49 protein-coding genes are annotated in these 55,555 nt (G+C 72.7%); 19 read left to right on the top strand and 30 right to left on the bottom strand.

The genetic code is table 11. The features are described from left to right. Nucleotides 1–76: 76 nt before the first annotated feature. The 13 genes from ABD747_RS16725 to mraZ all read right to left on the bottom strand — a co-directional run bounded on the left by ABD747_RS16725 (nucleotide 77) and on the right by mraZ (nucleotide 15,316). Nucleotides 77–841: a cell division protein FtsQ/DivIB gene (locus tag ABD747_RS16725; protein WP_344806574.1), complete on the bottom strand. Its 765-nt coding sequence runs from the start codon at nucleotides 839–841 to the stop codon at nucleotides 77–79. After that, nucleotides 838–2,340: a UDP-N-acetylmuramate--L-alanine ligase gene (murC, locus tag ABD747_RS16730; protein WP_344806576.1), complete on the bottom strand. Its 1,503-nt coding sequence runs from the start codon at nucleotides 2,338–2,340 to the stop codon at nucleotides 838–840. The genes ABD747_RS16725 and murC overlap by 4 nt, the downstream gene beginning before the upstream one ends. Next, nucleotides 2,340–3,455, bottom strand: coding sequence for an undecaprenyldiphospho-muramoylpentapeptide beta-N-acetylglucosaminyltransferase (gene murG / locus ABD747_RS16735; protein WP_344806578.1), 1,116 nt, complete (start codon nucleotides 3,453–3,455; stop codon nucleotides 2,340–2,342). Before murG ends, murC begins: the two co-directional genes overlap by 1 nt. Next, the gene (ftsW, locus tag ABD747_RS16740; RefSeq protein ID WP_344806580.1) at nucleotides 3,452–4,750 is read right to left on the bottom strand and encodes a putative lipid II flippase FtsW; all 1,299 of its coding nucleotides are present in this window, start codon (nucleotides 4,748–4,750) and stop codon (nucleotides 3,452–3,454) included. The genes murG and ftsW overlap by 4 nt, the downstream gene beginning before the upstream one ends. Nucleotides 4,751–4,795: 45 nt before the next feature. Continuing rightward, on the bottom strand, nucleotides 4,796–6,265 hold the full coding sequence (murD, locus tag ABD747_RS16745) for a UDP-N-acetylmuramoyl-L-alanine--D-glutamate ligase (protein WP_344806582.1): 1,470 nt from the start codon (nucleotides 6,263–6,265) through the stop codon (nucleotides 4,796–4,798). A gap of 111 nt (nucleotides 6,266–6,376) precedes the next feature. After that, nucleotides 6,377–7,468, bottom strand: coding sequence for a phospho-N-acetylmuramoyl-pentapeptide-transferase (gene mraY / locus ABD747_RS16750; protein ID WP_344806584.1), 1,092 nt, complete (start codon nucleotides 7,466–7,468; stop codon nucleotides 6,377–6,379). Then, entirely contained in the window at nucleotides 7,465–8,964 is a 1,500-nt protein-coding gene (locus tag ABD747_RS16755) for a UDP-N-acetylmuramoyl-tripeptide--D-alanyl-D-alanine ligase (RefSeq protein WP_344806714.1), read from the bottom strand. Before ABD747_RS16755 ends, mraY begins: the two co-directional genes overlap by 4 nt. A gap of 5 nt (nucleotides 8,965–8,969) precedes the next feature. Next, nucleotides 8,970–10,463, bottom strand: coding sequence for a UDP-N-acetylmuramoyl-L-alanyl-D-glutamate--2,6-diaminopimelate ligase (locus ABD747_RS16760; RefSeq protein WP_344806586.1), 1,494 nt, complete (start codon nucleotides 10,461–10,463; stop codon nucleotides 8,970–8,972). A gap of 223 nt (nucleotides 10,464–10,686) precedes the next feature. Then, nucleotides 10,687–12,462 carry a peptidoglycan D,D-transpeptidase FtsI family protein gene (locus ABD747_RS16765; protein ID WP_344806588.1) on the bottom strand — a complete coding sequence of 592 codons (1,776 nt, stop codon included), beginning with the start codon at nucleotides 12,460–12,462 and terminating at the stop codon, nucleotides 10,687–10,689. A 269-nt stretch (nucleotides 12,463–12,731) separates the two neighbouring features. Further along, nucleotides 12,732–13,394, bottom strand: a complete 663-nt coding sequence (locus ABD747_RS16770; protein ID WP_344806590.1) for a hypothetical protein — start codon at nucleotides 13,392–13,394, stop codon at nucleotides 12,732–12,734. Beyond that, nucleotides 13,391–14,512, bottom strand: a complete 1,122-nt coding sequence (rsmH, locus tag ABD747_RS16775) for a 16S rRNA (cytosine(1402)-N(4))-methyltransferase RsmH (protein WP_344806592.1) — start codon at nucleotides 14,510–14,512, stop codon at nucleotides 13,391–13,393. The genes ABD747_RS16770 and rsmH overlap by 4 nt, the downstream gene beginning before the upstream one ends. Then, entirely contained in the window at nucleotides 14,500–14,679 is a 180-nt protein-coding gene (locus tag ABD747_RS16780; protein ID WP_344806595.1) for a hypothetical protein, read from the bottom strand. The genes rsmH and ABD747_RS16780 overlap by 13 nt, the downstream gene beginning before the upstream one ends. Nucleotides 14,680–14,887: 208 nt before the next feature. Beyond that, nucleotides 14,888–15,316, bottom strand: a complete 429-nt coding sequence (gene mraZ / locus ABD747_RS16785) for a division/cell wall cluster transcriptional repressor MraZ (protein ID WP_344806597.1) — start codon at nucleotides 15,314–15,316, stop codon at nucleotides 14,888–14,890. Nucleotides 15,317–15,809: 493 nt separating this feature from the next. Here mraZ and ABD747_RS16790 point away from each other — a divergent pair, with 493 nt between their 5' ends. The 3 genes from ABD747_RS16790 (at nucleotide 15,810) to ABD747_RS16800 (ending at nucleotide 20,415) form a co-directional block, all read left to right on the top strand. Beyond that, on the top strand, nucleotides 15,810–16,730 hold the full coding sequence (locus tag ABD747_RS16790; RefSeq protein ID WP_344806716.1) for an AAA family ATPase: 921 nt from the start codon (nucleotides 15,810–15,812) through the stop codon (nucleotides 16,728–16,730). Nucleotides 16,731–16,882: 152 nt separating this feature from the next. Further along, complete coding sequence (locus tag ABD747_RS16795; RefSeq protein ID WP_344806599.1) at nucleotides 16,883–18,145, top strand: DUF58 domain-containing protein; 1,263 nt, start codon at nucleotides 16,883–16,885, stop codon at nucleotides 18,143–18,145. Further along, a complete protein-coding gene (locus ABD747_RS16800; protein WP_344806601.1) occupies nucleotides 18,142–20,415 on the top strand; it encodes a transglutaminase family protein in 2,274 nt (757 codons plus the stop codon). The genes ABD747_RS16795 and ABD747_RS16800 overlap by 4 nt, the downstream gene beginning before the upstream one ends. A 438-nt stretch (nucleotides 20,416–20,853) precedes the next feature. On the opposite strand, the gene ABD747_RS16805 is transcribed toward ABD747_RS16800, so the two are convergent. The 8 genes from ABD747_RS16805 to ABD747_RS16840 form a co-directional block, all read right to left on the bottom strand. Continuing rightward, on the bottom strand, nucleotides 20,854–21,255 hold the full coding sequence (locus ABD747_RS16805; RefSeq protein WP_344806604.1) for a DUF3040 domain-containing protein: 402 nt from the start codon (nucleotides 21,253–21,255) through the stop codon (nucleotides 20,854–20,856). Between the two features lie 367 nt (nucleotides 21,256–21,622). Then, a complete protein-coding gene (gene dinB, locus ABD747_RS16810) occupies nucleotides 21,623–22,780 on the bottom strand; it encodes a DNA polymerase IV (RefSeq protein ID WP_344806606.1) in 1,158 nt (385 codons plus the stop codon). Between the two features lie 157 nt (nucleotides 22,781–22,937). Continuing rightward, a complete protein-coding gene (locus ABD747_RS16815) occupies nucleotides 22,938–23,663 on the bottom strand; it encodes a methyltransferase domain-containing protein (RefSeq protein ID WP_344806609.1) in 726 nt (241 codons plus the stop codon). 51 nt (nucleotides 23,664–23,714) lie between these two features. Further along, the gene (locus tag ABD747_RS16820; protein ID WP_344806611.1) at nucleotides 23,715–24,134 is read right to left on the bottom strand and encodes a hypothetical protein; all 420 of its coding nucleotides are present in this window, start codon (nucleotides 24,132–24,134) and stop codon (nucleotides 23,715–23,717) included. Nucleotides 24,135–24,511: 377 nt separating this feature from the next. Then, entirely contained in the window at nucleotides 24,512–25,099 is a 588-nt protein-coding gene (locus ABD747_RS16825; RefSeq protein WP_344806613.1) for a dihydrofolate reductase family protein, read from the bottom strand. 72 nt (nucleotides 25,100–25,171) lie between these two features. Then, entirely contained in the window at nucleotides 25,172–26,089 is a 918-nt protein-coding gene (locus ABD747_RS16830; protein ID WP_344806615.1) for an RNA polymerase subunit sigma-70, read from the bottom strand. Nucleotides 26,090–26,147: 58 nt separating this feature from the next. After that, the gene (locus ABD747_RS16835) at nucleotides 26,148–27,191 is read right to left on the bottom strand and encodes an NAD-dependent epimerase/dehydratase family protein (protein WP_344806618.1); all 1,044 of its coding nucleotides are present in this window, start codon (nucleotides 27,189–27,191) and stop codon (nucleotides 26,148–26,150) included. A 35-nt stretch (nucleotides 27,192–27,226) separates the two neighbouring features. Continuing rightward, complete coding sequence (locus ABD747_RS16840; protein WP_344806620.1) at nucleotides 27,227–28,132, bottom strand: lysostaphin resistance A-like protein; 906 nt, start codon at nucleotides 28,130–28,132, stop codon at nucleotides 27,227–27,229. A gap of 133 nt (nucleotides 28,133–28,265) precedes the next feature. On the opposite strand from ABD747_RS16840, the gene ABD747_RS16845 reads away from it, so the two are divergent. Further along, nucleotides 28,266–29,516, top strand: a complete 1,251-nt coding sequence (locus tag ABD747_RS16845; protein ID WP_344806622.1) for a sensor histidine kinase — start codon at nucleotides 28,266–28,268, stop codon at nucleotides 29,514–29,516. Then, nucleotides 29,513–30,193, top strand: coding sequence for a response regulator transcription factor (locus ABD747_RS16850; RefSeq protein ID WP_344806624.1), 681 nt, complete (start codon nucleotides 29,513–29,515; stop codon nucleotides 30,191–30,193). Before ABD747_RS16845 ends, ABD747_RS16850 begins: the two co-directional genes overlap by 4 nt. Here the strand turns inward: ABD747_RS16850 and ABD747_RS16855 are convergent. From ABD747_RS16855 to ABD747_RS16865, 3 genes are read right to left on the bottom strand one after another with little or no spacing between them, the layout of a single operon-like run. Beyond that, the gene (locus ABD747_RS16855; RefSeq protein ID WP_344806718.1) at nucleotides 30,145–31,719 is read right to left on the bottom strand and encodes a carboxylesterase/lipase family protein; all 1,575 of its coding nucleotides are present in this window, start codon (nucleotides 31,717–31,719) and stop codon (nucleotides 30,145–30,147) included. The two genes, ABD747_RS16850 and ABD747_RS16855, sit on opposite strands and share 49 nt — an antisense overlap. 27 nt (nucleotides 31,720–31,746) lie before the next feature. Continuing rightward, the gene (locus ABD747_RS16860; protein WP_344806626.1) at nucleotides 31,747–32,358 is read right to left on the bottom strand and encodes a dihydrofolate reductase family protein; all 612 of its coding nucleotides are present in this window, start codon (nucleotides 32,356–32,358) and stop codon (nucleotides 31,747–31,749) included. Next, nucleotides 32,355–33,125: a DUF899 family protein gene (locus ABD747_RS16865; RefSeq protein ID WP_344806628.1), complete on the bottom strand. Its 771-nt coding sequence runs from the start codon at nucleotides 33,123–33,125 to the stop codon at nucleotides 32,355–32,357. Before ABD747_RS16865 ends, ABD747_RS16860 begins: the two co-directional genes overlap by 4 nt. A gap of 253 nt (nucleotides 33,126–33,378) precedes the next feature. Here ABD747_RS16865 and ABD747_RS16870 point away from each other — a divergent pair, with 253 nt between their 5' ends. The 6 genes from ABD747_RS16870 to ABD747_RS16895 all read left to right on the top strand — a co-directional run bounded on the left by ABD747_RS16870 (nucleotide 33,379) and on the right by ABD747_RS16895 (nucleotide 39,937). Continuing rightward, the gene (locus ABD747_RS16870) at nucleotides 33,379–34,167 is read left to right on the top strand and encodes a hypothetical protein (RefSeq protein WP_344806630.1); all 789 of its coding nucleotides are present in this window, start codon (nucleotides 33,379–33,381) and stop codon (nucleotides 34,165–34,167) included. Nucleotides 34,168–34,283: 116 nt separating this feature from the next. Beyond that, nucleotides 34,284–35,102, top strand: a complete 819-nt coding sequence (locus ABD747_RS16875; protein WP_344806632.1) for an MBL fold metallo-hydrolase — start codon at nucleotides 34,284–34,286, stop codon at nucleotides 35,100–35,102. A gap of 39 nt (nucleotides 35,103–35,141) precedes the next feature. Then, nucleotides 35,142–35,459, top strand: coding sequence for an Rdx family protein (locus tag ABD747_RS16880; RefSeq protein WP_344806634.1), 318 nt, complete (start codon nucleotides 35,142–35,144; stop codon nucleotides 35,457–35,459). Between the two features lie 66 nt (nucleotides 35,460–35,525). After that, nucleotides 35,526–36,299: a PIG-L deacetylase family protein gene (locus ABD747_RS16885; protein WP_344806636.1), complete on the top strand. Its 774-nt coding sequence runs from the start codon at nucleotides 35,526–35,528 to the stop codon at nucleotides 36,297–36,299. A 16-nt stretch (nucleotides 36,300–36,315) separates the two neighbouring features. Next, a complete protein-coding gene (locus ABD747_RS16890) occupies nucleotides 36,316–37,656 on the top strand; it encodes a phytoene desaturase family protein (RefSeq protein WP_344806638.1) in 1,341 nt (446 codons plus the stop codon). 91 nt (nucleotides 37,657–37,747) lie between these two features. Further along, nucleotides 37,748–39,937 (top strand): HelD family protein, encoded by a 2,190-nt coding sequence (locus tag ABD747_RS16895; protein WP_425562552.1) that lies wholly within the window; start codon nucleotides 37,748–37,750, stop codon nucleotides 39,935–39,937. Between the two features lie 188 nt (nucleotides 39,938–40,125). Here the strand turns inward: ABD747_RS16895 and metF are convergent, their stop codons facing one another. Next, nucleotides 40,126–41,070: a methylenetetrahydrofolate reductase [NAD(P)H] gene (metF, locus tag ABD747_RS16900; protein WP_344806643.1), complete on the bottom strand. Its 945-nt coding sequence runs from the start codon at nucleotides 41,068–41,070 to the stop codon at nucleotides 40,126–40,128. A 163-nt stretch (nucleotides 41,071–41,233) separates the two neighbouring features. On the opposite strand from metF, the gene ABD747_RS16905 reads away from it, so the two are divergent. Next, on the top strand, nucleotides 41,234–42,346 hold the full coding sequence (locus ABD747_RS16905) for a polyprenyl synthetase family protein (RefSeq protein ID WP_344806720.1): 1,113 nt from the start codon (nucleotides 41,234–41,236) through the stop codon (nucleotides 42,344–42,346). Between the two features lie 773 nt (nucleotides 42,347–43,119). Here the strand turns inward: ABD747_RS16905 and ABD747_RS16910 are convergent. The 4 genes from ABD747_RS16910 to ABD747_RS16925 are packed head-to-tail and all read right to left on the bottom strand — an operon-like array spanning nucleotide 43,120 to nucleotide 46,893. Next, nucleotides 43,120–43,770: a response regulator transcription factor gene (locus ABD747_RS16910; protein WP_344806646.1), complete on the bottom strand. Its 651-nt coding sequence runs from the start codon at nucleotides 43,768–43,770 to the stop codon at nucleotides 43,120–43,122. Then, complete coding sequence (locus ABD747_RS16915; protein ID WP_344806648.1) at nucleotides 43,767–44,963, bottom strand: sensor histidine kinase; 1,197 nt, start codon at nucleotides 44,961–44,963, stop codon at nucleotides 43,767–43,769. The genes ABD747_RS16910 and ABD747_RS16915 overlap by 4 nt, the downstream gene beginning before the upstream one ends. Before the next feature lie 41 nt (nucleotides 44,964–45,004). Further along, nucleotides 45,005–45,811 carry an ABC transporter permease gene (locus ABD747_RS16920; RefSeq protein ID WP_344806651.1) on the bottom strand — a complete coding sequence of 269 codons (807 nt, stop codon included), beginning with the start codon at nucleotides 45,809–45,811 and terminating at the stop codon, nucleotides 45,005–45,007. Next, nucleotides 45,808–46,893 (bottom strand): ABC transporter ATP-binding protein, encoded by a 1,086-nt coding sequence (locus tag ABD747_RS16925; protein WP_344806654.1) that lies wholly within the window; start codon nucleotides 46,891–46,893, stop codon nucleotides 45,808–45,810. The genes ABD747_RS16920 and ABD747_RS16925 overlap by 4 nt, the downstream gene beginning before the upstream one ends. Before the next feature lie 165 nt (nucleotides 46,894–47,058). Between ABD747_RS16925 and ABD747_RS16930 the strand changes: the two genes are divergently transcribed. Then, nucleotides 47,059–47,520, top strand: coding sequence for a nitroreductase/quinone reductase family protein (locus tag ABD747_RS16930; RefSeq protein WP_344806657.1), 462 nt, complete (start codon nucleotides 47,059–47,061; stop codon nucleotides 47,518–47,520). Between the two features lie 25 nt (nucleotides 47,521–47,545). Beyond that, complete coding sequence (locus ABD747_RS16935) at nucleotides 47,546–48,796, top strand: FAD-dependent oxidoreductase (RefSeq protein WP_344806659.1); 1,251 nt, start codon at nucleotides 47,546–47,548, stop codon at nucleotides 48,794–48,796. Between the two features lie 121 nt (nucleotides 48,797–48,917). Here the strand turns inward: ABD747_RS16935 and thiE are convergent, their stop codons facing one another. Then, nucleotides 48,918–49,637, bottom strand: coding sequence for a thiamine phosphate synthase (gene thiE / locus ABD747_RS16940; protein WP_344806661.1), 720 nt, complete (start codon nucleotides 49,635–49,637; stop codon nucleotides 48,918–48,920). A gap of 39 nt (nucleotides 49,638–49,676) precedes the next feature. On the opposite strand from thiE, the gene thiO reads away from it, so the two are divergent. The 5 genes from thiO to ABD747_RS16965 all read left to right on the top strand — a co-directional run bounded on the left by thiO (nucleotide 49,677) and on the right by ABD747_RS16965 (nucleotide 55,401). Beyond that, the gene (gene thiO / locus ABD747_RS16945) at nucleotides 49,677–50,921 is read left to right on the top strand and encodes a glycine oxidase ThiO (RefSeq protein WP_344806663.1); all 1,245 of its coding nucleotides are present in this window, start codon (nucleotides 49,677–49,679) and stop codon (nucleotides 50,919–50,921) included. Nucleotides 50,922–51,015: 94 nt separating this feature from the next. Next, nucleotides 51,016–51,219: a sulfur carrier protein ThiS gene (gene thiS / locus ABD747_RS16950; RefSeq protein WP_344806665.1), complete on the top strand. Its 204-nt coding sequence runs from the start codon at nucleotides 51,016–51,018 to the stop codon at nucleotides 51,217–51,219. A 4-nt stretch (nucleotides 51,220–51,223) separates the two neighbouring features. After that, nucleotides 51,224–52,093 (top strand): thiazole synthase, encoded by an 870-nt coding sequence (locus ABD747_RS16955; RefSeq protein WP_344806668.1) that lies wholly within the window; start codon nucleotides 51,224–51,226, stop codon nucleotides 52,091–52,093. 157 nt (nucleotides 52,094–52,250) lie between these two features. Beyond that, nucleotides 52,251–54,335, top strand: coding sequence for a Stk1 family PASTA domain-containing Ser/Thr kinase (pknB, locus tag ABD747_RS16960; RefSeq protein ID WP_344806670.1), 2,085 nt, complete (start codon nucleotides 52,251–52,253; stop codon nucleotides 54,333–54,335). A 154-nt stretch (nucleotides 54,336–54,489) separates the two neighbouring features. Continuing rightward, nucleotides 54,490–55,401, top strand: coding sequence for a DMT family transporter (locus tag ABD747_RS16965; protein WP_344806672.1), 912 nt, complete (start codon nucleotides 54,490–54,492; stop codon nucleotides 55,399–55,401). Nucleotides 55,402–55,555: the final 154 nt, after the last annotated feature.

Below are 55,555 nucleotides of genomic sequence, written 5' to 3' on the forward strand. Positions count from 1 at the left end.
GTCGCCTTCCGGGGTGCGGAGTCGGTGAGCCGACGATGGGCGGGGTGCGGAGTGGCACCCAAGGGGTCGGCGCGGGTTACTTGACTGCGGGGCTGTGCGGCGCGGAGACGTCGATCGCCTTCGGCTTCTTCTTCAGCAGCAGCAGGGTGACCTGGCCCTTCAGGGCGGACTGGTCGGCGCTGCCCCAGAAGACGGTCGGGCCCGAGTCCAGATGCACCTTGAACGAGTCGGTCGCGCCGCCCTCGATGGTGGAGATCTCGTCGCGCAACTCGGCGGGCACGGTGCTGGCGATGATGCCGGCCTCGGTCAGCAGCGCGGCGTCGGCCGGGTCGACACCGGCCTGCACCACGCCGGTCGGCAGCATCGGCACCGTCTCGAACGCGCGTCCGGTGTGATCCACCAGCAGATAGCCCGCGCCGGTCTTGACCGCCACCACCGGCTTGCGCTCGACGACCTTGATCTCGACCGTGTCCGGCCAGCGCCGATCCACCGAGACCGTGTCCACCGGTGCCAGGGTCGCCACCCGATCGGCGATCGCGGTGGTGTCCTGGCGGGCCAGCGGCAGCCCGATCGGCACGGCGGCGGTGGTCCGGACCCCGTCCACGGTCAGCAACTTGGTGCCGCTGACCGAGACCTTCTCGGTCGCCAGCACCGGCGAGAAGCCGACCAGCCAGCCGGCCGCGGCCAGCAGCGCGAGCACCAGCAGGGCGATCAGGGCGCGCTTGAGGCGCCGGATCCGCCGCTCCCGCCGGCGTCGCTGCTGGGCGATCGACGGCCCGCGCCCGGAGCCGCCGGTCGAGCGGCTCTCCGGCCGGCGGGTCGGCGTCGCGGTCGGGCTCATCGGGTCTCTCCTGTCGTGGCGGGTGCCTCGCGCCGGCGCAGCTCGTCGACGATCTTCGGTGCCACCTTCGTCACGTCGCCACAGCCCACGGTGATGACCAGGTCCCCCGGCCGGGCGATGCCGGCGACGACCGGGGCGGCCCGGTCCCACACCGGCTCGTAGGTCACGTGTGCCGTTCCGGGGGCGACCGCGTCGGCGACCAGCGCGCCGTCCACACCAGGGATGGGGTCCTCGCGATCCCCGCAGACGTCCATCACGATCGCCTCGTCCGCCAGCTCCATCGCCGATGCGAGCTCGCGCCAGAAGTCTCGGGTGCGGGTATAGAGGTGCGGCTGGAAGCAGACCACCACCCGGCCGTCGCCAACGCCCGTGCGGGCGGCCCGCAGGGTGTTCGCCACCTCGGTCGGGTGGTGGGCGTAGTCGTCGTACACCCGGATGCCGTCGACCGTGCCGACCAGCTCGAACCGCCGGTGCGTCCCGCCGTACGTCCGCAGCGCGTCCCTGATCCGGGCCTCGGGACGGTGGTCCGGCGCGCCCAGCCAGTTCACGACGGCGTACGTCGCCGCCGCGTTCCAGGCGTTGTATCGCCCCGGCACGGAGAGCTCGACCGGCCCGCCGACGCTCCCCGATGGCGTACGCCCGGTGAGAGTGAAGCGCGAACCGGTGCCGGCCAGCTCCAGGTCGGTGATCCGGACGTCCGCGTCCGCGGCCTCGCCGAATGTGACGATCTCCAGCCCGGCCGGGTCGAGCACCCGGACCGCCTCGGTCAGCGCGACCGCGCCCGGCTCGTCGGCGCTGACCACCAGCAGCCGGACGCCTTGTCGACGCGGAGCGTCGCTCCGCGACGGCATGTCCGCGGCGGCGAACCGGACGAAGCCGTCCGCGTAGTTCTGCGGGGTCCCCCAGTTCACCAGGTGGTCGGGATCGACGTTGGTGACCACCGCGATCTCGCGCGGATACTGCAGGAACGAGCCGTCGCTCTCGTCGGCCTCGACCACGAACTCCCGGCCGCCGCCGATGTGCCCGCCCGTCCGGGTGCCGGTCAGCGCGCCGCCGATGACGTAGGACGGATCGAACTCGCAGGCGGTCAGCACGTGCGCGATCATCGCCGTCGTGGTCGTCTTGCCATGGGTGCCGGCGACCGCGATGCCCCGCCGGCCGAGCATCAGCGAGCCGAGCGCGGCGCTGCGGTGCAGCACCGTCAGCCCGCGCTCGCGAGCCGCCGCCAGCTCGGGGTTGTCCTCCCGGATCGCCGAGGAAGCCACGACGGTGCGCGCGTCGCCGAGCTGCTCGGCCCGGTGCCCGATATAGGTCCGCGCGCCGGCGTCCTGCAGCCCTTGCAGATACTTCGAGTCCTGCCGGTCGCTGCCGCTGACCTCCAGCCCGAGCTGCAGCATCGCCGAGGCGATCCCGTTCATCCCGGACCCGCCGATCGCGATGAAGTGCACCGGCGACAGGGTCGCGGGATCGGGCAGCTCGATCGGCTGGACCAGCCCCATCAGCGCATCACCTCCAGAGTCCGCCGGGCGAGCGTACTCGCCGCGTCGCCCCTGGCAACGCCGCGGAGCGCGACGGACATTCCCGCCAGCCGTCCCGGCTGGTGCACCAGCTCCGGGACCCGCGCAGCCACCAGCTCCGGGGTGCAGTCGGCGTCGGTGACCAGCAGACCGCCGCCCGCGTCGACCACCAGCCGGGCGTTGCGGCGCTGCTCGCCGTTGCCGTGCGGATAGGGCACGAAGATCGCCGGGAGCCCGACCACCGCCGTCTCCAGCACGGTGCTGGCACCGCAGCGACCGAGCATCAGGTCGGCGGCCGCATAGGCCCGCTCCATCCGCTCGACGTACGCCAGCGGCCGGTAGACCGCGCCGTTCTCCGGATGGGTGTACGGCGTCTCCGCGCCCATGTTCCTCGGCCCGAGGACGTGCAGGATCTGGATGCCGGACGCGAGCAGGTCGTCCCGGGCCCCCTCGACGGCGGTGTTGATCCGGGCCGCGCCCTGCGAGCCGCCGCTGACCAGCAGCACCGGCAGGTCCGGCGCGAGCCCGAACTCGGCGCGCGCGCTCCCCCGCTCCGCGGCGCGGTCCAGCTCGGTGATCGCGCGTCGCATCGGCAGCCCGATCCAGGTCGCGTGCGGCAGCTCGGTCTCGGCGAAGGAGGTGTAGACGTGCTCGGTGAACCGCGCGGCCAGCTTGTTGGCCAGGCCCGGCAACACATTCTGCTCGTGCACCAGGATCGGCAGCCTGAGCCGGCGGGCAGCCAGGTAGGCGGGAGTGGAGACGTAGCCGCCGAAGCCGAGCACGGCGCCGGCGCCGGCCTCCCGCAGCACCCGCTCGGCGGCCTTGACCGAGGCCCGCAGCCGGCCCGGAACCCGGAACAACTCCGGCGTCGGCCGGCGCGGCATCGGCACGGGCGGAATCAGCTCCAGCGGCAGGCCGGCGGCCGGGACGACGGTGGTCTCCAGCCCGCGCTCGGTGCCGAGCGCGGTGATCCGGATGCCGGGTCGCTGCTCGGCCAGCTCGTGTGCGGTCGCGATCAGTGGCGAGGTGTGCCCGGCCGTGCCGCCGCCCGCCAGCACGACGCTCGGCGATCCGGTGCCGGGTGCCGGGGAGCTCAATCCGAGCCCCTCGAGGTGCGGGAGCCGACCACGGTGGTCATCCGCGGGGTCGGCGGTCGCCGTCGTCGCTCCAGCACGGCCCGGGCGGCGGGCTCGCGGCGGGCGCAGGCCAGCAGCAGGCCGATCCCGGCCAGGTTCGCCATCAGCGCCGAGCCGCCGTAGGACACCAGAGGCAGCGGCACGCCCGCGATCGGCAGCAGCCGCAGCACGCAACCGAGGTTGATCAGTGCCTGGACCATGAACCAGGCGGTGGTGCCGGCGGCGACGTAGCGATTGAAGTTGTCGTCGGAGCGCAGCGCGATCCGGATCCCGGCGTAGGCCAGCACCAAGAACATGCCGAGCACGACCAGGCTGCCGAACAGGCCGAGCTCCTCACCGATGACGGCGAAGATGAAGTCGGAGTGCGCTTCCGGCAACGAGCCCCACTTCTGCCGGCTGGCGCCCAGGCCGACGCCCCACCAGCCGCCGGACGCGATCGCGTACATCCCGACGGTCGACTGGTGGTTGATCCCGTCGACCGCGACGGTCGGGTTGAGGAAGGCCTCGAACCGGCTGATCCGGGTCGGGCTGCTGAGCACCAGCGCGGCCATCCCGACCACACCGGCGGCGGCCAGCGCGGCGAACAGCCGCAACGGAGCTCCGATCATCCACAGCACCGCGCCGACGATGCCGATCACCACGGCTGCGGTGCCGGCGTCGCCCTGGAAGACGATCAGCAGCACGATCAGCCCGGCCGCCGGCAGGTAGGGCACCAGCAGGTGCTTCGGCTGGTCGAGCAGCTTCTGCTTGCGGGCCAGCACGTCGGCCCCCCACACGATCAGCGCCAGCTTGGCAAACTCCGACGGCTGCAGCCGCATGAACGACGGTCCGAGCTGCAGCCAGTTGCGGTTGCCCTGGAACTCGATCCCGAGCGGGGTATAGGTCAGGATCAGCATCAGCGCCGAGGCGAACAGGCCGGCCCAACCGGCGATCTTCAGCCCGCGCGGCGGCAGTTTGACGATGACGACGATGCCGATCAGGCCGACGAACAGGAAGAACGCCTGCCGCTTGACGTAGTAGTAGGCGTCGTCATAGTTGACGTACGCCGAGACGCTGGAGGCCGAGAGGACCATCAGCATGCCGAGGGCCACCAGCAGGCCGGCGGCGGCGAGCACCAGGTGATAGCTGGTCAGCGGGCGGTCCAGCATGGTCCGGATCCAGGCCGACAGCCGGCGGCCGCCGCCCTTGGCCTGGTTCGCGCTCCACCGAGACTCGGCGGACGGTCCCCCGGGCGCCCTCGGGGTCAGTGTGGCCACGCCGTCTCGCTTCCTGCTCGCACTCCTCGTCGATCCCCGGAGGCGTCAGCCGGCGAGCTCGCGTACCGCCTCGGCGAACGCGTCCCCCCGGGCGGCGTAGCCGGAGAACATGTCCAAGCTGGCGCAGCCGGGAGCCAGGAGGACCGTGTCTCCGGGCCGAGCCAGTGAGACGGCCGCCTCGACGGCCTGCCTCATGGCCCTAGTCTCGCCGTCGGCGATGGCAATGACGGGCACCTCGGGCGCGTGTCGGGACAGTGCCTCGGCGATCAGTGACCGGTCGACCCCGATCAGCACGGCGCCGCGGAACCGTCCGCGGTGGCTGCGCACCAGGTCGTCGAAGGTGGTGCCCTTCGCCTGGCCACCGGCGATCCAGACGACCTTGTCGTCGGGGCCGTCGCCGGTCGTCCCGTACGCCCGCAGGGACGCGTCGGCCGCGTGCGGGTTGGTGGCCTTGGAGTCGTCGACGTACCGGATCCCACCGCGCTCGGCGACGAGCTCGATCTTGTGCGCACCCACCTGCACCGCGCGCAGGCCGTCGCGGACCGCGCTCGCCCCGACGCCGTACGACCGGGCCAGGGCTGCGGCCGCCAGCGCGTTCGCCACGTTGTGCGGGGCCGCCGGGTGGATGTCGTCGAGCTTGGCCAGCTCCAGGGCGGAGTCCTTGCGCTGCTCGATGAAGGCGCGGTCGACCAGCAGGTCGTCGACCACGCCGAGCATGGACGGGCCGGGGGTGCCGAGGGTGAACCCGATCGCGCGGGCCCCCTCGACCACGTCGGCCTCCTCCACCATCCGCTCGGTCTCAGCGTCGGCGACGTTGTAGACGCAGCTGAACTCGACGCCGGCATAGATCTTCGCCTTCGCGTCCCGGTAGCCCCGGGCGCCGCCGTGCCACTCGTAGTGGTCGGGCTGCAGGTTCAGCACCGCCGCCGAGTGCAGGGCCAACGAGTTCGACCAGTGCAGCTGGTGGCTGGACAGCTCGACCGCGAGGACGTCGTACGGCTCGGGGTCCAGCACGGTCTCCATGATCGGCCGGCCGATGTTGCCGACGGCCGCGGTCCGCAGCCCGGCCGCGGCGAGGATGGACTCCAGCATCTGGGTGGTGGTGGTCTTGCCGTTGGTGCCGGTGATGCCGAGCCAGGGCACGATCCGGTCGGGCCGGCTGAGCCGCCAGGCCAGCTCCACCTCGCTCCAGATCGGGATCTGCCGCCGGGCCGCCTGGACCAGCAGCGGGTGAGCGGGGCTGAAACCGGTGCTGATCACCAGATCGGCCGTGGCCGGCAGCTGCGCGGTCGACCCCGGTCCGAGCCGTACGTCCGCGCCGAGCGTCTCCAGCAACGTCGCCTTCTCGACGTTGGCGGCGGTGTCGGCGTCGTCCAGGACCACCACGTTCGCGCCGAACTCCAGCAACCCGTCGGCGGCGGCGAACCCGGAGACGCCGATCCCGGCGACCACCACGGTCGCCCGCGACCAGGGCGCGTTGCGATCGGCGACCCGCAGCCAGTCCAGCTCACTCACCGTCGTCCACCCCTCCCGCGAAACTGTGCAGCTGCTGCAGCCCCGCCCGGCGTGTCGCTGCGAGAGCCGCACAGTTTCCGGAGCGGGGGCCGGGTGCCGGGGTGTCCGCGCTCATGTGCCCGCGACCCACTCCGCGTAGAAGATGCCGAGCCCGGCGGCGACGCACAGCCCGGCGATGATCCAGAACCGCATCACGATGGTCACCTGGGCCCAGCCGAGCAGCTCGAAGTGGTGGTGGATCGGGGTCATCTTGAACAGCCGCTGTGGTGTCCCGGTTATTCGCCGGGTGAGCTTGAAGAAACCGGTCTGCAGGATGACCGACATCACCTCGATCACCAGCAGGCCACCGAGGATGATCAGCAGCAGCTCGGTCCGGGTGAAGATCGCGAGGCCGGCCAGACCGCCGCCGAGGGACAGCGAGCCGGTGTCGCCCATGAAGATCTTGGCCGGTTCGGCGTTCCACCACAAGAACCCGAAACAGGCTCCCGCCAGGGCGACCGCGACCACGGCGAGATCGTGCGGGTCGCGCACCTCGTAGCACTTGGCCGAAGCCGAGGAGGCGTACGCGCAGGACTGGTTGTACTGCCAGATGTTCATCAGCGTGTACGCACCGAAGATCATCACGCAGGACCCGGTGGCCAGCCCGTCCAGGCCGTCGGTGAGGTTCACGCCGTTGCTGGCCGCGGCGATCAGGAACAGGATCCAGATCAGCGCCAGCACCAACGGAAGCTCCGGGAGGGCCTGGATGTCGCGGAGGAACGAGATGGACTTGGAGGCCGGGTAGACGCTGCGCTCGTCGGGGAAGAACATCAGCGCGAGCACGCCGAAGATCACCGCCACGATGCACTGGCCGGCGATCTTCGCCTTGCTCCGCAGCCCGAGCGAGCGTTGCTTCTTGATCTTGATGAAGTCGTCCAGGAAGCCCACCATGCCGAGCCCGGTGGTCAGGAACAGGACCAGGATCCCCGACGCGGTCGGTCGGGTCCAGGTCAGCAGGTGCGAGCCGATGTAGGCCAGGATCACCGCGGCGATGATCACCAGGCCGCCCATCGTCGGGGTGCCCCGCTTGGTGTGGTGGGTCGTCGGCCCGTCGTCGCGGATGAGCTGGCCGTAGCCCTTCTTCACCAGCCAGCGGATGGCCAGCCGGGTGCCGAGGAGCGTGCCGAGCAGGGCGATGATGCCGGCGAAGACGATCGTCTTCATGCGGTATCGCCTGTCGACTCGCGCCCGCTCGGGCCCTGACTATCCGACGCTCGGCGACCCTCGCCTGTCGGCTCGCGCCGGGGGTCGGCGGTCAGCAGGTCGGCGGCCACGGTGTCCAAGGCTAGGCCACGAGACGCCTTCACCAGCACGATGTCGCCCGGCTGGGCATCGGCCAGGACACGAGCCAGCATGGCGGCCTTGTCGGCGGCGGCGTACGCCCGGTCGGCGTCCAGCCCAGACGCGCGGGCACCGCCGACCACGGTCTCGGCGAACGCGCCGACCGCGATCAGGCGGTCGATTCCCGCCTCCGCGACCCGCCGGCCGAGCGCGTCGTGCCCGGCCGCGGCCTCGTCACCGAGCTCGAGCATGTCGCCGAGCAGGGCCCAGGTGGTCGCGCCGGGTCGCCGCCGGCCGAGCTCGGCCAGCGCGTCGAGCGCCGCCGCCATCGACTCGGGGTTGGCGTTGTAGGAGTCGTTCAGCACCACCAGGCCGTCGGCGCGCTCGGTCAGCTCCATCCGCCAGCGCGACCGCGCGGTCGCGCCGGACAGCGCATCAGCCACCTGGTCCAGTCCGAGCCCGAGGGCGAGTGCGGCGCCCGCGGCCGCCGTGGCGTTGGCGATGTGGTGCCGGCCGACCAACCGAAGCCCGACCTCGGCGGTGTTCTCCGCGGCACCGGCGAACCGGGCGTGCAGGGTGAACCGGGGCCGGCCCAGATCGTCCAGCGAGACGTCGGTGGCCCAGACCGCGTCCTCGTGCGTCGGCGGGCCGGCGGCGGAGAACGCCAGCACTCGAGCGGAGGTGACCGCCCGCATGCCCCAGACGTACGGGTCGTCGTAGTTGAGGACCGCGGTGCCGGCGGCCGGCAGCGCCGCCACCAGCTCGGACTTGGCCCGAGCGATCTGCGCCTGGCCGCCGAACTCGCCGACGTGGGCGTGACCGACGTTCAGCTCGACGCCGACCACGGGTGGGCAGATGTCGCACAGGTAGGCGATGTGCCCGATTCCCCGGGCGCCCATCTCGGCGACGAGGAAGCGGGTGTCCGGCTCGACCCGGGCCACCGTGAGCGGCAGGCCCAGCTCGTTGTTGAGGTTGCCGACCGGGGCGACCGTCGGCCCGGCGCTCTCCAGGATCGCGGCCAGCAGGTCCTTCGTCGAGGTCTTGCCCTGCGAGCCGGTCACGCCGACCACCTGCAGCCCGCCGGCGACGCCGCCCTCCACCACCCGGCGGGCGATCGCGCCGAACGCGGCGAGCGGGTCGGCCACCACCAGGCACGGCGCGCCGTCCACCGCGGCGGCGGTCAGGGCGGCCAGGGCGCCGGCGCCGACCGCGGCCGGCACGAAGTCGCGCCCGTCCACCCGTTCGCCGGGCAGCGCGACGAACAGCGAGCCCGGACCGACCTGGCGCGAGTCGGCCGTGACAGCGGTGATCAGCGCGGACGGGTCGACCGGCCCGGCGGGTGCCGCCCCGGTCGCGGCGGCGACGTCGGCGAGCGACAGGGCAATCACGCGCTCACCTCCTGCCACGCCTCGTCGACCACCGCGATGTCGGAGAACGGCAGGATCCGGCCGCCGATCTCCTGACCCGGCTCGTGACCCTTGCCGAGCACCGCCACGACGTCGCCGGCGTTCGCCGTCCGCAGCGCGAACAGCACCGCCGAGCGGCGGTCACCGCCGTCCACGATCTGCACCGGACGTCCGTCGGCGGCGCGCGCCTCCTCCGCACCGGCCAGCACCTCCGCCCGGATCGCGGCCGGACTCTCGTTCCGCGGGTTGTCGTCGGTGACCACGACGACCGCCGCGCCGCGGGCGGCGGCCGCACCCATCGGCCGCCGTTTGGCCGGGTCGCGGTCACCCCCGCAGCCCAGCACGACGATCACCCGGCGGCCGGCGAGCGCGGCCAGCACGGCCGCAACCGCCTGCGGGGTGTGGGCGAAGTCGACGTAGACCTCGGGCGCGTCGGGGCCCAGGTCCACCCGCTGCATCCGGCCGGGGACGGAGGCGTCGGCCAGCCCGGCCGCGGCGGCGGCGAGGCCGCCCGGCTCGTCCCTCGAACCCCCTTTCGCGACGTCGATCATCGCCAGCGCGGTGAGCGCGTTGCGGACGTTGAAGTCCCCGGGCAGTCCCAGCTCGAACGTCAGCGGGCGGCCGGCCAGCACGGCGTCCACCCGGACCCGACCGCCGATCACCTCCCAGTGCCGCGCCAGATAGTCGGCCGACGGGTCCTGCAGACTCACGGTGACCGTGGGCAGGCCCGATGCGGACGTACGGCGCAGCAGCTCCCGGCCCCGCGGGTCGTCGACGTTCAGCACCGCCGTCCGGGCCCGCTCGGCGGTGAACAGCGACGCCTTGGCCTCGAAGTAGCTCTCCAGGTCGCCGTGGAAGTCCAGGTGGTCGGCACCGAAGTTGGTAAAGGCCGCGACGTCGAACACGATGGCATCCGCGCGGCCGAGCGCCAACGCGTGGGAGGACACCTCCATCACCAGCGAGTCCGCGCCGCCGTCGCGCATCCGGGCCAGCAGGGCCTGCAGCTCCGGTGACTCCGGCGTGGTGACGGTGGTCCGGGCGCCCGGCACGCGGGCCCCGTCCAGCAGGAAGCCGATGGTGCCGATCACCCCGACGTGGTGGCCCGCGGCGCGGAGCGCGGCCGCCACCAGGAACGAGGTCGTGGTCTTGCCGTTGGTGCCGGTCACGGCGTACGTCGTCAACGCCCGGCTCGGCTCGCCGTAGATGCGGGCGGCAATCCCGGCCATCGCACGCCGCGGGTCGTCCAGCACGACCACTGGCCGGTCCAGTGCCGCGGCCAGCGTGGCACCGGCGGCGTCGGTGAGGACGGCCACGGCACCGGCCCGGACCGCGTCGGTCGCGAACTGCGCACCGTGATGGGCACGACCGGGCAGGGCGACGTACACGTCGCCGGGTCGTACCAGCCGGCTGTCGAGGGTGATGCCGGTGACGGCCGTGGTCGCGGGCAGCCCGAACAACTCGTCCAGCCGCAAGCCGTCACCCCCTCTTTGTTCGCAGCCGGTGTCGACGCCCATCCGGCGGACACGCGTCAGGTTAGCCGCCGGCAACAGCTGTTGGTCCGAACCCGGGGCGATGTCGGCCGGACGGGCCCGACCGCGCCGGGTGCAGGCGGACGGGACGCCGACCGGCGCACCGATCGGCGGGCCAGACGTCCTCGCCACGATGCGATTCCGCGCCGACGTGCCCTCGCTCCGGTCAGCGATACCGACGCTGGCTCATCGGCCCCCACTCGATCGGCTTGACCTTGTGCTTGGTGGTGGTCTGCGGGATCGAGTAGCGCGGCAGGGCGTACTGCATGATCGACTTGACCACCGGGGCGGCGATCGCGGTGCCGGAGGACCCGCCGCGCTTGGCGTCGGAGACGACGACGTAGGTGAGCAGCTGCGGGTCGTCCATCGGCGCGACCGCGATGTAGGAGGTCACGTAGCCCTTGTAGCACTTGCACTTGGCGTTCGCGAGCTGCGCGGTGCCGGTCTTGCCGCCGGAGTTCCAGCCGTCGATCTGCAGGTTCTGCCGGCCGTTGTGGCTGTCGGTGACGGCCTGCATCAGGTCACGTACCTTCGCCGAGGTGTCGGTGGACACGATCTGCCGCGACGGCCTGGCCGGGAGCGCGACCGGGTTGCCGTCGCCGTCGGTCGCGCTCTTGATCACCGTCGGCGCGTGGTAGAGCCCGCCGTTCACGATGCCCGCGATGGCCGACGCCTCCTGGATAGCCGTCACGGCCAGGCCCTGCCCGAACGCGATCTGGTCCCGGGTGTAGTCGGGCATGTCCGGGTCCGGCAGGATCCCGGCGGCCTCACCCGGCAGCTCGACCCCGGTCGGCCGGCCGAGACCGAACTTCGACAGGTAAGACCGCAGCTCCGCCTTGGGCATCTGGCGCGCGAACAGGGCGGCGCCGATGTTGGAGGAGTCGGCGATCACGCCCCGGAGCAGATAGTGCAGCTCCTGGTGCTTGAACGCGTCCTTGATGCTCAGCGGACCGGATTTCAGCAGCGGCGGGATGGTGACCTGGGTGTCGGGGGTGATCGGCTGACCGCCGACGGTCGCCCCCGAGTCCATCACTGCGGCCGCCGTCAGTACCTTCTCCACGCTGCCCGGCTCGTACGGCGCGGAGACGGCCCGGTTGCCCCGGTTGTCGGCGTCGGCGGCGGCCGGGTCGGCCGAGTCGTACGTCGGCGCGTTGGCCATCGCCAGCACCTCACCGGTCTTGATGTTGAGCACGATGGCCATCCCGTGGTGGGCGCCGGTCGCCCGGACCCTGGCCGCGAGCGCCTTCTCCGCGACCCACTGGAGCTCGCTGTCGAGGGTGAGGGAGTAGTTCAGACCGTTCTGCACCGGCGTCGTCTTCGAGTCGCCGAGCGGGATCTTGCCGCCGTTCGGCGCGGCCTCGTAGGTCTCGGTGCCCTCGACTCCCGCCAGTTCCTTGTTCATCGACCACTCGAACCCGCCGAGCCCCTTGCCGTCCGCGCCGACGAAGCCGACGACCGACGCGCCAACGCTGCCGTTCGGATAGGTCCGGATCGGGTCGCTCAACCGGTAGATGCCGGGGATGTCGGCGGCCGCCAGGTCGGCCGCGATCTTGCTGTAGACCAGCGCCGGGACCTTCTTCTGGACGTACGCGAACTGGGTCTTCGGCCTGGTCAGCGCGGCCAGCACCGCCGGCCGGTCGATGGTCACGTACTTGCTCATGATGTCGGCGATCTTGTCCGCGTTCGGCGTGGTCAGCGTCGGGTCGGCGGTGATCGCCACGGCCGCCTCGGTGGAGGCCAGGACCACCCCGTTGCGATCGGTGATCTCGCCCCGGGCCGGCAACAGTGGCAGTGTCTGGGTGAGCTGCTTGGCCGCGATCGCGGAGTACGTCGCGGAGTCGAAGCCCTGCAGCTGCAGCAGCCGACCGGCACACAGCGACAACGCGATGGCCACCGCGATGAAGGCGACGTGCATCCGGCGGGACGAGTCGCCGAGCGGCACCCGGAGCGTACGTCCCGTGCCCCGGCCGGTACCGCCGAAGCGGATCCGCGGTCGGACCGGGTGCGTCCGCGAGCGCGGCCGGGTCGACTGCCAGGCCTGGGAGCCCGACCGCGGCTGCGATCCCGACCGGCCCTGCGATCCCGACCGGCCCTGCGATCCCGACCGGCCCTGCGATCCCGACCGGGGCTGCGATCCCGACCGACCCTGGGACGCCGATCGGGGCTGGGACCCGCCGCGGGACCCGGACTGCGGCTGCCGCTCGTTCGGCATCAGCGATTCCCCCCACCGTCGGTGCTGGACTTCTTCGCGGCCGCGTCGCTCGGCTGCGTGCCCGCCTGGGCCGGCGGCGGATTCTTCTTCGCCTGCGCCGCCGCCTCGGCCTCGTCGATCGCTCGCTGCTCGTCCTGCAGCGCCGCGGCACGCTTCGCGACCGCCTTGTCCGCTTCCTTGCGGGCCCGCTTCGCCGCGGCCGCCGCGTCGTCGGCCTGCAGCTCGCGCTCGGTCTTGACGATCAGGCCGGGCATCTCGTTGCCCTTGACTCGGTATTCCTTGCCGATCACCTTGCCGTCCGGCACGACCAGGAATGCGGGCTTCGGGTTGGCCCGCATCCCCAGGTCACTGGCCCGCCGGGCGAGCTCGGGTGCGGCGGCCATCGCGTCGAGCTGGGTCTGCAGGTCGACCTGGACGTGAGCCAGCTGGGTCGCCTGCCGAGTCAGCGAGCGAGACTCGAACGCCTGGTTCTGGAGGGTGGTGTTCAGCATCAGCAGACCGGTCATGCCGATCCCGAACATGGCGATCAGCACGATCGCGAACGGGCGGCGGGCCAGCCGCGGCGGCGCGGCCGGCACCGGACGCAGCCGCGCCCGCGGACCGCCCGCCGCGCCGGCCTCCTCGGACGGCCAGCCGGTCAGGCCGGCCCACAGTGCACTCACTGGCCACTCTCCATCTGTCGGTGGTGCGGGATCGACGCGGGAGCGGTCGATGCGGGGCGAATCCGGGGCGGTCGACGCCGGGCGGTGCGGTCCGGAGTCGACGAGCGCGGTCTGCGGCGGAGCGCGCCGGTCGGACGGCCCGGATGGTCGGCGATCCGGACCGCGGCTCGCAGCCGCGCCGACGCGGCGCGCGGGTTGCCCGCGACCTCCTGCTCGGTAGGGCGCTCGGCGCCGCGGGTGAGCAGCCGGAGCTCGGGGGCGTACTCCTGCGGCACCACCGGGAGATCGCGCGGCGCGGTGTCGGCGGCGCCGAGCGCGAACAGCTGCTTGACCAGCCGGTCCTCCAGCGAGTGGTAGGCCAGGACGGCGATCCGGCCGCCGATGGCGAGCGCCGCGATCGCGCTCGGCAGGGCCGACTCCAGCGCCGCGAGCTCGTCGTTGACCTCGATCCGCAGCGCCTGGAAGGTGCGCTTGGCCGGGTGGCCACCGGACTTGCGCGCGGCGGCCGGGACCGCGGCATAGACCAGCTCGACCAGCCGGGCGGAGGTCGTGAACGGCTCGCGCTCCCGCTCGGCGACGATGCGGGACGCGATCCGGTCGGCGAACCGCTCCTCGCCGTAGCGGCGCAGCACGGTGGCCAGATCGCGCGCGTCGTAGCTGTTGAGCACGTCGGCGGCGGTCAGCGGGTCGTCGGGCGACATCCGCATGTCCAGCGGCGCATCGACGGAATACGCGAACCCCCGCTGGGCGGCGTCGATCTGCAGCGAGGACAGTCCGAGGTCGAGCAGCACCGCCTGAACCCGCGGCCGGCCGAGCTCGGCCAGCACCTCTGGCAGCTGGTCGTAGACCGCCTCGACCAAAGTGGTGCGATCCGCGTACGGCGCCAGCCGATCCGCGGCCGACGCGAGGGCCTGCGGATCGCGGTCGAGCCCGACCAGGTGCGCCTGCGGGCAGGCCTGGAGCAGTGCCTCGGCGTGTCCGGCCAGGCCGAGCGTGCAGTCCACCAGGACCGGCGTCTCCCCGGCTGGTTCCAGCGCCGGCGCGAGCAGTGCGACGATCTCGCTCAGCATCACCGGCACGTGCCGGGCCGGTCCGCCCGGCGTGGTCAGCCCAGCCATGCGGTCACCGCCCAGATCCCGGCCACGATCGCGACCGAGCCGATCAGCGACAGCGCGGCCACCGAGGCCGCGTCGCGGGCCTGGTGCCGCAGACGACGGGGCGCCCGGCCCCCGGTGCGCGAACCGCCCTCGCCTCGGAGGGTGGGGCTCATCGGCTCGACAGGCAAGATCTCGACCCTCTGCGTTCTCACACCTGGTCGAAGTGCTGGCGTCACAGGTGCTGGCGTGCGTGCGTTCTGGCTGGATCGTGCGGGTCGGATCGTGCAGGGAGGTTTCAACCCGAGATCGCTAGGTGGTCCCGACCTGGCACAGGGGAAGTTGTGTCAGGGCGAGGCGGACCTGCGGGTTGAAGCCACCCGGCACGAGCCGGTGCAGCTAGAGGCCGGGGAACATGTCGTCGTTCATGTCCGCGAACTCGGTTTCCTGGGCCTCGGAGTAGGTCTGCCACGCGGCGGCATCCCAGACCTCGACCCGGTTGATCGCTCCGACCACGACGACGTCCTTGTCCAAGCCGGCGTATGCCCGCAGCGGAGCCGGGATGGTGAGCCGGCCCTGCTTGTCGAGCGTCTCGTCCGAGGCGCCCGAAGCGAGCATCCGCTGATAGTCGCGGACCTGCTTGCTGCTGGAGGGAGCGTTGCGGAGCTTCTGGGTCTGCTCGACGAAGTCCGAGAGCGGCCAGATCGCCAGGCAGCGGTCCTGGCCGCGGGTGACGACCAGCCCCTCGGCCAGCTCGTCGCGGAACTTCGCGGGCAGGAAGATCCGGCCCTTCTCGTCGAGCCGCGGAGTGTGGGTGCCGAGGAACACGTGTCCTCACCTCCCGGCTCCATTCGCTCCACGATCAGCACCAGTTCTACCCCATCCGCTCCACTTTCCGCCACTGTACTCCACTTCGCTCCACTGGGGCCTCGCCGCGCGGTCGTTTCTGAACCCGGTTTGCCGGATCTGCGTCTGAAACGGTGGTGCCGGCCGGGACCGTCACGAGCGGTCGGACGTCCTCGGGCGGGCGCATAGGGTGGGGGCGCACCGGCCGGCAGCGGCGGCCGTACGCATCGTCGATTTCGCTCGTCCGTCGACGGGCGGCGACTTAGCATGGTCGAGGGCTCGGATCCGGGTCCGGACCACGGGACACGGAGGTGCTGTGAGTCTGAGTTTCGGAGGCGGGAGCCTGGAGGCCGAACGCGCCGGCGGCCCGGCTCCCGACCGCGAACCGACCGTCTCCGACTCCCGCGGCAACGGGCAAGCCCACGGCCGCGAGCCCGTGGCCCCGACGTACGGCCTGGGTGACGTGGTCGCCATCATGGGCCGGGTCCGGGAGGCGATCGAGAGCGTGATCGAGGGCAAGCGCGCCTCCATCGACCTCGCCCTGGCCGTGCTGCTGGCCGAGGGCCACCTGCTGGTCGAGGACGTGCCGGGTGTCGGCAAGACGATGCTGGCCAAGGCGCTGGGTCGCTCGATCGACTGCAGCGTCCGGCGGATCCAGTTCACCCCCGACCTGCTGCCGTCCGACATCACCGGCGTCTCGGTCTTCAACCAGGAGACCCGCGACTTCGAGTTCAAGCCCGGCGGCATCTTCGCCAACATCGTGGTCGGGGACGAGATCAATCGCGCCTCACCGAAGACCCAGTCCGCCCTGCTGGAGTCCATGGAGGAGCGGCAGGTCAGCGTGGACGGGACGACGTACACCTTGGCGCCGCCGTTCATGGTCGTGGCCACCCAGAACCCGATCGAGATGGAGGGGACCTATCCCCTGCCGGAGGCGCAGCGCGACCGGTTCATGGCCCGGATCGAGATGGGCTATCCGACGCCGCACGCGGAACTGGAGATCCTCGACTCCCACGGCAGCTCCGACCCGTTGCTGGCGCTGCGGCCGGTCACCGACGGTGAGACGATCCGCGGGCTGATCGAGGCGGTCAAGACGGTGTACGTCGCACCCGCGGTCAAGCAGTACCTGGTCTCGGTCGTCAACGCGACCCGCAACACCCGCGACCTGCGGCTCGGTGCCTCGCCCCGCGCAACGCTGCAGCTGCTCCGGATCAGCCGGGCCGCGGCGGCGCTGGCGGGCCGCAACTTCGTCACCCCCGACGACGTGGCCGGGCTGGCCGTGGTGGTGCTGGCGCACCGGGTGCTGCCCTCGACCGACGCCCAGCTGGCCCGGCGCGCGGTCGGCGACATCATCTCCCACGCCGTGCACTCGGTACACATTCCGGACCGGCACTGAGGCACAGGGCCGGGCAGAGGACGGGGTCGGGTAGAGGAACGGGTTCGGTCAGCGGAACGGGCCGAGCAGAGGAACGGGGCCGGGCAGAGAAACAGGGTCGGGCAGGCGCAGGGTCAGTCGGAGTCGACGGGCAGACGGAGGTCGCGGGAGGGATGGGGAAGCCCTGGCGGTTGCTCACCGGACGCGGCCGCGCGCTCGCGATCGTCGGGCTGGCGATCGTGGTTGTCGCGATGCTCGCCGGGCAGCGCGACGTGATGCGGATGGGTCTGGTGGTGCTGCTGCTACCCGTGGTCGCCGCCGTCTTGGTGGCTCGGGCCCGGCTGCGGATGTCATGCGAGCGTCACGTCGAGCCGGCTCAGGTGCCGCTGGGCTCACCACTGCGCGGTCGGCTGGTGCTCGGCCAGGACGGGCGGCTGCCGGCCGGCATCTTGATGCTCGAGGACGGCGTGCCGGCCGAGCTGGGTTCGCGACCGCGTTTCCTGGTCGACCGGGCCGACCTGAGCTGGCGGCGCGAGGTGGAGTATCCGCTGCTCGGCCGGGTCCGTGGCCGGTTCCGGACCGGCCCGCTGCTGGTGCGGACCACCGACCCGTTCGGGCTGGTCCGGCTGGACCGGCGGTTCGTGGCGACCAGCGAGGTGATGATCACGCCGCAGGTCGTGCCGCTGACCGCGCTGCGCGCCTCCGGGGGCGCCGGCAGCACCGGTGACGCCCGCCCGCACAAGATCGGCGTGATCGGTCAGGACGACGCGCTCGTCCGGGAGTATCGCCAGGGCGACGACGTCCGCCGCATCCACTGGCGCTCGACCGCCCGGCTGGGCGACCTGATGGTGCGCCGGGAGGAACAGGCGTGGGATCCGAGCGCGTCGATCGTGCTCGACTCGCGGGCCCGGGCGCATGCCGGCCCGGGGATGCACAGCTCGCTGGAGTGGGCGATCTCGGCCGCGGCATCGGTCGCCCTGCACTTCCTCGAGGACGGGTTCGGAGTCGAGATCTACGAGGCCGACGGCTCGATGCGGATCAGCGGTCATCTCGGCCAGCACAGTTCCGCCTCGTCGGAGGTCGTGATCAGCCGGCTGACCGACCTGCGTCCGCGCAGCACGCGCACGCTGAACTACGCGATCGAGTCGGCCGGGGTCGACCAGCCGAGCCAGCTGGTGGTCGCGGTGATGGGCCGGCTCAGCCCGGAGGACGCGAACGCGTTGCTGCGCGCCCGGCGCAACCGGGCCCACGGGCTGGCCATGCTGCTCGACGTCGACAGCTTCGCCGAGGGCCCGGACGACCCAACCTGGCGGCGGCACCACGAGCACGCGATCGAGCTGCTCCGCGACAACCAGTGGCGGGTGGTCGAGGTGCCGCGCGGGATGGGCGTGGCGCAGGCGTGGGCCACGCTCGACCGGATGGGAACGGCGGCATGAGCACGGCGGAGCTCGGGACGCACCTCACCCGTACCCCGGGCGGACGCTTGCGCAGCTCCGACCGCCTCGGCCTCGCGACCGGCGTCGCGATGGTGCTGGCGACGTTCACGGTCGTGCCGCTGACCACGGACCGGGCGTTCCTGCCGACGTCCTGGGTGATGATCCTGCTCATCGTCGGGATCGGGGTCGGGCTGCGCCGGCTGCGGCTCGGCGAGCTCACCGTCGCCTCGGCCCAGGTCGTCGTGGTGCTCGCCTTCGTGTTCGTGCTGGCGATCTCGATGCCCGGCCCCGGCCAGACCTGGTCGGATCACCTCGCGTCGCTGCTGCGGTCCGGGACCGAGCACATGCAGACCCAATCGGCGCCGATGGAGCCGAACGACGGCGTCCGGCTGATGATCGTCGCCACGGTCGGCGTCTTGATGGTGATCCTGGACATCATCGCGATCGGGCTGAACCGGCCCGCCTGGGCCTTGCTGCCGACGGCGACGGTCTTCGCCGTGCCCGCGGTCGGGCTCGGCACCGACACCGGCGTGCTGAGCTTCACCGCGATCGCGCTCGGCTACCTCGGGGTGCTGGTCGCCGACGGCTTCAACCGGGCCGCGCGCTGGACCCGCGGGCTGTCCCGCGACTCCGCCGGCGGCTACGGCACCGCCAACCCGGTGGTCTGGCGGGCCGCCGCGCTGATCGGTGTCCCGGCGATCATCGCCGCGATCGTGCTGGCCGTCCTGCTGCCGACGTTCACCTTGCCTGGGGGCCGGTTCGGCACCGGCGTCGGCGGTGGCGGGCCGCTCCAGCTCGCCGACCCGACCCTGGACCTGCGTCGCAACCTCAACCAGCCGCGCAACGCCGAGGTGCTGCGGTATGAGTCGGAGAACCCGAGCGGTGAGTACCTGCGGATGGCCTCACTGCCCCGTTTCAGCTCGGCCGGCTTCGGAAACGTCCAGATGCGGCTGACCGACGGCAACACCCTCGGCCAGATCCCCGGCGTGAACGACGCCGGGCTGAAGCGGCGGACCACCTCGATCCAGATCCTCGACTTCGGCTCGGAGTACCTGCCGCTACCGTACGCGCCACGGAGTTTCACCGCGGCCGGCAACTGGGCGTACGACCCCAACTCGCTGATGGTGCTCTCCACCACCCGGATCAACCGGGTGGACGCCACCCGCCAGTTGGCGTACTCGGTGGTGAGCTCGGACGTGACGCCCTCGCCGCAGGATCTCGCCGGGGCCGGCGTCGGCACACCCGCCGACGTCGACGTGACCAAGCCCCTGCCGAACGACTTCCCGGCCTCGATCCGCCGGCTCGCCGAGCAGATCACCGCCGACGTACGCACGCCCGCGGACAAGGCCGCCGCCATCCAGGCGTACCTGCGGAGCAGCCGGTTCACCTACAGCACCGACCCGCAGCCCGGCAGCGGCTATCAGGCGCTGGAGAACTTCCTGCTCCGCGACCACACCGGCTACTGCGAGCAGTTTGCGGCGTCGATGGCCGTGCTCGCCCGCGCGGTCGGCATTCCGTCCCGGGTCGCGGTCGGTTTCCTGCCCGGCAAGAAGACCGGGACCGACACCTGGTCGGTGAGCATCCACGACATGCACGCCTGGCCGGAGCTGTTCTTCGCCGGCTACGGCTGGGTCCGCTACGAGCCGACCCCGGCCAGCGTCACCGGAACCGCTCCGTCCTGGACGCTGGACTCCTCCGACCAGCCGGTGGACACCCCGACCACCCAGGCCAGCGCGTCGGCGAGCGCGTCGGTCCGGGCCTCGGACAACGCGCCGAGCGACGCGCAGAGCGGTCCGGCCGACCAGACCGGCACCGAGTCGGGCTCCGGTTGGGGACGCACGCTGCTGGTGGTCGGGCTGAGCCTGCTCGGCCTGCTGGTGCTCGCCGCGCCGGCGACACTGCGGATCCGCCGCCGCTCCGCGCGGCTGTCGGCCGAGGCACCGCCGGGCGAACGGGTCGAGTCGGCCTGGGCGGAGATCCGCGACACGGTGACCGACTACGGCGGAAGCTGGCCGGACGGCGAGTCGCCGCGGGCGATCGGCAAGGAGATCGGGAGCCGGCTGCCTCCGGAGGAGTCCGCCACGATGACCCAGGTCGCCCTGCTGGTCGAGCAGTCGCGCTATGCCCCCGCCTTCGACGAGGCCGACGGCACGCGTCGGCTGGCGACGATGACCAAGGACGTACGTCGTGGGCTGGCCCGGCCGCAGAGCCGCTGGCGCCGGCTCTGGGCCACGGTCGCGCCGCGCTCCATCTTCCGCCGCCGCCGCTGACCCTCACCGCGTTCCCGCGGGACCGCCTCTCCGGGGGTCGGGGTCGGCCCGGACTGCCGGCGGTCCCCGGAAACTGTGCAGCTGTTGCAGCGACACGCCGGCAGAGTCTGCAACAGCCGCACACTTTCCGGTCCGGGAGCACGGGAGGAGGGTCGGCCCCCAAGACTCCGCCGCTGGCCGGCGCGCCGCGGCCGCGGGCGGGCCCTCGTCACCGACGGCGGCAGCCCCTCGCCCGGAAACTGTGCAGCTGTTGCAGCGACACGCCGGCGGAGACTGCAACAGCCGCACAGTTTCCGGGCCGGGAGGGCGGGCTGGAAAGGCGGGCAGGGCGGAGGGCCGGGGCGGGCCGGAGGGCGGGGGCGGGGCGGGTTGGGGATGCAAAAGGCCACCGGTGGCACCTGGGTGCCGGCCGGTGGCCGAGGGCGTACGAACGGAGCGCTAGAAGCCGGACTCGTCGCGGCGGCGACGCCAGCGCTCCTCCATCTTGTCCATGAAGCCGTGCGCGTCGCTGGATCCCGAGGGCTGGCGAGCGCTGGGCCGAGCGCCGCCGTCAGCCGGGTCGCCGTTGCCGCCGCCGATGTGGCGCCACGCATAGATGCCCGTGACCGCGGCCGCGACCATGACGCAGAAGCCGAGCACGCTGAGCAGCCAGTGCCAGGAGATGCCGAGGACGAGGAGGGTGAGCCCGGCGAAGAACGCGACGCCGGCGATCGCGGCGCGGCGCCGATGGAGCCGCCGCAGACCGGTGCCCCGCATGGCGTTGACCAGCTTGGGATCCTCGGCGGCTAGTGCAGCCTCCATCTGGTCGAGGAGCCGCTGCTCCTCCTCTGAGAGGGCCACTGGCCACCTCCGCGTCTCGTCACTGTCGCCGTCCCGATCACGGCCCAGGAACGCGGCGAGGAGGACCTCATGCGCCGACGCTGGCCAGGATGTGATGCGAAACCTGCCTGATCGCCCGGGTTCCCGGCCGACCTGTGGGTAAGTTTATGCGGCCATGGGGTGATGTGAAACCCGGACCGACAATCAGGGACAAGTCTGTTTCCGCCCTGTGATCACCCTCACCCTCACCCGTACCTCGGGTCGCTCGCCGATCGAGGCCGATCACGAGCCTGCGATCCTCTCCGAACGCCCGGATTCGGCCACGGATGCGGTGAGACCGAGGGATTCGCCGGGCGAGCCGACCCTCCAACCGCCGGCCGTGCGGAACTCATCGGCCGAGCGAGGCCCGGCGGACGGCGCCGGGACCGAAGCGGCCGACGGCCAGATCGGTCGCCTGCTCGGCCTCACGCCAGCCGCGGGCGGGGTCGGTCAGCCGGGGCTGGCGCTCGGCCCGGCCGCGGTCGGTCAGACCGGACACCCGGACGCCGATCCGACGGATGCGGGCGCGCTCGATCCCGAGCCGCTCGTACAGTGCGACCGCGACGGCATAGATCTCGGCGGCCACGTCGGTCGGGGTGGGCGCCTGCGCCGACCGGGTCAGCTCGGTGAAGTCGGCGAAGCGGACCGACAAGGTGATGGTGCGGCCGAGCACCTCGCCCTTCCGCATCCGCCGGGCGGCCTTGTCGGCCATCCGCAGGATCTCGCGCCGGACCAGATCCGGATCGTCCGTGTCGCGACCCAGGGTCTCCTGGTGCCCGATGCTGCGCTCGACGGCCTTGACCAGCACCGGACGCGTGTCGCGGCCCCAGGCCAGGTGGTGGAGCATCGATCCGGCGTGCGGGCCGAACGTGCGCTGCAGGGTGTCTCGCGGCGTCCTCGCCAGCTCGCCGACGGTGGAGACGCCGAGCCGGTTGAGCTTCGCGGTGGTCGACTGGCCCACTCCCCACATCGCCTGCACCGGCAGCGGGTGCAGGAAGTCGGTCACGCCGTCGGGCGGGACCTCCACCAGACCGTCCGGCTTGGCCGCCTTGGACGCGATCTTGGCGACGAACTTGGTGGGTCCGATGCCGACCGAGCAGGTGATCCGCTGCTCGTCGGACACCACCGCCCGGATCACCTCGCCGATCTGCGCGGCCGGGCCGAACATCCGCACGGCGCCGGTCAGGTCCAGGAACGCCTCGTCGATCGAGATCGCCTCGACGATCGAGGTGAAGGTCGAGAACACGGCCACGATCGATTTCGAGATGGCCGTGTAGTCGTCGAAGGTCGGCTGCAGGAACGCCAGTTTCGGCACCAGTCGCATCGCCTGGCCGGACGGCATGCCGGACCGGACACCGAACGCCCGGGCCTCGTAGCTGGCCGACAGCACCACCCCGCGGGGATAGCCGCCGACGACCACCGGCCGGCCCTTGAGCTCGGGGTGCCGGCGCAGCTCGACCGAGACATAGAACGCGTCCATGTCGACATGCATGATGATCTTGCTCATCGGCGTGGTCTCGCCGGGGCGACTCGTGCGACGGCTCGTGCAGCGCATGGCGACTGCGTCGCGCACGGGAGCGCCCGGCAGGGTCCGGATCGGGAACCGAGGTCGGCGCTCGGAATCGGGCACGGAGGTCGGAACGGGCGCGCAGTCGGGTGGGCGGTCAGGCCGGGCGGGCGAACACGTGCACGTACGGCGCGAGCGCGCGGAACGCCGGATCCTGACTGATCTCGCGTTCGAGCTGGCTGAGCTCGGAGTAGGCGCCCGACTCGGCCTCCACCAGCGCCTCCGGGACGTGGTCCGCGATCGCCCCAATGCCGTGGCTGATCTGCGGCCGCAGGCCCGCGGCGATGACCAGGTCCAGGATTTGGTCGTGGTCGAACCGGTCCGGATCGGCCCAGGTCCGGCGGGCCGACGCGAAATGACCGGCCAGCGCCTGGCTCAGCACGAGCGATCGCCGCTGCGCCACCACCAGACTCAGCGCGCCACCGGGCCGGAGCACCTCGGCGACGGCGCTCAGCGCGGCAGCCGGCGAGTCGACCACCTCCAGCACCCGGTGACAGATGACCAGGTCGGCCTGCGCCGGGCCGAGCAGCGCGACCAGGTCGCTCGCATCGCCTTGGCGACCGTCGATCCGGCCGACCAGGCCGGCCTCGTCGGTGCGGCGCTCCAGCGACGCGAGCGCGTCCGGGCTGGGGTCGATCACCGTCACCCGATAGCCGAGCGAGGCCAGCTTGATCGAGGTGCCACCGGTCCCCCCACCCAGGTCGACGACGCGCAGTCCGGCTGCGCCGTCGGGTCGGCCCGAGGACCACTGCTCGATCTGGGCAAGCAGCAGGTCGAGCAAGAAGGACTGCGAGACCGAGCGGCGCCGGAGCCGATCGTCCATGCCGCCCTCCTCGCCATGGCCCGGGCCGCGCGGTCGACCCGGGAGGTCCGGTCAGCCTATCGGGCGGCATCGGAACCGCTCGGGCACGCCGGACGGAACGGAGCGGATCCGCCAGTGACCGCTCGGGTAGGACTGGGCCAGCTCGAGCAGGACCTCGCCACTGGCTCGCCCCCTCGCCGCGCCGACCCACCAGCGGTGCTCGGCGACGGCGCCGGCCGACCCGGGCTCGGCGAGCTGGTAACCGAGGATGGAACGCACCGACCAGAGCCGGTCCGACCACAGCAGGAGCTCGGGCCGCTCGCTGTCCCGCTCGATCCGGACCCTGACGTGAACGGGCGAACCCTCGGGCGGGACCTCGGGCAACTCCGGCTCGGTCGAGGCCGGCCGGGGGGCCGAGGCCGGACGGGCTCCAGTTCGGGCGTTCGCTGCGGACAGCGCCGGATCGGCGCCGAGCTGGGCGGTCGTGGGCATGCGGAACTCCCCTGGGTGCGTGCTGGCTGGGCGCGTGCTGGCTGGGCGCGTGCTGGCTGGGTGCGCGCTGGCTCGACGTGTGGTAGCTGGATGTGGCCTAGCCGGGCGTGCGCCAGCCGGGTCGGCGGCCTCGGTGCGGCCGGGGGTCGAGATCCGGTCGCACCGAGGCAAGCCCGAAGCGCGGTGCCGCGAACACCACGCTTGTTCGACGACGATCTGATCGAGCCACTGCGGCTCACCGGTCTTCCCCAAGCCCGGCTACCGAAGGCGGCCCTTTTAGAACATCTGTTCGAACAACGACAACTCTACACGCACCCTCCGACATTTCGTCAAGACCTTCGATTCGGCGCGTCCGGAGGATCCGCCGAGCGGACCGATCAGACCTCAGCGCGTGGGCTCCCGTCGCGCACGGGGACGTACGTTCCGAGCGTCACGCCGGACTGGACGACGATGTCGACCAGCCGCAGCTCGACCGGCGCCTCGAACAGGGTGCCGCCGGCACCGGTGAACGTCGGGAAGGTCAGCAGCCGGTACTCGTCGACGGCGTCCTGGGCCGCGAGCGCCCGGACCACACCCAGGCTGCCGATCACCACGACGTCCTGCCGCCGGGCCAGGTCACGAGCCGCCGGCACGAGATCGTCGCCCAGCAGCCGGGAGTTCGACCAGGCGTCCAGGTCCGGCGCACCGGAGCTGACGACGTACTTCGGCATGCCGTTCATGGCCGTCGAGAACGGGTCGGTCCGGCTCGGCCAGAGCCGCGAGAAGTGCTGCCAGGTCCGCCGGCCGAACAGCAGTACGCCGGTCTGCAGGATCGGTCCGAGGCGGAACTTGTCGCCCGCGATCGCCTCGGGCCCGAACCGGAACGCCCAGCCGCCGAACGGTGTCCCGGACCGGCCGTCCGGGTCCTCGACCACCCCGTCCAGGGTGGTGAACTCGATGACGATGATCTTGCCGCTGCTGCTCATCAGTGCCTCCGACGATGCGGGCCGCCCGAGTGGCGTGCCGTCGGAGGTACCTACCGGCGGGACCGGGCCGACTCATCGCTCCGCGGGCAGATCGAACAGCCCGAACACGACCGGGTCGGCGAACACGCTCGCCCGGACCACCCGGCCGTGGGAGACGGTGAGCAGCTGCACCGAGTGCGGCCGGCCGTCCAGGTACGCCGCGAAGCCCGCCTCGCCGTTCGCCCAGACCGGCGTCGCGTCCCAGCGCGTTCCGCGGGTCCGGTAGACCCGTCTCATGAAACCGGCGTAGGCCGGCACGCCGGCGTACCAGTTCCACATCGGCGGCATCTCCAAGATCACCTCCTCGGCGAGCAGCGCCGTGATCGCGGGTACGTCGGCCCGTTCGAACGCGGACACGTAGCGGTCCACCACGGCCCGCTGCTCGGCGGCCGGCGGCGCGACGTCGTCGAGTGCGATCCGCGCCTGCCCGAGCCGGGCCCGGGCACGCTGCAGCGCGCTGTTCACCGCCGCGGTCGTCATCTCCAGCGAGTCGGCCACCTCGGCAGCGGGCAGCTCCAGCGCCTCCCGCAGCAGCAGGACCGCGCGCTGCCGGGCCGGCAGGAGCTGGAGAGCCGCGATCAGCGCGAGCCGCAGCCGCCCGCGCTCGGACGCGGCGACGGCCGGGTCGACCGGCATCGGGACCAGCCACGGCACCTCCGCACCGGGCACGAACGGCGCGTCCGGGTCTTCGAACAGCTCTCCGACGCCCGACGGCAGCGGCCGACCGCGCCGCGACGCCAACGCGCTCAGGCAGACGTTCGTGGCGATGCGATAGAGCCAGGTCCGGACCGACGCTCGCTCCGCGTCGTAGCGGTCGGCGGCCCGCCAGGCCCGGACGAACGTCTCCTGCAACGCGTCTTCCGCGTCGAACGGGGAGCCCAGCATCCGGTAGCAGTGCACCAGCAGCTCGCGCCGGTGCGGCGCGACCGCCGCGTCGAAGTCGACCAGCACGCGAGCCATTGTGGTCCCGGGCAGTCCACGGATGCCGAGGCCCCGCGCTCGGCCGGCGCTAGTGCGATACCAGAGCGGACGCGATCATGCTCTCGCCGGCGGCGACGATCGCCTTCCGGGCCGGGCGCGGCGCGATCCCGAGGATGCGCCGCGCCTTCTCGTTCGAGGTCTGCTTGACGAAGCCGAGCTCGGCGGCCGCGGACCGGTACTCCGGCCGGAACCGGGCCGCAACGCGGACGACGACGTCCGGCAGGGTCCGGGTCGGCACCGCGCGCGCGGTATCACCGAGGTTTTCGCGCAGGATCTGGGCGATCGCGACCATCGCGATCGCCGGCTCGCCGGTGGAGATCAGGAAGCGCTGCCCGGCGGCGTCGGTCGCGGTCATCGCTGCCAGATGGGCCGCCGCCACGTCACGCACGTCGACGATCGGCACGGCCAGGTTCGGCGCGGCCCGCATGCTTCCGTCGAGCATGCTCTGCACGATGTGATTCGCCCCCGAGATGTCCCGGCCCATCACCGGCCCCATCACCGCGACCGGCAGGATCGTGGTGAGCTCCAGGCCCCGGCCGTCGGTTCGGACGAAGTCCCAGGCCGCTTGCTCGGCCAGGATCTTGCTCTTGCCGTATGCGTCGATCCCCGGCCCGTCGATGATCGACCAGTCGTCGTCGGTGAAGACGTGATCGGTCCGCGGGTGGCCGAACCCGACGGCGTGGAACGCGGAGGTGAGCACCACCCGCCCGATGCCCGCGTCGCGGGCGGCGCGCAGCACCCGCAGCGCGCCGTCCCGGGCGGGCAGGATCACGTCGTCCTCGTTCCGGACCCGGCCGAGCCGGACGGGCGAGGCCACGTGCAGCACGTGATCGACGCCGCGCAGGGCGTCCGCCCAGCCGTTGTCGGCGGTCAGGTCGGCCTGGACGAACTCCAGCGCGGCCCCCTCCCGCATGCCGGCACCGGCCAGCACCCGGCGCACCTCGTCCTCCTTGCCGAGCGAGCGGAGCGTGCTCCGCACCGGATGACCGTGGTCCAGCAGCTGCAGGATGATGTGGCCGGCGATGAAGCCGGACCCACCGGTCACCAGCACGAGCCCCGTGTCCGACGTCATGACTCCAGCATGCAGGCGGCCGATCGGTGGCGCCGTCAGCCGCGCCCGGTCCGCACCGCGGGCTCGGACGGCGGGGCGATCTCCGGGGCGTAGCCGGCCGTGGCGGACCGGCCGCGAAGGCTCCGGTAGCCGAGGACTGCGAGGGTCAGCAGGATCAGGGCCGGAACGACCTGCCAGCCGCCGGGAACGATGATCATCGCGCCCGCGGCGTTGATCGAGGCATGCATCAGGCCGGCCGCCAGGGTGCTTCCCCGAGTGTCGATCAGCAGCGTGCCGATCAGATAGCGCTGGAACGGCGCGGCGATCAGCAGCGCCGCCCAGGTGATCAGGGCGTCCCGGGGGCTCGTGCCGTCCCAGCCGTTCGCCTCGAAGGCCAGCGGGAGATGGATGACGAACACCGGCACGGCCGTCAGCAACGACCCGACCAGCAGTCCGTGTCGCGCCATCAGCCGGCCCTGGACGAACCCGCCCCAGACCGTCTCCTCCCACAGGTTGGCCGTGACCGCTCCGAGCAGGAGAAAGAAGAGGTACGTCGTCCCGACCCCGAGCCAGCCGCCGGCCGGCCCGTGCAGCGTGCCGGTGACCAGCGCGACCGCCACGGTCAGCAGCGGCATGGCGGCCACCAGCAGCAGGTAGCGCCAGCCCAGCCGCCAGCGGAGCAGCCCAGCGAACAGCCGACGTACGCCCGGGCGGCGGTCGGTGACCGCGGTGATCGCCACGGCCAGGCCCAGCAGCACGGCCAGCTCGGCCAGCTTGGCCGGCATCAGGTCGAGCCCGGCCAGCGCCGACCCGAACTGGGTGATCCAAACGAAGGCCGTGGCTGCGCCCGCCAGTAGCAGGATCGGACGGGACGCGGCGGCCCGCCGGAACCAACGAGACGGTCCGGGCGCGATGGGCCGGCTCGGCTCGACGGCCGCCGGGACAGGAGGTGGTGTGGTCATAGGCCCACCATCGCCGTGGCGCCGTGTCTCTGTCGTCTGCCGTCGAGGCGAATTGCCGCCGGCCGCCTCGCCCGCCGGACGTACGCCGCGCGGCCGATGCCGCGGACATACGCCGATGGCTAGGTTGAGCGCTATGCGCCGACCTGAACTCGATCCCGGCGCGGGGCCGGTGCGCGGTCGCTGGGCGGCGGTCCGGGAACCGGTGCTCGACGGCGCGGGTGCAGTACTGCTGTGGTCGGCGATGGCCGTCGCGCTCCTTGCCCGCCCGGTCGACGCCGGTCAGTCGCCCGCGACGCCCGCCGCCTACCTCTGGGCGGCGGTCATCGCCGCCCCGTTCGTCGTCCACCGCCACTTCCCGCTGATCGCGATCGGCGTCTCCGACCTCGGGCTGATCGGCTACTCCCTCGGCCGCTACAGCGCGTTCCCGGGCTACGCGACCTTCGCCCTGGTGTTCGCCGTCGCCCTGCACGCCGGCCGCCGCCGAGGTCTGACGGCCTATCTCCTCGGCGCGGTCGGGTTGATCGGCGCGCTGCTGCTCCAGCCGGCCGGGGTTGCGACCGCATCGTCGTGGATCAGCACCCTGCTGACGCTGACCGTCGGCTGGCTGGCCGGGGAGAACCTGCGGGCGCGCCGGGAGCGGCGCCGGCACGAGCTGGACGAGGCCCGCCGCGAGGCCGAGCAACGCGCCGACGAGGCACGCCGGCTGCTCCAGCGCCGGGCCGAGGACGAGCGCCGCGCGATCGCCGCGGAGCGCTTGAGAATCGCCCGGGACCTGCACGACGTCGTCGCGCACTCGATGAGCGTGATCGCGGTCCAGGCGGGCGTCGCGCACCACGTCGCCGACGAGCGGCCCGAAGCAGCCCGAGCCGCGCTGAGCAGCATCGAGGTCGTCGCCCGCGAGGGTCTGGTCGAGCTGCGCCGGATGCTCGGGGTCCTGCGCTCCCCCGACGGAACCGAGGACACCGACGCCGCCCCGACCAGCCCGAGCGAGGGTCTGCGCGACCTCGACAAGCTGCTGTCCCACTTCGCCGCCACCGGCCTGCGGGTGGAGGTGACCGACACCGGTCCGGCGGCGGACCTGCCGCCGGCGCTCGACGTGTCGGCCTACCGGATCATCCAGGAGGGGCTGACCAACGTCCTGCGGCACGGCGGCCCGGTCGCGGAGCTGAGCCTGTTCCGCACGCCGGCCCGGCTGCGGATCGAGATCCACGACGCCGGCCGACCCGCCGGCTCGGCACCGGTGACGGTGGGCTCGGGTCACGGCATCGCCGGGATCCGGGAGCGTGCCGCGTTGTTCGACGGCCGGGTCCGGGCCGAGCCCGAGCCCGGCGGCGGCTTCCGGCTGAGTGTCGAGCTGCCCGTCCAGGCGGTGGCGGTGGGATGATCCGGGTCGCGGTGGTGGACGACCAGGCCCTGGTCCGCGCCGGCTTCGAGCTGCTGCTCTCCTCGGCGCCGGACCTGGAGGTGGTCGGGAGCGCGGCCGACGGGGCGCAGGCCGTCGACCTCGTGGTCCGTACGCGGCCGGACGTGGTGCTGATGGACATCCGGATGCCCGTAATGGACGGGCTGGAGGCGACCCGGCGCATCCTGGCCGACGAGCGCGCTGCCGGCGTCCGCGTCCTCGTCCTGACCACGTTCGACCTGGACGAGTACGTCTACGGAGCTTTGCGGGCCGGCGCCAGCGGGTTCCTGCTGAAGGACACTCCGCCGGCCGACCTGCTGGCCGGCGTGCGGCTGGTGGCGGCCGGCGAGGCACTCCTCTCGCCCAGCATCACCCGGCAGCTGATCGAGTCGTTCCTGCGGCGTCCGGCGGAGACCGAGCAGTCCGTCGCCGCCCGGCTCGACGTGCTCACCGACCGCGAGCGCGACGTGCTCGCGCTGGTCGCCCGAGGACTGTCCAACGCCGAGATCGGTGCCCGGCTGTACATCAGCCCGGCCACGGTGAAGACCCACGTCGCGCGGATCCTGACCAAGCTCGACGCCCGCGACCGGGCCCAGCTGATCGTGATCGCCTACGAGTCCCGGCTGATCCGGCCGGGCGAGGACGCCGGGTCGAGCTGAACGAGCGGCAACGCCGCGAACGAGTGATCGAACCAGATCTGCCGGGACCGCTCCTCCGGATAGGCACCGGTCACGCAGGGTGCGTTGAAGCACCGGACCGACCGTCGCTCGGGGTCGTACGCCGGCCAGCCGGGATCTCCTTCGGTGGCGAACGACACCCACGCCGCACGCATCCGGGCGGACAGCTCGTTCGCCTGCTCGGCCGCCGCCTCCCCGATCAGCAGGGCCGGCTGGCCCCGGTCGAGGTTCCCGAACACGAGCGGTACGTCGAGGCCGTGGCAGGCGCCGAGGATGCCGCCCATGCCGGGTGCCGGCCAGGTCAGCTCGTAGACGTACGTCCGCCCGCCGGCGGCTGCGTGCGCCTCCGCCACCCGCAGCGACGGCATCCGGAACAGCCAGTCGGACTGGACGAGCTCGTACAGCTGCTCGGCGGTGGCCTCGGCGAACGCCTCGCGATAGCGGCGGGCCCCGTCCGGGCCGGGGGCCAGCGCGTCGAGGGCCTCCGCCGCCTGCTCCTCACTCACCTCGCCGAGCAGGCCGTCCAGCGCGGTGAACAGGCGGTGCTCGTCGCGCGTGTGACCGGCCAGCAGGTCGACGTCGCGGGCGGCGCCGTCGGCCAGCGCCTGCCACGGGGTGCCGGTGAGGACCTCGCCGTCGACGACGGGCGAGAACAGCACCGACCGGTACGCCGGGCGCCCCCACCGGCCGACCCGCCGGCCCATCGTCGCGCCGACCGCGTCGGCCGCGGCGGTCAGTTGCGCCGGAGCGACGTCGCGGAGATCGTCCAGCGTGGGTCGTCGATCCAGCTCGGCCGCGCACGCCGCCGCGATGTCTGCGGCGAGCTCGGCGGAGAAGAACGTTCCGGGCAGGCTCTGCGCCGCCGCCCGGCGGAACAGGCCGGCCGCCGCCGGCATCACCAGCAGCGCGGCTACGGCTCCGCCGCCCGCGGACTGGCCGAGGATCGTGACCCGGCTGGGGTCGCCGCCGAACGCCGCGATGTTGGCGCGGACCCATTCCAGTGCGGCCACTTGGTCGAGCAGCCCGCGGTTCGCCGGTGCGCCGTCGAGCTGGGCGAAGCCCTCCACCCCGACCCGGTAGTTGAACGTCACCACCACCACGCCGTCGCGCGCGAGCCGGCCACCGTCGTACTCCGGCAGCCCGGAGCTGCCGATCAGGTAGCCACCGCCCTGGATCCACACCAGCACGGGCAGTCCGGCCGCCGGTCCCGGATCGGGCGTCCAGACGTTGACGGTCAGCCAGTCGTCGGCGCCGGCGCCGGCCGACAGGCGGTCCATCCCGAAGTGCCCGCCCTGCGGCGGCGGCGGGCCGTAGGCCGCCGCGTCGCGCACTCCGTCCCACGCCGGCGCCGGCCGGGGCGCGGCGAACCGGAGCGCTCCGACCGGAGGCTCCGCGTACGGGATGCCGCGGAAGACGGCCACTCCCGCTTCGACCAGGCCACGGAGTGTGCCGCCCGGCGCGCGGACCTCGGGCCGGGACGCCGCTGCCCCGGGCTCGCCGGCCGGCATCACGCCGGCACGCCGCTCGACCGCAGGTCAGCCACCGGAGCCGGCCTGGGGGCGGCGCACCGGGAAGCGGAGGTGCAGCACCCGGGAGCCCTGGATCACGACGTCGGGGTCGTCGAGCAGGTGCTGCCCGTCGATGCCGCCGAAGTAGCGCTTCCCCGTGCCGAAGACGACCGGAACGATGTCGATCGCGACCTGGTCGACCAGTCCGAGGGCGAGGGCCTGACCCCCGACGTCGCCGGCGCACACCGCCACCACTCCGTCGCCCGCGCGCCGCTTCGCCTCGGCCACGGCATCCGCGATGTCGGTGAAGAAGGGGACGTCGGCCTCCGGGTGCCAGCCCTCGGGCTTGGGCCGGTGCGAGACGACGAGGAGATGCTCCCCCGCCGGCGGCCGCGCCTCCCAGCCGTTGGTCAGGTCGAACAGGTGGCGGCCCTGGATCGTGGCCCGGATGCTCTGCCAGAACGGCCGGACGTAGGCCTGCGAGGTCGCGGAGACCTGGAAGGGTCCGTGCTCCTCCGCCCCCTCGATCAGCGGCCGGTCGCCGTTGAAGTACCAGTCGAACAGGGGTCCGACCTCGTCGTGCTCGTCGGCGATGAAGCCGTCGACGGAGGTCACTGCATGCATGATGACGATGCTCATTCGCTGCTCCTGGTGTCGAGGTCGTCGCTGCGCCCGGCGCGGATCCGCGACCACTGGGCGGTCGGCCGGCCGTCCTGCCGGAACTGGCCGCCCCGGCTGTCCCACCGCTGGGGCCAGCCCTCGGGCGAGTCCTCCCAGAGCTCCTGCCGGCCGTACACGGTCAGGTCCAGCAGGCCGTACGACGGCGCCATCACCTCGTTGCCGCGCCCGGTGGTCCAGTAGGTCTCGAAGACCCTGCCGCCGTCGCGGAGATAGCAGACCAGCATGCCGAAGTACCGGCCGGCGATCAGCCGGTCCTCGGAGTCCGGCGGCACCGCGTACCAGGGGATCGTCCAGCCCATGAAGTCGCGATAGCGCGAGCTCTGCTCGTACGGCCCCTGGCAGAAGGTCGCATAGCTCACGTCCCGCGACGCCAGGTAGGACAGCTCGTTGATGTGCGCCGTAGAGAACGTGCATCCCTCGCACTGCTCGGCGGCGGGGCGACCGGTGTGCCACATCTGGAAGTACGCGATCAGCTGCGACCTGCCGGCGAAGACGTCGAGCAACGGAACCGCCCCGTCACCCCCGAGCAGTGGAGTCCCGGGGTCGACCTCCACCATCGGCAGCCGTCGGCGGGCCGCGGCGATCGCGTCGCCCGCGCGGGTGTGCGCCTTTTCGCGGATCCGCAGCCGGTCCAGCTCCGCCTGGAAGTCGGCCCGGTCGACGATCGGCGGCCGGGGTGCCCCACCGATCGGCGAGTCGCTGGTCTCGGAGTTCTGCGCTGTCACGTTCGGCCCTCCTCGTGGCTGTCTCTCCATGGATTCTGACCGCCCTCAGGCAGCGAACTCATCGCGAGGGCGGTGCCCGAACCGGTTCGGCAGCGCCGGCCTCGACGACGGATGCTCCCTCGTCGACCGGAGATGATCGTGTCGAGTGTGAATCCGAGCCTGCGGATCGGACGAGGGAGCATCGATCGTCCGCGCCGGGGTCGGGCGCGACTCGGAGCAGCCCGAGCCTCGAGCGACCGGGACAATGTCTGCCGTGACGGCTGCCACGACCGGTGATCCGCTGCCCGCGCCCCCGGACCGGGCGCCGGACCTCGCCGACGACTTCGCGACGGGTCCGCGCTCCGAGCTGTGGGTCGGCCACTACCTGCCGCACTGGACGACGCCGGATCGGTCCGCCGCGCGCACCGGGCCGACCGAGGACGGGCTGCGGCTGCGGATCGACGAGGACCAGCCCGACTGGCGGCCGGAGGACGCGCCGATGCGGGTGTCCAATCTGGCAACGGGCACGTTCTCCGGACCGCTCGGCTCGACCCGCGGAACCCACCGCCACCGCGACGACGGGCTCACGGTCCGCACCCCGACACCGACCCGGCTGCTCTGGGCCCCGTCCGCCGGGCGGGTCGACCTCACCGTCAGCGCGACCCGGGACGCCGGCTGCATGCTCGCCGGCTGGCTGGTCGGCACCGAGCACGGTGGCGAGCAGGACAGCGGCGAGGTCTGCGTGTTCGAAATCGACGCGTCGGCGATCGGGACACACACCGTTGCCCGGACCGGTCTGAAGGCGCACCACGATCCGCGCCTGGTGACCGACATGACCGAGGTCGTGCTGCCGTTCGACGCCACCCGCCCGCACACCTGGACCGCGATCTGGGGTGCAGGGCGGACGCTGATCGGCTGCGAGGGCACCGTGGTGCGCCGGATCGAGCAAGCGAGCGCGTATCCGCTGTTCTTGATGCTCGACCTGTTCGAGATCGGGCCGCCCGGCGGTAGCTACCCGAAGTCCGCGCTGCTACACCGCGTGCGCGGCTGGACCCTCGGCTGACGGGCTGTCGGTAGCGGGTGCTTCGATGTGCCGTGTCGTGGTCACCGCCGCCGCACCGTGCCGCTGATCGTTGGTGGTGGTGTGATCTCGCCCGCCGACCCGAGGAGGACCGACCGATGACGACGTACCTCTGCGCCACCTGCGCGGTGGAGACGGACGGACCGCGGACGCCGGAGCAGGTCTGCCTGATCTGCGCGGACGAGCGGCAGTACCTGCCGCCCGGAGGTCAGCGCTGGACCAGCGTCGAGGAACTGATCGCCGACGGTCACCGGGTGGACTGGTTCGAGGTCGAGGACCGGCTGCTCGGGCTGCGGGCAGAGCCGCAGGTCGGCATCGGGCAGCAGGCGATGCTGGTCCGAGGCAGCGCGGGGAATCTGCTCTGGGACCCGCCCGGCCTGATCACCGACGAGGCGGTCGAGCAGGTCCGCGGCCTCGGACCGGTGCTCGCCGTGGCCGCCAGTCACCCGCACATGTTCGGCGTCCAGCTCGAGTGGGGCGCCGCGCTGGACGCGCCGGTGCTGGTCAGCGAGCCGGACGCGTCCTGGCTGCAGCGCCGCACGGAGACGATCCGGACCTGGAACGGTGAGCTGCAGCTGGCCGACGACCTGACCCTGCTTCGGCTCGGCGGGCACTTCCCGGGCAGTGCTGTGGCGCTGTGGTCCGGCGGTGCCGGCGGGCGGGGCGTGCTGCTCACCGGCGACACGATCTTCGCGAACCCGGACGGCACGGCCTCGTTCATGCGCAGCTATCCGAACCGGATCCCGCTGTCGGGTGCGGTGGTCAGCCGGATCGCCGACGCGACCGACCGGTTGGAGTTCGACCGGCTCTACAACAACTTCGGCGGGGTGATCACCGCCGACGCCCGCGCGATGGTGCGGTTCTCCGCCGACCGGCACGCCGCCTGGGTCCGTGGCGACTACGACCACCTGACCTGATCGGGCCCGGGCGTTGGCCCGCGCTGCCATGCTGGAGGCATGGACTCGCCCAGCGGACCGCACGTCGTCATCACCTACTGCACCCAGTGCAAGTGGTTGCTGCGGGCCAGCTGGCTGGCCCAGGAGCTGCTGAGCTCGTTCACCGTCGAGATCGCCGAGCTCACGCTGCGTCCGGGTACCGGCGGGGTGTTCCGGATCGCCATCGACGACGAGGTGGTCTGGGACCGCAAGATCGACGGCGGCTTCCCCGAGATCGGCCGGCTGAAGCGGCTGGTCCGCGACCGGATCGCTCCCGGCCGCGATCTCGGCCACACCGATCGGGCGGCCGTCGCCGAGCTGGCCGCCGACGCCGGCTGAGCGTTCGTCCACCGCCGGCCCGGGGAACATACGCGACACCCGGCCGCCCGCGTACGCTGCGGTTCCATGAGTGGGCCTGCCGCCGAGGAACCGATCAAGCCGACGCCCGATCTGGAGCCGGTCGGCGAGGACTGGCAGCGCGCGCTGTGCGTGGTCGCTCATCCCGACGACATGGAGTTCGGCACCGCAGCGGCGGTGGCCCGCTGGACCGGGCAGGGCAAGACCGTCGTCTACGCCATGGTGACCAGCGGCGAGGCCGGGATCGACGGGATGGACCCGGAGCAGTGCCGGGCGGTCCGGGAGGCCGAGCAGATCGAGTCGGGACGGATCGTCGGCGTCGAGGTGGTGGACTTCCTCGGCGAGCCGGACGGCGTGCTGGAGTACGGCGTGCACCTGCGCGAGGTGATCACCGCGGCCGTCCGCCGGCACCGGCCGGAGATCGTGATCACCAACAACTTCCGGGACACCTGGGGTGGCGCGTCGCTGAATCAGGCCGACCACATCGCCACCGGCAAGGCGACCCTGGACGCGGTCCGCGATGCCGGCAACCGGTGGGTGTTCCGCGACCAGCTCGAGGCCGGCGGGCTGGAGCCGTGGGGCGGGGTCACGCAGGTGTGGGCGGCCGGGTCGCCGAACGCGACCCATGCGGTCGACACGACCGCCACCTTCGACGCCGGTGTCGCCTCGCTGGAGGCGCACCGGGCCTACATCGACGGGTTGGGCTGGGAGGAGTTCGATCCCGAGGAGTTCCTGGAGGGCGGCGCCCGGGCGACCGGGACCCGGCTCGGCGTGCCGATGGCGACCGCGTTCGAGGTGTTCCGGATGGGCTGGGGAGACTGAGGCGGAGACAGCCATCGTGGAGCAGCCGAGCAGGGGCCGGCCGGACCCACCCGTCGTCGTCATCGGCGGCGGGCTGGCGGGGCTGGCGACTGCCGCCCGGCTGGCCAAGCAGCGCTTCACGGTCCAGCTGTTCGAGGCGCGCGACCGGCTCGGCGGCGATTGGGCGCCGCGCCAGCTCGGCTCGATCACGGTCGACGACGCGCCGGCGGTGATCGGGCTGCCGGCTCCGTGGCGCGACCTGTTTCGCAAGAGCGGCCGGCCGCTGGAGACCGAGCTGAGCCGCTGCGGGCGGGCGCTGGAGCCGGCGCCGGCACCGATGTACGTCTTCGCCGACGGGGTGACGCTGACCTTGCCGACGGACCGCGGCGAGCAGTACGACGCGCTCGCCGCCGCGTACGGGGCGCCGGTCGCGACGACCTGGCGCGACCTGCTCGACGGGCTGGACGCCACCTGGCAGGCGCTGCGGCCGCTGGGCCTGGAGACCGAGCTGAGCGACCGCCGGCACGCCGCTCGAGCCGCCCGCCAGCTCCGGCCGAAGGGAACCGTCGCCGATCTGGCCAAGCAGGCGCCGCACCCGCACCTGGCCGCGGTGATCCGCAGCGTCGCCTGGCGGCAGGGGTCCGCTCCGGAACGGACCCCGGCCTGGTGCGCAGTCGACCTGGTGATCGCCCGGACCTTCGGTCGCTGGTCGATCGACAACGGACGTACGTCGGTGCTGGTCGATGCCCTGACCGAACGGCTGCAGCTGCGCAAGGTCACCGTGCACCTGAATACCGAGATCGACCGGATCCTGCTGACCGACGGGCGGGTGACCGGCGTCAGGACCGCGTCCGGGCGCTCGATCGCCGCGGCGGCCGTGGTCTGCACCGCGGACCCGTGGCAGCTCACCGACCGGCTGGTCCCCCAGCCCGAGCTCGGCCGGCTGCGTCGCGACCTGCGCGGGCTCGCCCCGGCACACGCTCCCCTGGTCCGGCACGAGCGGACCGGCTCGACCGGGCCGATCCAGGAGACGATCGCGCTGGACGGGTCCGGGGTGCCGGTGATCACGTACGTCCGGCCCGGACTGCGGACCACCCACGACTTCACCACCGCCGGCCCGGAGCCGGCCTGGGGCCCGGCCTGGACCCGGCGCAGCGACCTGGCCCGGCGGGCGACGACGACCACCGACGTCGCCGGTCTGTTCATCGCGGGCGCCGCGACGGTGGCCGGGAGCGGGCCGCCCCAGGTGGTCCAGTCCGGAGCTCTGGCCTCCGCCGCGTGCGCCGATTATGCTGAAAGGTCTGGTTTCCGGGATAAGGAACGACTACTTGAGTCACGCCCACGCCCATCGGGCCCACGTCGATCGAGCCACGCCTGACGGCCGCGAGGTCGACGACGGGGACGATCGCGATCCGGCCGGTCCGGCATCGAGCGTCGAGGAGCAGGTCGCCTCGGCGGTCGAGCGGGAGCTGGCCGTCGAACAAGCACATGTCGATCTGGTCTATGCGCGGCTGGAGGAGGCCACCCGGGCCGCCGAGCAGGTGGCCCGCGAAGGCGCCTCGCTGTATCAGTCCGACCGCAGCAGCTTCGTCCGCGAGGAGGACGGCACCGGACTGTTCGAGCGCGACGTGTTCGCCTATCAGGCGGCCAAGCGGCTGGCCGAGCTGGACGCCGAGACCGAGGGCCTGGTGTTCGGCCGGATCGACCGGACCGACGCGGAGATCCGCTACATCGGCCGGATCGGGGTCCGCGACGCCGACTACGAGCCGCTCGTGATCGACTGGCGAGCACCCGCCGCCGAGCCGTTCTACCGGGCGACGCCGACCCACCCGATGAACGTCGTCCGCCGTCGGGTGCTGCGCTGCCACGGCGAGCGGGTGATCGGGATCGAGGACGACCTGCTGGACGCCCAGCACGACGCCGGCCAGCTCGTGGTGCTCGGCGAAGGGGCCCTGATGGCGGCGCTGTCGCGGGCCCGAGGGCATCAGATGCGCGACATCGTCGCCACCATCCAGGCCGAGCAGGACGAGGCGATCCGCGCCGCCTGGCAAGGCTTCACGCTGATCTCGGGCGGCCCCGGCACCGGCAAGACGGTGGTCGCGTTGCACCGGGCCGCCTACCTGCTCTATTCCAACCGGCGGCGGTTCGAGAACGGCGGCGTGCTGGTGGTCGGCCCGAGCCGGGTCTTCATGAACTACATCGAACGGGTGCTGCCCTCGCTCGGCGAGGACGCGGTGGTGCTGCGCTCGATCGGCTCGGTCGCCGGCGACGTGGTGCCCGTCTCCGGCGACGCGATCGACTCGGCCCCGGTGGCGGCGATCAAGGGCAGCCTGCGGATGGCCACGCTGCTCCGCAATCTGGCCCACACCCCGCCGCAGCACGTCCCGCAGGAGCTGCGGCTGACGCTGAAGGGTCATGTACTCGCGGTCCGCCCGGCGGCCCTGGAGCGGATCCGGACCGACGTGCTCGCCCATCACAAGCTGAACTCCGGTCGGGAGCCCGCCGAGAAGGCGCTGCTCTCCGCGCTGTGGCGGAGCCGGCCGAGCGAGCTCGACCTGGAGCGCGACGAGTTCGAGGACGAGATCCGGGCGCATCCCGCGTTCCGCTCGTTCGGCAACGCCTGGTGGCCGACGATGTCGGCGCCGACCGCGCTGCTCCGGCTGGCCGACCCGGACATCGCCGCCCGGGCGGCGGGTCCGGCGCTGTCGCAGACCGAGCAGGAGCTGCTGAGTGCGAGCTACCGCGGGCTGGAGCGGCACCACGGTCCCCCGCCGTGGACGGCGGCGGACGGCGCGCTGCTGGACGAACTGGTGAACCTGCTCGGACCGGTCCCGCCGGAGGAGGACCAGGAGGTGTCGCTGTTCCTCGAGGGCGGCGACGAGGTGGCGGAGGTGGTGACCACCATGGAGCGGCTGAACCAGCCGCGCGAGGTGGACCCGTTCGCGACCCCGCACGACACGTACGCCCACATCCTCGTCGACGAGGCGCAGGACGTGACCCCGATGCAGTGGCGGATGCTGCGCCGCCGCGGCGCCAGCGCCAGCTGGACGATCGTCGGCGACCCGGCGCAGAGCTCGTGGCCCGACGCCGGCGAGTACGAGCGCGCGATCGCCGAGCTGATCGGCCGGGCGCCGGTCCGCCGGTTCCGGATGAGCACCAACTACCGCAGCCCGGCGGAGGTGTTCGAGCTGGCGGCGCGGGTGGTGGCGACCCAGTTCCCCACCGTCGACATCCCGGCGGCGGTCCGCTCCACCGGGATCGAGCCCGAGCTGCTGACCGTCGGTGCCGACCGGGTCGAGACCGAGTCGGTGTCGATCGTGTCGTCGCTGCTCGGCCTGGTCGAGGGCACCGTCGGGCTGATCGCGCCGCCGAGCCGGCAGCAGGCCCTCGCCCGGGCGCTGCACGCGGCCGACCTCCCCGGCGCCGCGCGCGTCGTGGTGGTCACGCCGCTGCAGGCGAAGGGCCTGGAGTACGACGCGGTGCTGGTGGTCGCGCCGGAGGAGATCGTCGCCGAGTCGGCCGGCGGCATCCGTACGCTCTACGTGGCGCTGACCCGGCCCACCCAGCGGCTGGTCACCCTCGACCCGGTCCCGCCGTCGGACCCGGGCAGCAACGGTCACGCCGCCCCGATCCCCGCCTGGCGTCGCGGTCTGGCGTGACGGTCGGCGGGCCCTGACTTCTCGTCAGCGGCGGGACCGCACGTCATGGCACGCCAGCGCAACCGGCGAAATGGCGCGAGTGTCCCCATATGGGCGCGACACGCCCAGGAGCCCGCACCAGACGGGCGCGAGTGTCCGATTCCGTAAGCGGTGAGCTGACCCCGGTGAGCTGACCCCGGCGCGGCGGTTCAGGCCGAGCGGACGGCCGGCTGGCGCCCGCGAGCGGCGAGCCCGAGCCGGGCATAGATCTCACGGGTCGCCGGGGAGCGGTTCATCGTGATGAAGTGCAGCCCGGGCACGCCACGGGCCAGCAGGTCCTCGCACAGCTCGGTGGCCAGCTGGATCCCGACCTCGCGGACGGCGTCGTCGTCACCGGCGACCGCGTTCAGCCGGTCCACCACCCGTGCCGGCAGATCGGCGCCGGACAGCTCGGCGAACCGCTGGATCTGGCTGATCCGGGTCACCGGCATGATGCCGGGAATGATCGGCAGGTCGGAACCCAGCGAGCGGACCCGATCGACCAGCTCGACGTAGCGGTCGGCGGTGAAGAACAGCTGGGTGATCGCGAAGCTGGCCCCGGCCCGGTGCTTCTCGACCAGCAGCCGGGCATCCAGCGCCGCGTCGTGATGCTCCGGATGCAGGTCGGGGAAGGCGGCCACCCCGATGCAGAAGTCGCTGAGCTCGCGGATCAGGGCGACCAGCTCGGTCGCGTTGGCCAGCCCCTCGGGATGCCGCACCCACGGCACGGTCGGGCCGCCGGGCATGTCGCCGCGGATCGCCAGCACGTGCCGGATCCCCGCAGCCGCGTACGACCCGACCACCCGGCGCAGCTCGTCGCGGGACTGGCTGGCGCAGGTCAGGTGGGCCATCGCCCGGAGCGTCGTGTTCTGCGCGATCGCCTCGGTCGCGACGATGGTGCGGTCCCGGGTGGACCCGCTCGCGCCGTACGTCATCGAGACGAAGTCGGGCGCCAGCGCCTCCAGCTCGCGCACGGTTCGCCAGAGCTGGCGCTGCTGGGCCTCGTCCTTCGGCGGGAACAGCTCGAACGAGGTCAGCGGGCGACCCTCGTCCGCCGCGGCGGCCAGCAGCTGCTCGATCGTCGGCGGCCGATCTCCCAGTCCACCGGTCGGCATGACGGCAACCTTAGCCGCCCCGTCCGGCCCGCAGCCGGGGTCGCGCGGTCTCGGACGCGGCGGATGAGCCGGCCGGTTTCGGACGCGCGGGGTTTCGTAGGCTCGGCGTGTGGTCGGTACTCCTCAACTCACCGAGTCCAGCGAGATCGTCCGCGCTCCGGGGCTGACGCTCGATCCGCGGCACCCGCTGTCCCGGGCGTTCCGGCAGGCGATCTCGGACGCCCTGGTCGCCCTCGTGGACGCGCAGGCCGGCTCGCTCAGGGCGATGGGCCCCGAGCTGGAGCCGGTGCTGGGGATGGCCCATCGCGCGGCGGCCGGCGGCAAGCGGATCCGGCCCGCGTTCTGCACCTGGAGCTATCTGGCGGCCGGCGGCGCGGTAGCCGACCTGCCGGCGGTGATCAGGGCCGCTGCCAGCCTGGAGCTGCTGCACGTCAGCGCCCTCGTGCACGACGACGTGATGGACTCCTCCGACCTGCGCCGGGGGGAGCCGTCGGTGCACCGGCAGTTCGAGATCCTGCACGAGGAATCGGGCTGGCTCGGAGCCGCCGACGGATTCGGCCGGTCCGTGGCGATCCTGCTCGGCGACCTGCTGGTGATGTGGTCGGCCCAGCTGATCCAGCGTTCCGGTCTCTCGGCCGAGGCGTTGGCGCGGTCACTCCCGCTGGTCGAGGAGATGCGGACCGAGGTGACCTGCGGGCAGTATCTCGACGTGGTGGCGCAGGTCCAGCCGCTGCGGACAGGTCCGGAGGGCGGCGCCGACATCGGCCGAGCCCTAGACGAGGCGAGCCGGGTGGTGGAGTTCAAGTCGGCCCGCTACACCGTACGCCGGCCCTGCCAGTCCGGTGCCGCGATGGCCGGGGCACCCACAGAGCTGATCGAGGCACTGGGCGCGTACGGCTCGCCGCTCGGCCGCGCCTTCCAGTTCCGCGACGACGTGCTCGGTGTCTTCGGCGACCCCGGCGTGACCGGGAAGCCCGCCGGTGACGACCTGCGCGAGGGCAAGCGAACCGTGCTGATCGCGCACGCGCTGGCCGGCGCGGATGCGCGCGGCCGGGAGCTGCTGGCGTCGCGGCTCGGCGACCCGGTGCTGGACGAATCCGGGATCGCGGAGCTGCAGGCCGTGATCATCGCCTCCGGCGCGCTGCAGGAGGTCGAGGCGATGATCGGCGCCGGGCACCGGCAGGCCGTCCGCGCCCTCGCCGACGCCGACCTGACCCCCGCCGGCCGGACCGCACTCACCGCCCTGGCCGATCTCGCCGTCCACCGCGACACCTGACCCTTCCACGGACGTCCTCGCCGACCCCGCTCCCAGCCCCACATTCCCGCCGCGGCCGGACTACGGGACTCACCGGCGCCGCTCCCACCCCGACATTCCCGCCGCGGCCGGACTATCGGGCTCACCGCCACCGATCCGAGCCCGACTTTCCCGCCGCGGCCGGACTATCGGGCTCACCGACGCCGCTCCCACCCCGACATTCCCGCCGCGGCCGGACTATCGGGCTCATCGCCACCGCTCCCACCCCGACATTCCCGCCGCGGCCGGACTATCGGGCTCACCGCCACCGCTCCCACCCCGACATTCCCGCCGCGGCCGGACTATCGGGCTCACCGCCACCGCTCCCACCCCGACATTCCCGCCGCGGCCGGACTATCGGGCTCACCAACCCCGCACCCAGCCCGACATTCCCGCCGCGGCCGGACTATCGGGCTCACCAACCCCGCACCCAGCCCGACTTTCCCGCCGCGGCCGGGCTATCGGGCTCACGGACGCCGCTCCCACCCCGACTTTCCCGCCGCGGCCGGATGATGGGACGCAACGCGCCGCCAGGGTTCGCCGCGCCCCACACCGCCGGGGCCCGGACCCGCCCATCGACCGCTCGCCCGGTCGACGACGGATGCGCCCTGGTCGATCCAAAATGATCAAGTCGCGCGGGCCCCAGGTGCCTCGAGTACGACGAGGGAGCATCCGTCGTCGACGGTCCGGGCGTACCACCACCGCGGCGAGCTGGTCGCCGGCCGGCGAAGGCTTGGGGAGGCGGCGCGCTCCGATCAGATCCAGCCGCGCTCGCGGGCCCGGTGGACCGCCTCGTGCCGATTCGCCACGCCGAGCTTGCTGACCGCGGCCGACAGGTAGTTGCGGACCGTGCCGACCGACAGCGACACCCGCTGGGCGATCTCCTCGATCGGGCTCCCGTCGGCGGCCAGGGCGAGCACGTCCGCCTCGCGCGCCGACAGCGGGGAGTCGCCGGCGCCGATCGCCTCTGCCGCCAGCTGCGGGTCGACGTAGCGACCCCCGGCGGCGACCGTGCGGATCGCGGTGGACAGGTCGCGGGCGGAGACCGATTTCGGCAGGAAGCCGCGCACGCCCGCGGCCAGCGCCTGCTTCAGGTAGCCCGGCCGTCCGTGCGAGGTGAGGATGACGCAAGCGCAGTCGGGCAGGTCGGTGCGCAGCCGCTCGGCCACCGCGATCCCGTCCAGCCCCGGCATCTGCAGGTCCAGCAGCGCCACCCGGGGGCGGTACCGGCGGGCGGCTGCCACCGCCTCGGTGCCCGAGGCGGCTACCGCGATCACCTCCAGCTCGGCCTCGAGCCCGATCAGGGTCGCCAGGGCATCGCGGATCAGGGTCTCGTCGTCGGCGAGCAGCACACTGATCGCCGGCCCGCTCTCGACGGGCTCGCTCTTGACCGGCTCGGGGCTCATCGCACCGACCCGCTCGCGGCCGGTTGCCGGACGGGGATCACCGCCTCGACCGAGAACCGGTCCGCGGACCGCCAATAGCGGATCCGGCCGCCGACCGCGGCCAGCCGCTCGCCCATCCCGATCAGACCGGATCCCCGCGACACCTCGTCCGCGACCCCGGCCTTGTCGTTCGTGACGGTGAGAGTGAGGTCGGCCCCGGCCGCCACTCCGATGAAGCACTCGGTCGCCGTCGAGTGCCGGATCACGTTGGTCACGGACTCCCGCAGCATCCAACCGAGCGCGGACGCGGTCTCGGGCGGCAGGCCGGCCGGCGGTGCCCCGTGCACCACGCAGCGGATCCCGGCGCTGTCCAGCAGCGCCCGCGCCCCGGCCAGCTCCGCGGACAGATCCGCCTCCCGATAGCCCTGCACCAGCTGGCGCATCTCGCGACCGGACTGGTCGGCGATCACCCGGACCGCGGCGATCTCGTCCGCCGCGGCCTCGGGCCGGCCACGCCGGATCAGCTCGGCCGCGAGCTCGCTCTTGACCGCGACCGTGGCGAGGGTACGTCCGTACAGGTCGTGCAGGTCGCGCGCGATCCGCAACCGCTCCTCCGCGATCGCCAGGTCGGCGGCCCTGGTCCGGGCGTCGTCCAGCTCCCAGACCACCTTCAGCATCCAGCCGGACAGCCAGAACGTGAAGCCGAGGAACAGCATGCTGATCGACAGGCCGATGCCCAGCCCGAGCGCCGTCAGACCGTCAACGAACCCGATCGCGAGCGCGACGACACCGGTTAATGCGGCGGCGCCCAGAGAGGCGATCAGCACCCACCGCGCGCGGAGCGCGGGCGCGATCGCCGCGACCGCCGAACCGACCGGCGCCACCAGGGCCGACGCCAGGCCGGTCTCGTCGACGGCCAGCCCGGTCACCACCACGACCAGCATGCCGAGGGTCAGCACGGTCCAGGCGACCAGGCAGATCCGATCCCGACGGCCGAACCGCACTCCGTCGCGGACGGTGGTGAGCGCCCAACGACAGACAAAGATGTTGGCCACCGTCTGCACGACGGCCAGAACGATCGGGATCACGTTGCCGCTCGGTACGAACGCGCCGATCACCAGCAGCGGCTCGAACGCGAGCAGGACGTACATCGAGATGCGCACGTACAGCTCGAACCGGCGGGTGTTGGCCTGCAGGCCCGCGCTGCTGGTCATGGACCCGATCCTTCCACGCCGGCCCGGATCGACCGGACTCATCAGCGGCGGGGCTCCCAGCCGAACCGGCGCCGCAGCAGCCACAGCCCGGCGAGCACCCAGCCGGCCGCGACCCCGAGATCCAGCAACACGGCCAGCCAGAGCTGGCTCCCGCCGACGGCCTCGCCAGTGACCCGGGTCGCGGAGAGCGCGACGAACGCCAGGTCGATCGTCGGGAACATCGGCGACAGCTGCGCCGCCCACTGCAGCCAACCGGGCAGGATGCCGATCGGTACGGTCATCCCGGACAGGCCGAGGGCGACCATGATCAACGGCATCGTGGTCAGCTGGGCCGCCTCGACCGACTTGGTGAACGGGCAGGACGCCAGCGCCAGCACCCACCAGACCGCGCAGCCGGCGATCACCGCGGGCAGCAGCAGCCAGGTGTGCGGAGCAGAATCCAGCCCCATCACGATCGCCACCGCGATCAGCCCGATGATCACCTGGACCGCCACCAGGATCAGCAGCGGCAGTGCCATTCCGATCATGATCGCCGCGGGCCGGACCGCGCTGGAGTACAGCCGCTTCAGGGTGTGCTCCTCCCGGCGGGCCACGGTCGAGGTGACCAGCGAGTAGTAGAGCACCAACAAAAGCACGGACCCGATCACCATGCTCATCGCCAGCGGCGGCCCGCTCAAGGCGCTCGGCAGCACGCCCAGCAGGGCGACCAGCATCAGCGGGATCAGTGTCGCGGTGAACAGCGCGGTCTTGTTACGCAGCAGCAGGGTGCTCTCCGACCGGGCCAGCGCCAGCACCTGCCGGGTGGGACGTACGCCCTCGGTCCGGGTCGGATCCGTCACGGCGCTCATGCCGCCCACCCCTGGCTCGCGCTCACCGGCGGCTGGGCCGCGACATCGAGGAAGGCCTGCTCCAGCGAGCCGGGGGTCACCCGAAGCTCACGTAGCAGCAGGCGATCGCCGGCCCAGTCCAGCAGCAGTCGCAGCAACGGCTGCGGGTCGAACGTCTCCAGCCGGACGTGGTGCCGGCCGTCCTGCCGCTCGGCGCTGAAGCCCGCACCGGCCATCCGGCGTACGGCCTCCAGCGAGTCTGCGGCCTCCGCCGCGTCCACGGCGAAGGTGATCCGGGTCGGCTGCCGGGAGACGATCTCGGCCAGGGTTCCCTCGCGTGCGATCACGCCGGCATGCATGATCGCGATCCGGTCCGCCAGCGCCTCGGCCTCCTCCAGGTAGTGCGTCGTCAGCAGCACGGTCGTCCGCTCGCGCAACAGGGTGCCGATCAGCTCCCAGGTGGCTCGCCGGCTCTGCGGGTCGAGGCCGGTGGTCGGCTCGTCCAGGAACAGCACGTCCGGCCGGCCCATCAGCGCCAGCGCCAGGTCCAGCCGCCGGCGCTCGCCGCCGGACAGGCTGGCGATCGCGACGTCGCGCCGGTGACCGAGCACGACCAGGTCGAGCACCTCTGCGACGGAGCGCGGGCTCGGCAGCGTGCGGTGCCAGAGGGCGGCCATCTCAGCCACGGTCAGCGCACCGGGGAAGCCGGCCTCCTGCAGCATGATGCCGATCCGCGGCCGGACCGCGTCCCGGTCGCGGAACGGGTCGCGGCCCAGCACCCGGACCGTCCCACCGCTCGGCGCAGCCAACCCCTCGACGGTCTCCACCGTCGAGGTCTTGCCGGCCCCGTTGGTGCCGAGCAGGGCGTACAGCTCTCCCCGGCGGACCCGGATGTCCACCCCACGGACCGCTTCGAACCCGTGTCCCGTGCGGCTCCGGCCCGAACCCTCGTAGCGTCGCCGCAGGCCCCGGACGTCCACCACGACGTCCGCGCTATCGGCTGCCTGCGCCGCGGGCCGCGTTGCGGACAGCTCAGTCCCGGACAACGATCGAGGCGGACCGGCGGCCCCGGCCATCGGGCGGGTCGTGTCGTGTCGGCTCATGTCTCCACCGTCTCCCGGGATCCGGGCCGGCGGCAGTGCCCATGATCACCGACCCGGATGAGCCGTTCACCGTTGCGGCATGACGGATGTCATCCTGCGCATCCGGACGGCAGGCCGGGTGAGAATCCGAATCGCAGCCGAACGACCGAGGAGCGGATACGGGCGATGAGCCAGGGGCAGCAGGACTTCAGGGCGATGAACCACGCGATGGTGGCCCGGGTGCTGGCCACGCCCGCGCAGCCGATCCCCGCCGGCGGGTACGCCCTCCGGGTGCTGGAGGTCGCCGGCCGGCACCGCGGGCGGCCGGCCCGGACGCCGATCGGGGTGCTGGACCACGACGGCCGGCACTATCTGGTCTGTCCCGACCGGTCCCGGGACTGGCCCCGGAATCTCGGCAAGGCAGGGCGGGCGGTGATCCTCGCCGAGGATGTCGCCGAGCCGGTCCGGGCCACGGAGGTCACCGGACGGGCGGCGGCCGAGGTCGTGGCGGCCTATCTCCGCGCCGTGACCACCCCGTGGGCCGTCGCGGCCTTCGGGCTGCCGCCGAACGCGACCGCTGACGACGCGATGGCCGAGCTGGGCCGGATGGCGGTCTTCGAGCTGAGCCCGGACCCGGACGCCGCATGACGCGGGCACGGCCGGTGCGAGTCCGATGAGCGAGAACGACGGGGCGGCAGGCCTCGACTGCGTGGTCGTGGGGGGCGGGCCCGGCGGGATGGTGCTGGCCCATCTGCTGGCCCGCGCCGGCCTCCGGGTCACCCTGCTGGAAGGCCACCGCGACTTCGATCGCGACTTCCGCGGCGACTCGCTGCACCCGTACACGCTGGAGCTGATGGACACGCTCGGGCTGGCCGACGGCCTGCTGGCCCTGCCGCACTTCAAGGCGACCCGCTTCCGGGCCCACACCATGGCCGGCAGCATCGTGCTCGCCGACTACGAAAGGGTCCGCTCACCGTACCCGTACGTCGCGATCATGCCGCAGGTCCGGTTCCTCGACTTCCTGGCCGAGCGGTCCGCGGCGCTGCCCGGCTTCACCCTGATCACCGGCGCCCGGGTCCGTGAGCTGGTGATCGAGGACGGTCGGGTGGTGGGCGTCCGCTGGCGAGAGGGGCAGCAGACCCGGGAGCTGCGGGCCCGGGTCGTGGTCGGCTGCGACGGCCGGTTCTCCAAGCTGCGCGCGCTGGCCGAGGTACCGGTCACCGACCTCGGCGCCGCCAGCGACCTGCTGTGGTTCCGGCTGCCGCGGGAGCCCGGCGACCCCCCGGAGGCCGACATCGACCTGTACTTCGGGCCGCGCAACTACGTCGGGATGCTCGGCGGCATCTCAGACTGGCAGATCGGCTACACGCTGCCGAAGGGCGGCTTTCCCGCCGCCCGTGAGGCCGGCGTCGAGCCGATCCGGGAGTTCCTGCGTAGCTACGTCGGCTGGCTCGAGGACCGGATCGAGTTGCTGGCCGGCTTCGACCAGACCACGCTGCTGTCGGTCGAGCTGAAGCGAGTCGAGCGCTGGTGGCGGCCGGGCCTGCTGCTCATCGGCGACGCCGCGCACGTGATCTCCCCGGTCGGCGGTAACGGCATCCTGATGGCGATCCAGGACGCGGTGGCGGCGACCAACCGGCTGGTGCCGGCCCTGCGCTCGGCGCGGACCGGGGCCACCGACGTACCGGACGGGGTGCTGGCGGCCGTCCAGGCGGACCGGGAACCGGCCGTCCGCGAGGTCCAGGCCGACCAGGTCAGCGTCGAGCGACGGGCCAAACGGGCCCGCGAGGCGGGCCGCGAGCTGATCCCCGGCCGGCTGCTCAAGGTCGTTACCGCGCTGCCCGGGGTGAAGGCGCGCGGTGCGCGGAGCAACTCCTACGGCCCGAACCCGCCGCGGCTGGACACCGATCTGCTGACCGCCTGACCGCCTTTCCGCCTGACCACGCCCGCCCGCTCTCGACGGAATCGGACACTCGGCCCCATATCGCGTCGCGTCCTCGGCGTGTCGCGCTCAGAATCGGACACTCGGCGACCGGCTCGTCGGGTCAGCCCAGCGCGCGCAAGGTGTACGTCCGCATCGCCGCCTCGTCCTCCCAGGCCGCCCCGAGGCGGTCCGCCAGCTCGGCCGCGGCGGCGCGCGGGTCGCCGGCCTCGGTGATCGCGCGGACGACGCAGACCCGGCGCGCCCCCGCCTCGATCACCTCGTCCAGGTGGGCCCGGTCGATCCCGCCGATCGCGAACCACGGCTTCGCGCTCGGGTCGCCGGGCGGCGCGACCTCGGTCGCATAGCGAACCAGTTCGAGACCGACCGGGTGATAGTCCGGCTTGGTCGGCGTCGCGTAGACCGGGCCGACGCAGAAGTAGTCCGTGTGCTCGTCGGCGACCGCCTTGTCGGTCTCCCGCTCGGCGTGCGTCGACCGGCCGAGCAGGGCCCACTCGTGCAACCGGCTCTTCGCCTTGCGGGCCGAGCCGTCGGTCTGGCCGAGGTGGACCATGTCGGCGCCGAACCGCTGGGCCAGCCGGGGCGAGTCGTTGACGCAGACGATCGCTCGCGGGAATCGTTGGGCGACGCTGCGCGCGGTCTCCAGGGCCGCGAGCTCGGCGTCCGGGTCGAGGTTCTTCTCCCGCACCTGGACGATGTCGACGCCGCCCAGGAGCGCTTCGGCGAGGAAGTCGGCGAGGTCGCCCTGCCCGGCGCGGGTGTCGGTGCAGAGATAGAGCCTGGCGAGCTTGAGTCGGGTCGCGAGTCCCAGCAGGGCGGTCACAGCGGCCAAGCCTAGCTACGCCGTCTCTAGACTGGCCGCATGAGCACCGGCCCGCGAACGACGTCCGACGTGATCGTCGTCGGCGGCGGGCTGATCGGCAGCGCGATCGCCTGGCGGCTGGCCGGCGCCGGACGGACGGTGCGGATGGTGGTCGGTGAGCCGGGCGCCGCCGCGTCCCGGGTGGCGGCCGGCATGCTGGCCCCGGTCACCGAGATCAGCTTCACCGAGCAGGCGCTGCTGCCGCTCAACCTGGCCTCGCTGGGGCGCTACGAGACCTTCGCCGCGGAGGTTGCCGAGGCGAGCGGCCTGCCGACCGGGCTGAGCCGGACGCCGACGATCTCGGTCGCCTACGACGCTGACGACCTGGCGCGGCTGACGACGCTGAAGGAGTTCCTCGACCGGATCGGGCTGAAGGCCGAGCGGCTGGTCAGCCGGGACGCGCGCCGGCTGGAGCCGCTGCTGTCTCCCCAGGTCAGAGGCGGTTTGCTGGTCGACGCCGACTGGAGCATCGACAACCGGCTGCTCTGGGCGGCGATCGGCGCGGCCGGCCGCCGGGCCGGGGTGGCGGAGGTCGACGGCTTCGTCCACCATGTGCGCCGCAGCGGTACGCAGGTCAGCGGGGTCACCCTGGCCGACGGCACCGAGCTGGACGCGGCCGTGGTCGTGGTGGCCTGCGGCGCCTGGGCCGGCCAGCTGACCGGGATCGACCCGCTCCCGGTCCGGCCGGTGAAGGGTCAGATCCTGCGGCTCGACCCGCGCGGGCTGCCGCAGCCGAGTCAGACCGTCCGGGCCATTACCCAGGGCAGTGAGGTGTACGTCGTCCCGCGCGCCGGCGGTCGCGAGGTCGTGGTCGGCGCGACCGTCGAGGAGAAGGGCTTCGACCGCGGGGTCACGGCCGACGGTGTCTACGAGTTGCTCCGCGACGCCCGACGGGTGCTGCCGATGACCGCCGAGTACGCCCTCGCCGAGACGACGGTCGGCTGGCGACCCGGCAGCCCGGACAACGCACCGATCCTCGGTCCCGGCGAGCTGGACGGCCTCGTCCTGGCCACCGGCCACTACCGCAACGGCGTCCTGCTCACCCCGGTGACCGCGGACGCGATCAGCGCGTACGTCCTCACCGGCGAGCTGCCCGAGGAGGCCCGGGCGTTCACCCTCGAGCGCTTCGCCACCTCTCACCCCACTCCGCCGTCCCCGCCCTCCCCCGCTTCCTCCCCGCCCTCCTCCCCCACGGCCTCCCCGCCCACGTCCTCCCCGCCCGCCCCGGAAACTGTGCAGCTCTGACAGCGACACGCCGAGCGAAGTTGCGACACCTGCACAGTTTCCGGGGAGGCGCGGGGTTCCGAGAGGGCGCGGGGGTCCGGGGAGGTGCCGAGCAGTGAAGGTGTACGTGAACGGTGAGCCGCGCGAGGTCGGCGAAGGGGCCAGCGTGGCCGAGGTCGTGGCGCCGGGTGAGCCCGCGACGCCTCGCGGGATCGCGGTGGCGGTGGACGGCAGCGTCGTGCCGCGGGCGCAACACAGCGCTACCACGGTGCACGAGGGCGCGCGGATCGAGATCGTGACGGCGGTGCAAGGTGGTTGAGTCGATGACCGAAACGGATGCCCTTCGACAGGCTCAGGGCGCGTCGACACCGGCTCAGGGCACCTCGGCACCGGCTCAGGGCACCTCGGCACGGGCTCTGCATGCGTCCGCTGACCCGTTGCGGATCGCGGACCGGGAGTTCGCTTCCCGGCTGATCATGGGTACCGGCGGCGCGCCGAGCCTGGAGGTCATGGAGGCCGCGCTGCTCGCGTCGGGCACCGAGCTGACCACCGTTGCGATGCGCCGGATCGACCCGAACGCGCCCGGTTCGGTGCTGGAGATCCTCGACCGGCACGGCATCGCCGTGCTGCCCAACACCGCCGGCTGCTACACCGCGGCCGACGCGATCCTGACCGCTCAGCTGGCGCGCGAGGCGCTCGAGACCGACTGGGTCAAGCTCGAGGTGATCGCCGACGAGGTGACCCTGCTGCCCGACCCGATCGAGCTGCTGGACGCGGCGGAACGCCTGGTCGCGGAGGGTTTCGTGGTGCTGCCGTACACCAACGACGACCCGGTGCTGGCCCGCAAGCTGCAAGACGCCGGCTGTGCCGCGGTGATGCCGCTCGGCGCCCCGATCGGCTCCGGGCTCGGCATCCGCAACCCGCACAACATCGAGCTGATCGTGGCCGCGGCGACCGTTCCGGTGGTGCTGGACGCCGGAATCGGGACCGCCTCCGAGGCGGCGCTGGCGATGGAGCTGGGCTGCGACGCGGTGCTGCTGGCTTCGGCCGTGACCCGCTGCGAGAACCCGGTGGCGATGGCGCACGCGATGCGGCTGGCCGTCGAGGGGGGCCGGCTGGCCCGCGGCGCCGGCCGGATCCCGGTCCGCCGCTACGCCATGGCCTCCACCACCGACGTCGGCCGGATCGACTGAGGCCGCGCCACCCCTTTCCCGCGGAGTTGTCAGGTTCTCAGCGCGCTATAGCTCGCCGAGAACCTGACAACTCGCGGAGCCCGGCGCGCCCTACCGGCTCCGCGGCGCGACCGCTCCTAGACTCGCGGGGACGGCCCGCACGGGCATCTTCCCCACCGTGTCTGGAGCGCATGTGACCACGACGAGTGTTGGCGACCCCTTGCTGGGGCACTCGCTCGAGGGTCGCTACCGCATCGTCGAGCGACTCGCCCGCGGCGGCATGGCGACCGTCTACAAGGCCATCGACACCCGGCTGACCAGGACCGTTGCGGTCAAGGTGATGCACGTCGGGCTCGGCGACGACACCGAGTTCGCCCGCAAGTTCGATCGCGAGGCACGGGCCGCCGCCCGGCTGTCGCACCCGTGCGTGGTGTCGGTCTTCGACCAGGGCACCGACGACGGCCGGCCCTACATCGTGATGGAGTACGTCGAGGGTCCGACCCTGCGCGACGTCATCAACCGCGAGGCGCCGCTGCCGCCGCAACGGGCGCTCGAGCTGATCGAGCCGGTGCTGAGCGCGCTGGCCGCCGCCCACGAGGCGGGCCTGATCCACCGCGACGTCAAGCCCGAGAACGTCTTGATCACTCCCCGCGGCCAGCTCAAGGTCGCCGACTTCGGGCTGGCCAAGGCGATCACCGCACAGACCTCGACCGCGACCCAGGGCCTGCTGATCGGAACCGTCTCCTACCTTCCGCCGGAGCTGGTGATGTCGGGCAAGGCGGACGCCCGGTCCGACGTCTACAGCGCCGGGATCGTGCTGTTCGAGCTGCTCACCGGCCGCAAGCCGCACACCGGTGACACACCGATCCAGGTGGCGTACGCCCACGTCCACAAGGACGTACCGCCGCCGTCGTCGTTCCGCACCGCCGGTCCGATCCCGCCGTACGTGGACGCGCTGATCGCCCGGGCCACCGCGCGCGATCCCGACCTGCGGCCGCGGGACGCCAAGATCATGCTGAGCCAGGTCCGCCGGGTGCGGACCGCGTTGCGGGAGGGCATCGCCGACGATCCCGAGCTGACCGAGGACCTGTCCGGCATCCTGGCCGTACGGGCGTCGGCAGAGGAGACCACCGAACCGCAGCCAGGGGCGGGCTCGCCGTTCGAGACGCTCGATCCGCGGGCGGACTTCCGGGCACCGATGTTCGTGCCGGCCAGCCCGACCAGCCCGCGGTCCCCCGCGTCGCCGTACGAGCCGTTCGCCGGCACCATCGAGCACACCCCGCCGCGGACCGTGCTGGACGCGCCGCCGCCCGGCGTGCCGCCCCGCGACGATGCGCTGCTCGAGCGCGTCGGTGCCGAACGCGACCGCCGGCGCCGCCGGCGCCGGCGCGGGTTGATCGTCCTGCTCCTCGTGCTGATGCTGACCGCGTCGGCCGCGCTGGCCGGCTGGTATCTCACCGAGGGCCGGTTCACCACCGCGCCCGCCCTGGAGAACCTGTCCCAGGCCGAGGCCCAGGCCGTCGTCGACAAGGCCGGGCTGAGCGTGTCGTTCGACCACGCCTACAGCGAGACCACGCCGGTCGGCCTGGTCAGCTCGACCGACCCGGGTCCCGGGTCGCGGGTCCGCGAGGGCGGGCAGCTGGTCGCCTACCTGTCCAAGGGACCCGAGCGGCACCCGATGCCGACCGTCGCCGGGCTGTCGGTGCAGGCCGCCACGGCCGCGATCGAGGGCGCCAGCCTCGCCGTCGGCAAGGTCAACGAGACCTTCAGCGACGCGGTCGCCAAGGGCATGGTGATCGGCGCGGCCTACAAGCCGGGCACCTCGCTGAAGCCGGAGACCGCAGTCGATTTGATGGTCTCCACCGGGCCGAAGCCGATCACCGTGACCGACTTCACCGGCAAGAGCGCCGACGACGCCGAGAAGGCGCTGGAGCAGGCCGGGTTCAAGGTGACCCGGGAGAAGAAGAACTCCGACCAGGTCGACAAGGGCCTGGTGATCGCCCAGGACCCGGCCAAGGGCACCGGCTTCAAGGGCGACGAGATCACCCTGACCGTCTCCGACGGGCCCGTCATGGTCACCGTGCCGAACGTGCGCGCGATGGGAACCAAGGCGGCCGAGTCGGTGATGCGGAAGGCCGGCTTCAAGGTGCGCGTCCGCGCCGTCAAGACCAACTACCTGGGCCTGGGCTACGTCGCCTATACCAACCCGGGTGCGCGCACCAGTGCCCCGAAGGGCTCCACCATCACGCTCTACGTGGTGTAGCGGCACGGCGCGACGCGGCCGCTCGCGCCGCCCGGGCACAGCTTCGCTCGGTTTCGACCTTGTTCGCTCGGCTAGCTCCACGCGCGGAGTAGGGCGTACCCGAGCGAAGATGGTCGAGCGGTAGAGCGGGCGCCCGCAGACCTAGGCTGACCCAATGCGTACGACGGACCGCCGCGAGTTCGGGGCCTTCCTGGCCCTGTTGACCGTGACCGCCGTCTGGGGCTCGACGTTCTTCATGATCAAGGACGTCGTCACCAGGCTGCCGGTGGCGGACCTGCTCGCGGTCCGGTTCGCGATCGCCAGCCTCGCTCTGCTCGTGTTCTCCATCGGCCGGCTGAAGCTGGACCGGCGTACGCTGCGCCGCGGTGCCCTGCTCGGCGTGCTGTACGGCGTCGCCCAGATCCTGCAGACCGCGGGGCTGGCGCACACCGCGGCCAGCGTGTCCGGCTTCATCACCGGCCTGTACGTCGTCGCCACCCCGCTGCTGTCCGCCCTGATCCTGCACACCAAGATCCCGCGGACCACCTGGCTGGCCGCCGTGCTCGCCACCATCGGCCTCGGCGTGCTCAGCCTGAACGGGTTCAGCGTCGGCTACGGCGAGCTGCTGACGCTGGCGTCGGCGATCGTCTATGCCCTGCACATCGTCGCGCTCGGCCGGCTCAGCGACGGCACCGACGCGCTCAGCCTGTCGCTGGTCCAGATGGTCATGATCACGATCCTGTGCACCGTCGCGGCACTGCCCGGCGGGATCACCCTGCCCAGTTCGACGACGGACTGGCTGATCGTGATCTATCTCGCGGTGGTCGCCGGGGCGCTGACCATGTTCGCCCAGACCTGGGCCCAGGCACGGATCGACGCCTCCCGAGCCGCCGTGATCATGGCCCTGGAACCGGTCTGGGCGGCCTTCTTCGCCGTTACCCTGGGCGGGGAGTCGATCACTCTCCGCATGATCATCGGCGGGCTGGCGATCCTCTCCGCGATCTATCTGGTCGAGCTGGCCCCGCGCCTGGTCGAGCGCCGAGCGAGACGTCGAGAGAGACGCCGGGCGGAGGCGGCGGAGCGATGAGCACCACCGGGCCTCACCCTCGACGCCCCCCGACGCCTCCGCCGGAGATCAGCTCCGCGTACAGGTCGAGGTGATCGTTGACCATGCGAGTCGTGCTGAACCGGGTCGCCGCTGCCTCACGGCAGGCCGATCGGTCCAGCTCCGACGCCCGGCG

It is taken from the genome of Microlunatus ginsengisoli, from assembly GCF_039537205.1.
Lineage (GTDB): Bacteria > Actinomycetota > Actinomycetes > Propionibacteriales > Propionibacteriaceae > Microlunatus > Microlunatus ginsengisoli.

Coding starts and splice junctions, on each gene's coding strand:
- metF (WP_344806643.1), bottom strand. CDS start 41,070: ATGCCGACCGGTGGACTGGGAGATCGGCCGCCGACGATCGAGCAGCTG.
- ABD747_RS16855 (WP_344806718.1), bottom strand. CDS start 31,719: ATGCCGGCCGGCGAGCCCGGGGCAGCGGCGTCCCGGCCCGAGGTCCGC.
- ABD747_RS16840 (WP_344806620.1), bottom strand. CDS start 28,132: ATGACCACACCACCTCCTGTCCCGGCGGCCGTCGAGCCGAGCCGGCCC.
- dinB (WP_344806606.1), bottom strand. CDS start 22,780: ATGAGCAAGATCATCATGCATGTCGACATGGACGCGTTCTATGTCTCG.
- ABD747_RS16965 (WP_344806672.1), top strand. CDS start 54,490: ATGCGTACGACGGACCGCCGCGAGTTCGGGGCCTTCCTGGCCCTGTTG.
- murC (WP_344806576.1), bottom strand. CDS start 2,340: ATGGGGCTGGTCCAGCCGATCGAGCTGCCCGATCCCGCGACCCTGTCG.
- ABD747_RS16835 (WP_344806618.1), bottom strand. CDS start 27,191: ATGACGTCGGACACGGGGCTCGTGCTGGTGACCGGTGGGTCCGGCTTC.
- ABD747_RS16850 (WP_344806624.1), top strand. CDS start 29,513: ATGATCCGGGTCGCGGTGGTGGACGACCAGGCCCTGGTCCGCGCCGGC.
- ABD747_RS16845 (WP_344806622.1), top strand. CDS start 28,266: ATGCGCCGACCTGAACTCGATCCCGGCGCGGGGCCGGTGCGCGGTCGC.
- ABD747_RS16920 (WP_344806651.1), bottom strand. CDS start 45,811: ATGAGCGCCGTGACGGATCCGACCCGGACCGAGGGCGTACGTCCCACC.
- ABD747_RS16935 (WP_344806659.1), top strand. CDS start 47,546: ATGAGCGAGAACGACGGGGCGGCAGGCCTCGACTGCGTGGTCGTGGGG.
- ABD747_RS16790 (WP_344806716.1), top strand. CDS start 15,810: ATGGGCCGGGTCCGGGAGGCGATCGAGAGCGTGATCGAGGGCAAGCGC.
- ABD747_RS16885 (WP_344806636.1), top strand. CDS start 35,526: ATGAGTGGGCCTGCCGCCGAGGAACCGATCAAGCCGACGCCCGATCTG.
- ABD747_RS16800 (WP_344806601.1), top strand. CDS start 18,142: ATGAGCACGGCGGAGCTCGGGACGCACCTCACCCGTACCCCGGGCGGA.
- ABD747_RS16875 (WP_344806632.1), top strand. CDS start 34,284: ATGACGACGTACCTCTGCGCCACCTGCGCGGTGGAGACGGACGGACCG.
- ABD747_RS16880 (WP_344806634.1), top strand. CDS start 35,142: ATGGACTCGCCCAGCGGACCGCACGTCGTCATCACCTACTGCACCCAG.
- ABD747_RS16795 (WP_344806599.1), top strand. CDS start 16,883: ATGGGGAAGCCCTGGCGGTTGCTCACCGGACGCGGCCGCGCGCTCGCG.
- thiO (WP_344806663.1), top strand. CDS start 49,677: ATGAGCACCGGCCCGCGAACGACGTCCGACGTGATCGTCGTCGGCGGC.
- ABD747_RS16925 (WP_344806654.1), bottom strand. CDS start 46,893: ATGAGCCGACACGACACGACCCGCCCGATGGCCGGGGCCGCCGGTCCG.
- ABD747_RS16815 (WP_344806609.1), bottom strand. CDS start 23,663: ATGGACGATCGGCTCCGGCGCCGCTCGGTCTCGCAGTCCTTCTTGCTC.
- ABD747_RS16820 (WP_344806611.1), bottom strand. CDS start 24,134: ATGCCCACGACCGCCCAGCTCGGCGCCGATCCGGCGCTGTCCGCAGCG.
- ABD747_RS16725 (WP_344806574.1), bottom strand. CDS start 841: ATGAGCCCGACCGCGACGCCGACCCGCCGGCCGGAGAGCCGCTCGACC.
- mraY (WP_344806584.1), bottom strand. CDS start 7,468: ATGAAGACGATCGTCTTCGCCGGCATCATCGCCCTGCTCGGCACGCTC.
- ABD747_RS16910 (WP_344806646.1), bottom strand. CDS start 43,770: ATGAGCCCCGAGCCGGTCAAGAGCGAGCCCGTCGAGAGCGGGCCGGCG.
- ABD747_RS16955 (WP_344806668.1), top strand. CDS start 51,224: ATGACCGAAACGGATGCCCTTCGACAGGCTCAGGGCGCGTCGACACCG.
- ABD747_RS16860 (WP_344806626.1), bottom strand. CDS start 32,358: ATGAGCATCGTCATCATGCATGCAGTGACCTCCGTCGACGGCTTCATC.
- rsmH (WP_344806592.1), bottom strand. CDS start 14,512: ATGGCTGGGCTGACCACGCCGGGCGGACCGGCCCGGCACGTGCCGGTG.
- ABD747_RS16930 (WP_344806657.1), top strand. CDS start 47,059: ATGAGCCAGGGGCAGCAGGACTTCAGGGCGATGAACCACGCGATGGTG.
- ABD747_RS16825 (WP_344806613.1), bottom strand. CDS start 25,099: ATGAGCAGCAGCGGCAAGATCATCGTCATCGAGTTCACCACCCTGGAC.
- ABD747_RS16915 (WP_344806648.1), bottom strand. CDS start 44,963: ATGACCAGCAGCGCGGGCCTGCAGGCCAACACCCGCCGGTTCGAGCTG.